We start from the raw sequence: 57,671 nt of genomic DNA on the forward strand, positions 1-57,671 counted from the left end.
TAGGCAGTTAACCCTTTGATAAAAATATCGAGCAGAAGGAGTTTTTTTGTATGGATTTCTTCAAGATGTTCCTTACGGGGGAAGTTTGTTTTCTTTTGGGATATGGATCCCACCCTAATGCCATGTAAGGCATCCATCAATACGTCAACAATCTCATCGGGGTTTTCAACGGGTTTTATAGCTCCTTTTTCAACTTCTGTTTTAATAGCATTGCTCAACAGGCCCAATTCAGCGCCACGTACTTCGCCAACTATCTCCCAGATGGCTTCGGGGAGATTTTGCTCGTTAAGCCTGAAAAAATCAAAAAAGTTGTAATTATTAACGATGAACTCGTGATGGGTATTTACCTGGAACGTGAAAGCTTCTTTTAAATTGGTAAAGCTATTTAACCTGTTTTCGAGTGTTTTAAGATAATCAGTAGCAAGCTTGCGCATTACGGCAATGTACAACTGACTTTTATCAGGGAAATAATAGTACAGCAGGGCCTTTGACATAGAAAGATCGCCGGCTATTTCATTCATAGTAGTTTTTGAATAACCGTAATGTAAAAAGCGCTGATGCGAGGCCTCTAAAATTTTCTCCCTTTTAATATCCTGCTGGTCATTCGCTGCTGCCATGTGAAAAATTTTTCTAAAAACAGGTAAACAAATAAAGTCAACACAATCGATTTCCTGACTTTTTTAACAAAACTATCAAAAATTCATTAAATAAATGTAGCAACATCCGTTGATACGGCATTTGCTAAAACAATTTTACATTCTAACTATTTTATAGGGAAAACAAGTTCTGTAATTATGGATATAGAAAACAGATTACCGCCCGACTTGCTTGAGTTTTCGCAACGGATCCCCTCCTTTGCCTGGAACCTGGTCATTATCGCTTCGGCAATACTTATTGGCCTTTTCACTAAATTTATTATAACCAGGTTATTCAGGATTTACGCTCAACGCAAAGACACAGATTATTCCATATTGCGATCAATAATTGTAAACCTGGGGCCTGCCGTGGCTTATTTTATACCCTTATTTCTACTCAATTTGTTTTCGCCACTGATGAGGATGAATAAGCTTTATTATCAGCCGCTTGACAAAACCATTGAAATTTTGCTTACCATATCATTTGCCGGTTTACTTGTACGTTCGGTACGAATCCTGGAAGATTATATTTATCACACTTACGACCTTAACAAGGTTGACAACCTGAAAGAGCGCAAAGTGCGAACGCAGATCCAGTTTATTCGTAAGATCATCGTGGTAACCATCATATTTTTAACCATAGCCATTATCCTGCTTAGCTTTGAAAGTATGCGTAAGATAGGCACCGGCCTGCTTACAGGTGTTGGTATCGGCGGTATTATAGTTGGCTTTGCCGCTCAAAATTCATTGGGTAACCTGCTTGCCGGATTTCAAATAGCGTTTACACAACCTATCCGTATTGATGACGTTTTGGTAGTTGAGGGCGAATGGGGCCGCGTGGAGGAGATCACCCTTACTTATGTGGTATTAAAAATCTGGGATGAACGAAGACTGATACTGCCAATCAATTATTTTATCCAAAAACCTTTCCAAAACTGGACGCGTACATCGGCAGACATCCTGGGCACCGTGTTTTTATACATGGACCATACCGTTCCCGTTGATGCCATACGCGAAGAATTTGAGCGGTTGATCGTAAAATCAAACCTTTGGGATAAGCGGGTTAAGGTAGTACAGGTAACGGACGTACGGGAGCATGTTATTGAAATCAGGATACTAATGAGCTCAAGTACCTCATCAAACGCATTCGACCTTCGTTGTTATATTCGTGAAAATCTGATAACCTTTATCCAAAAGAATTATCCCAATAGCCTTCCACGCTCACGTAATGAATTCAGCAACCTGGGCGAGCTTGAAAAATATATTCAACCCGCCCCTGCTTCTTAAACCAACTTATTTAGACCGATACCCACCCCTATTACCAAAGCATCTTCAGCCGCGCCTATCCATGGATCGGCAATGTGATTGGCTTTAACTATGTTTTTGCGTAAATAGTAGCTTCCGTAGGTAGCCGCTATTGCTGTCGCTCCTCCAATCAATGCACCGGTTAACCATTTTCCTCCAACTGATTTATAAATACTTGCACCAGCCAAAGCACCGGATAAGCATCTGCCTGCTATACCGGCTGGCTCTATCCTGTTTGGCGTTGAAGACAATTTATCCGCGATAAGCTCAGTGACAGATAAGATCTTCAAAACGGCAGCTATCGTAGGCGATTGCATAAACCGTAACGGCGATTTATCCAATTTTTTTGATGGATGACGACTTAAGATATGAGTGGTTATAACAGGCGCAGACAAGGTGCGCATACCAGCTAACGTGCCCAGGCCAATTACTGGCCAAAGTGGTTTTAATGCTTTCATTTTGTTTCAAAACGTATGCTTAAATAACTCTAAATATCCTATGATGTTTCTGATTAAAAATCTATAATGCAAAAACGGCCGTACTGTATTAGCACGGCCGTTTTTTTAACTAAACAGTTTTTTCTTAAACTGCTTCTGTTTCTAATACTGCGGCATGCTTAACTTCAACCGATTTTTTACCAAATAACCTTGCCTTAAGGTTATAGCGGATCAGGTATAAACATGGTACAAGGATCAATGTAATAATGGTAGCGAAACCTAAACCGAAGATCATTGTCCAGGCTAGCGGTCCCCAGAAAGCAACGTTATCACCACCAAAGTGGATATGCGGTTCAAAACGGGTAAACAAGCCCACGAAATCAATATTGAAACCAACTGCCAGCGGTATTAAACCTAAAATAGCAGCAGTCGCAGTAAGCAATACCGGTGTCATACGGGTATGACCGGCCTCAACCACGGCATCATGGATACTAACGCCCTGCTCAAGCAGCATATCTGTAAACTCAACCAGTAAGATACCGTTACGAACAACCACACCGGCGAGTGCAATGATACCAATACCGGTCATTACAATTGACATCGTCATACCGAATATCGTAACGCCCAGCAACACACCAATAATACTGAAGAGTATCTCACTGATAATAATAAGCGTTTTGCCAATGGAGTTAAACTGGATCATTAAAATAATGAGGATAAGCCCGAATGACACACCAAGCGCAGAAAGCAGGAAAGTCATGGCTTCCATTTGGTCTTCCTGGCCACCGCCCTGTCTTATGATAACATTATCCGGTTTTTTAAAGTTGTTTATCGCTTTCAGGATATTGGCATTAACCTCATTAGGGTTATTAGGCTTAATAACATTTGAACCCAGCGTTAATACCCGGCGTTGCTGTTTACGCTTGATGTTGCTGTAAGTTGTTGTGTAACGCACGTCAGTAAAAGCTGAGATAGGCACCTGGCGTATTGTTCCGTTCATTGCCATATCACGATAAGTGATTTTTATGTTTCGCAATGCATCAATATCGCTTCGTTGACTCTCTAAAGCGCGTACTTTTATTTGATAATCGTCTTCCTTGGTATTTCTGAAATCTGCAGCTTTAGCACCAAATATAGCTGCCCCCAATGATTGATTTACCTGTGATGAACTTATGCCCTCGCGATTTGCTCGTTCACGATTTACATCGAAAACAATTTCCGGCTTATCGCTTTGTACGTCGGCAATAAGGTTTTCAATACCAGCGATGTTTTGCTTTGCGAGGTAACTTTTTAGTCGATTACCCGTGGCAACAAGAGTGTCAAGATTGTCGCCAACTATCTCTATACTGATATCCTTTTGTACGGGCGGACCGCTGTTTTCCTGAGCTACTGCTATTTTTGCCCCTGGAATACCTTGTACCGCCGCGCGGATATTGGCTAATACTTTTTTAGTATCCTTACCGTTACGTTTGCCAAATTCTACAAAGGCAACAGTAACCTTGCCTTTATTTTCATAATCACCCTGATCTTCATCGGTAGGATCGGTTACGCCTTTAGTCACGTTTGAGATTACCGACGATACTACATCCTTATCTGGTTCAACAACCTGGGCAACACGCTTTTCTATTTGCCGGGTAACTTCATTCGTATAAGCTTGATCGGTACCTATAGGCAAGGTAATATATACATAGGCAAAGTTAGGATCACCAGATGGGAAAAACTCCGGTGTTTTACCTCGCACAGCCATAAAGAAGATAGCAAAAACGAATAAGCCAATGGTTCCCAGTAAAACTATAACCGGACGGTGTACCGCACGCTCAAGCCATTTTGCATACCAGTTTTGAAATTTAGGCCAGGCATTTTTCTGAAACCTGTCAATAACCCGCAACAGGAAGAAGTGGTTAATGAGGTATAATACCATAATAAGAACAATGAGGTTCCCAACACCAACGTTCATCAGGTAACCGATAACTGCAGCTATCGCCAAAAATATCATGGCCCTTTTTGTTGGCCTGTCAAACTTAGGATTATCATGCTCGCCGTCATGATGAGGCCTCATAAAATCAACCGCAAATACCGGGTTAAAGATATACGCTACTACCAGGGAAGCCAGCAAGGTAATAATCAGGGTAATAGGCAGAAAGAACATAAAATGACCTATCAAACTATTCCAAAAAGCCAATGGTATAAACGGAGCCAAAGTGGTCATAGTACCTGAAAATACAGGCAGGAATACTTCACCAGCAGCCATTTTAGCTGCTTCCTTAATCGGCACCTTTCCATTTGCAAAGATCCGGTGTGTATTTTCTATAACCACAATAGCATCATCCACCACAATACCCAGCGCCAGCAGGAACGAGAACAGCACGATCATATTAAGTGTAAAACCAATCGCTGGCATTACCAGGAAAGCGATAAAGCACGATAACGGCACAGATAGCGCCACGAAAATAGCGTTGGTTGTGCCCATGAAAAACATCAGGATAACAGTAACCAAAAGGAAGCCGATAACTATAGTATTGATGAGGTCATTCAGAGTTGTACGTGTTTTGTCCGACTGATCTCCCGTTACAACAATATCTAATCCTTTAGGAAAAACCGTTTTCTGTTTAAGTTTGATCAACTCATTAATCTTATCCGATGCCTCTATCAGGTTCTCTCCCGCTCTTTTACTTACGTTGAGGGTAATTACGTTCTTAAAGTTGGGGTTATCATTAGTTTTTAACCTTGCATAACTTTCCTGTTCTAAAAATGAGTCTTTTATCTCAGCTATGTCCCTCAAATAAATTGTTTGGCCTTTTGGGTTACGGATTGCCATAGCAGCTACCTCATCTGCATTTTTAAAATCCTGCTTGATATCGATACTGCGACGTATTCCATCCGTTTTAACTGTACCTGCCGACGAAAGAATATTTTCATCCCCAATGGCTTTAATAATATCACCGAAGCTTATTTGGGTAGCAGCCATTTTATTAAGATCAACGTTTACCTGTATTTCGGGAGTTAAAGCACCTACCTCATCAACTTTAGATATTTCCTTGTAACCTTCTATTTCGTCTTTTAAAACATCAGCATACTCCTTGAGCCTCTTAAGATCATAATTACCTGATATATTGATGTATAAGATGGGCAAATCGGCAACATTAATATCGGATATTACCGGTTCCTTAAGGTTATCGTCATTTTGGGGCAAATCCTGCTTAGCCTTATCGACTGCGTCCTTTACATCAATTTTTGCATCCTTAATATTAATGTTGGCTTGAAATTCGGCCGTAATAATGGAAACATTCTGTACCGAGTTTGAGGTCACCTTTTTTAAGCCTTTTAACGACTTCAATTGCTTTTCAATTTGTCGAGTCACCAGGTTCTCAATATTTTGTGGAGACTGCCCGGCATAGGTTGTTTGTATAAACACCTTTGATTGCGCTATATCCGGAAAGTTTTCCTTTGGCAGGCGGTTATAACTTATCAAGCCAAGTGCTGTGATCAGGAACATGAGCACATAAATGGCTGTTTTGTTATCAATGGCCCAGCTTGAAGGGCCAAATTCTTTTTTTACATCTTTCATAATGAACAGATCAATTGGTTAATAACTAATTGGCCGACTGAACAACTTTGATCTTATCGCCATCCTCAATTTCAGTTGCACCTTCAACAACCAGCTGGTCGCCTGCTTTTAGGCCTGATAATATCTCTGTTTGACCACCATAGGTAACGCCCGATTTTACATTTACCTGTTTGGCAATACCATTTTGATTAACAAAAACATGGTCGCCGTTTTCTGATTTCTGTATAGCTTTAACCGGTACTGCTATGGTATTTGTTTTTGAATAATCAGCAATTTTTAAAATTGCGGTCATGTTAGGGCGAAGTGTGCTGCGCTGAGGTAATTTAACCTCTACACCAAAACTACGCGACGTTGGGTCGATAGCTTTAGCAGCAAAAGTTACCTTGGTAATTAATGAGTCCTTTGCATCCGGAATTAGTATTTTAACATCATTACCTGTATTTACGCTGCTTGCATATGATTCAGGAACATCAGCCTTAACTTTTAAAACATCGGCATTCACAATACGGATTCCTGTTTGACCCGGTGTGGCGCCCTGCCCCAATTTCAGGTCCATTTGATCTACTGTACCAGTAATTGGCGATATGATGCGGTATAAACCCGATTGCCTTTTTAACGAAGCCAAAGCTTTCTGATTGCTTTGTAATGCGGTTTGAGCTTGCAGGTATTGTACCTCGGTGCCAATTTTCTGATCCCAAAGGTTTTTTTGACGATCAAACAACTGTTGGCTCAAGCTAACCTGTGCTTCTGCCTGTGCTATATTTTGTTGCATAACACTATTATCCAGCTGTGCTAACACCTGGCCTTTAGTTACATGCTGGCCAGGTTTTACGTAAATAGCAGTAATAACCGCTGATGCCTGCGGATAGGCAGTAACGTTATCCTGAGCATCTATTTTACCCTGAATCTGCACGTAGTTAGTAAAGTTTCCGTTTTTAACCTCGGTAACACTTACATCAGTGCTCTTAACCGAATCTGTAGTGCCCATTTCGGCCTGCAGTTTCGCTATTTTTGAATTGATATCCGATTGCTGTTTTTGCAGGTCGGCCAGTTCGGCCTTTTTATCTTTGGGTTTACTTGAGCACGCAGCCAGTAAAACCAGGAACGGTATGTATATAAATTTTTTCATTTTCATTGTTATATAGTGAGTTTAGTGTTGTTGTTATTTAATTCGTCCGTAAGCTTTATCAAGGTCAACTTTACTAACCAGGGCCTCATAAAGGCCTTGTATATATTGGTTATCGGCATCCTCAAGACTGGTTTGGGCTTGTGTAACTTCAATACTTGAGCCAACGCCCTGCTGATATTTTATTTTTGAAACACGCAGTACTTCCTGTGCAAGTTGTTGGTTACGCTTTTGGTTATTAAGCGATTGTAAACCATTAATATACGATACAGTTGCCACCTTAGCATCAAGGTTAATCGTGTTTTTAAGGTTTACGAGGTCGTTTGTTGATTTTTGTACTTCAACTTTTGCCTGCCTTACCTGGTTAAGCCTTTGCCCGCCACTGAAAATCGGCACGTTAAGTGTTAAACCAACATAACTCGAAGGGAAAACCTGGCTATAAAGTTTACTGAAATTATTATCCTGGTACGATGCCGCGTAGCTGCCGTTAGCGCTTAATGTTGGCAAATAAGTTGATTTCTTGTTTTGCAGATCGAGCTCGTTCAGTTTCTTCTGAGTCTCCTGTAAGGAATATTCTATGCGGTTATGATAAAATCCTGTATCTACAGCCAACTCTGCAACATTCTTATCAAGACTGATATCACTTAGCTTATCTTTCAACACAAGATTTTCATCTACCGGCATCCCCATCTGAAATTTCAGCATTTGATAATTCAAAGCCAGCGAGCGGATTACATTTTCGCGGTTGGTTATTAAGTTGTTGTATTGTACGGTAATGCGGTCTACGTCAATCTTTTCAACAAAGCCCTGCTTATTTTGTGCTACCGTTTGGTCAACCTGTTGTTTTAACTGGGCAATATTGGCATCGTACAGCTTTATTTGTTCGTCGCTAACTAAAACCTGGTAATATGCTTTGGTAACAGCAACATTAGCTTCAATTTTTGAGCGGGTATAGTTACGTTGTGAAAGCTCACGGTATGTTTTTGAAGCCTTTAAACCAACGAGGTAACTCCCGTTAAAAAGGATCTGGTTTAAACTAAGGCCTAAGTTTGATTGGTACTTTACACCAAACTTAACCGGCACAAAGGTACCAGGCGCACCAAAAAATTCGCCCGGCAATAAGGTAGTCGGGATCTTCAGATAATCCTGAAACGAAGCTGAGCCGCTGATTTGTGGTAGGCCGATCCCTGTTGTTTCTTTTACTTTATACTCTGCACTTTTAATATCAAGGGCCGAGTTTACAACTGTATTCTGATGCTCATAAGCATAATTAACACAGTCCTGAACCGTAAAATTATACGTTTGCGTGTTAGGCGCAGCCTCCTGCCCGTAGCCTTTAACAGCTATGGCGCAAAGTAACATTGCCGTGTAAAATAGATATTTCATTATATATGTTGTGGTTGAGTGATTTAATTTCATCTAAACTGATACAAATTTCATGCTGTTAATGACAACTGTGTGTCAGCATGTTATTCATTATTAATATTCTTATATTCATTAAGCAGCTTGTATCCTTCAAGTGTACAGATGCCGTAATTAAAGTGATCCAGAAACTGAACCTGCACCTTCCATGGGCTAAACTCCGATACCGGGAATATGGCGGTATTGAAACCCAGTTCAACCTGGTTTACCCTCATCCGTGCCATTATCTTTACGTCAATATCCTTGCGGATATAACCCTGTTCCATCCCCTTGATCAACAGCTCTTCCATTTTCTGGATCAATATTTCGGCCTTGAATTTTTGAAAATCGTTCCAGGCTTCGGGATGATACTTTTGCAGATCATGTATAACAATTGGGTTGATCCTTGAAAAGATTTCTTCCGAACACTTGGTCATATTGATCATCTCTTCAATTACATTATTTGATTTGCTGATGATATCATTCATTTGATCCTCATCTTCTTTCAACTTCTGTTTTGTAAGGGCGACTACCAATTCGTTTTTGTCTCTGAAAAACTGATAGATCGTTTTTTTCGACATGCCAAGGTGCCTGGCAATATCATCCATGGTGATACTTTTAATACCTGCAGTTAAAAACAGGTCTTCGGCTCCTTTTATAATTCTTTCTGTTTGACTCATTGACTTTCCGGGTCAAAACTAAGGAAACATTTTTTGAATAAAAAGTTTCCATTCATTTTTACTTTCTTATTACAAATACTTGCCCATTTTTAAAATCCATTTAATTATTGCTTAGTACGCTGCGGTTTATTTGCGAAGCTTTTAATCTGCCGTTGGCACCTCAAAAATGATTACCTTTGCAAAAAATTATTACCCACTCTCTTTTTAATATATGACGCTTACTTCACTTTCAGCGATCTCGCCTATTGATGGCCGTTATAGAAATACCACTGCCGAACTTGCCGCATACTTTTCAGAATATGCCCTTATCAAGTATCGTGTATTTGTTGAGATAGAATATTTCATAGCACTTGCAGAATACCCACTACCTCAGTTACAATCATTTGATAAAAATCTATCAGAAAAGTTACGCGATATTTACAGGAATTTTTCTGAAGATGACGCTGAGAGTATCAAAGTGATTGAAAAAACGACAAATCACGATGTTAAGGCTGTTGAATATTTCATTAAAAAAGAGTTTGATAAATTAGGTCTGGAGCCGTTCAAAGAGTTTATTCACTTTGGCCTTACCTCACAAGATATCAATAACACAGCCATTCCGTATACCTTTAAACTGGCTTTAAATAACAGCTACTACCCTGCCATTAATGACCTGGTTAGCATCCTGAAAGCATTTGCAGCCGATTGGGAAAATGTTCCGCTGTTGGCGCACACCCACGGCCAGCCGGCTTCACCTACCCGTTTAGGTAAAGAGATCCTGGTTTTTGTTGAGCGTTTAGAAGCGCAGCTTGAGCTGCTGAAACCTATCCCAAATTCGGCTAAGTTTGGCGGAGCTACTGGTAATTTTAATGCCCATAATATTGCTTACCCGGCTATCGACTGGAAAGCATTCGGCAATAATTTTGTGAATAATATTTTAGGTCTTAAACGCTCGCAGTTTACTACCCAGATTGAGCATTATGATAATTTCGCGGCTCAATGTGATGCTTTGAAACGCATTAATAACATCCTGATTGATCTTGACCGCGATATGTGGACCTACATATCCATGAACTACTTTAAACAAAAAATTAAAGCCGGCGAAGTTGGTTCATCGGCTATGCCACATAAGGTTAACCCTATCGACTTTGAAAACTCTGAAGGTAACCTTGGCATCGCCAACGCGTTATTTGAGCACCTTGCAGCTAAATTACCTGTTTCAAGACTACAGCGCGACCTTACCGACTCTACCGTGCTAAGAAATGTCGGTGTGCCATTTGCGCATACACTTATAGCTATTAAATCGACAGTAAGGGGATTGAACAAATTGTTACTAAATACTGATGCTATCAACGCCGACCTGGAAGCTAACTGGCCTGTAGTAGCAGAAGCTATCCAAACCATATTAAGGCGCGAAGCTTACCCTAACCCTTACGAAGCCTTGAAAGACCTTACCCGTACCAACCAGCAAATCAACGCCAACACAATAGCCGAGTTTGTTGATACGTTAAATGTAAGTGACGCAATTAAAGATGAGATCAAAAAGATAACGCCTTTAAATTATACAGGGATCTAATGTGCAAATTTCAAATGTGCAGATGACTAGATTTCAAATGTGCAGATTTCAGATGTGCAAATTGATGAACAATTAAAGCATTAATAAATCAAAATACCATTTACATATCTGCACATTTGAAATCTGCACATCTAAACTTACACATCAAAGAAATGTCATAACAAAGCTTAGGGTCGTTTTTAATAAAAAAGGTAGCTAAATTTGTTAAATTAGATTGAATAAAAACACGAAACGATGAACATCAACGTATATACCGAATTAACGCCTAACCCGGCAACTATGAAATTCATAGTTAACAAACTGCTTATCAACGGCAGCGTTGACTTCCCTACTAAGGAAAGTGCCGAACATTCACCCTTTGCAAAGGAGCTTTATAAGTTTTCATTTGTGAACGGCGTTTTCTTTGCCAGCAACTTTGTTACTATTACCAAAACTGAAGGCAGCGACTGGGCAGATGTTGAGCCGATAATGAAAGAGTTTGTTAAAGGCGCTATCGAATCTGAATTGAAGATCCAGTTAGAAGAAGAAGCCGAAGCCGGAAATTTTGAAGGCACCGAAACTGAAGTTAAAATTCAGCAGATTTTGCACGACTACGTTCGCCCGGCTGTTGAGCAGGACGGCGGTGCTATCACTTACCGCTCATTTAATGAAGGTATAGTAACCGTTGAGCTTCGTGGTTCATGCAGCGGCTGCCCATCATCAACCGTAACCCTTAAAGCCGGTATCGAAAACCTGCTTAAACGCATGGTACCTGAAGTTACCGAAGTGGTTTCTGAAGCGTTATAATATTGAAGTTTTTGGGGTTCGAGCCCCACTGCTTACCCAAAGGCCTCTTAAGAAATTAAGGGGCTTTTGATTTTTACCCGACTTTGTTTTATACTTCAAATCAAAGATATTTTTCCTCAATAAGTTTTCTATTTTAGCTACCTGAAACTTAAAATCTGTCACAATGCCGCAATCGACCAAAGGCGTAACTTTTTTTAATAGCAAAGGTATTAGTAGTAAAATGCTCCAATATCACGAGCAAAGAGATCTTCTGTCAATTGAGTAACGACCTATCCTCATTATCTAAACCATGAAAATCGAAAGATTACTAAATTGTACAAACTGTGGCGCATTATTGACGACAAGTGCAGATCAAACAATTAAATGCGCGTACTGTGGAACCGTTTATCATCAAAAACCGCAGGCAAATAATACGTTATTATCTACAGAAATCGCAACAGAAGATGCGCAACACCAATTGGAAGACGTTGAAAATATTGAAGTTAATGACACATTCCAATCAGATAATTTTCCTACCGATAAGCAAAATACAAATCTTGGATGTAGTATCGCTCTGATAGCTTCGGTCGTAATCATGATGGTAATAGTCATAGCTAAAAACATCGGCCCAGAGCAGAGGACTACTTATAGTGGTAGCATAGATATTGACACCGCAATATCTACGCTACCACCTCAATCTGTTGAATTGTCAGAAACAGCGCAAGCAAGTCTCAAAAAACTAGACGCAATCAATGTGGATAAGAAGCTCCTTAAAAAATTGATTAAAGATTCAAGTAATATCACAAGAGGGTCTGCAGTTCAGGCAACTTATTTCAGAGATAAAAATTCAATAATCGGTAAGCCAGTAACTGGTTTGTATGCCTATATAAATTGCGATGACATAGCAGGCTGCAACATTTATTTTGGTTGTCAACATATAAATAAAAAGCCTTTAGGATTAAAGAGTTTAACATTTGTTATAAATGGTAAACACCTCCGGTACAAGCCCGATTTTGCAACAGACTCTTTACAGCATTGGATAAACGAATACAGCGAGGAAGGGATTTATGATGACAAAATTTCGATATTATTAAAGCTTGTGACAGCAGACAAGGTCATTGTTCGTTTTAACGGCAATAAAAAACATGATCAAATAATATTACCAAAAGATCAGCAAGACGTGCTTAAACGGCAACTACAACTTTACAAAGGATTTCTTTTAGGATATGCTAAGTGGTAATTAGTAAAAGTATTACTTAAAATACTTCCCTATCACCCCCAGCATCTCCCCTGTTATTTTCCCATTAGTTGCCAATAATTCACGGGTATCCAACACTTCTGAGCCGCCTTTAAAGTTCACGACCTCACCTCCGGCTTGTTTTACAATTACAATACCGGCGGCCACGTCCCATGCGTTAAGGTTATACTCATAAAAAGCATCAAAGCGTCCGCAAGCGGTATAAGCCAGGTCGACAGCGGCAGAACCTAAACGGCGCAAGCCATGGCTGCTGCGCATCAGCTCGGTAAACAATTCGATATAGGCTGCCTGCTTTGTAAAATCGTAATATGGAAAACCGGTTGCCAGTAAACTGGTACCAATCGTGCTGTTTTTACTTACGCTGATCTCTTTACCATTAAGGTATGCAGGCGCATCCTTCCATGCGTAAAAGCATTCATCAAGGTTTATTTCATAAACCACGCCGGCTATCAGCTCGTCGTATTCCTTCAATGCAATACTTACCGAAAAAGCGGGCACACCGTGGATGAAATTGGTTGTACCATCAAGTGGGTCGATAATCCAGTTATAGCGCTCGCCTATTTTGGTAGTTGTTTTTTCTTCAGTAATGAAACCGGCTTCAGGTAAAATTTTGCTCAGACCTTTTACAATGGTTTCTTCGGCGGTTTTATCAACGTATGATACCATATCGTTGAGGCCTTTATATTCTATCCTATCAGGATCAAACGCTTTACGCTCCTGCCTGATGAAATCACCTGCTTGTTTTGAAACTTCAATTACCTGGTTTATGATGTTCGCTGTTTGCATGGTTACGTTTTAATGATAGGCTGAATGAGAAAACTTTATGAATAAAAAAGCTGGCGAAAAACAGGCTTAGTGCCGCTGAGATCCGTGCTACGGTAGGGTTAAAACTGCACGCCTGGATCAATATTTTCACAACGGATAAATTGGCAAAGAACCCGATAACAGCTACCGTTACAAAGCGAAAAAACTGCTTACGCGGCGCCGATTTGGACTCATTAAATACCATGTAGCGGGTAATTAAAAAATTAACCACTACCCCCATAAAAAACGATAGCGCAAGCGAAACGGTATAATTACGAACGGTAAGCCCAAAAATATGGTAAGTATGCGCTGTAAGCAGATTGTGGTAAAAAAGGTAAAATGCCGAAACATCCACCAAAAAACCGGCCCCGGCCGAAAGCACAAATCTAAATACCTGGTTATCTACTAATTTACCTTTTGATTTATTATCAGCCATTTGTAGTACCCAGTGCTTTCTTTTCTTTGTTTAATCCTGTTACAATAAGTGTAATGCCACCTAAAACCATAATCACCGAAATCATTTCGGCTTGGGTAAATGAAACACCGGCAACAACATATTTAGTATTAACCCTGATAAGCTCGATAAAGAAACGTTCAAGGCCGGCTAATATCATATATACACCAAACAAAACGCCCGGAGCTTTAAAATTGTGCCTTATTTTCCATAATACAAAGAACAGTAATAAACAAATTACACTTTCGTAAAATGAGGTTGGGTAAACCGGATATTGCAATTCATGGCAAAACTTGCCCATACAGTTCATCATCTGTACGCCCTCGTCGTTTACGTTGTGCGGAAATTTAAAGCTCCACATCCAATCGGGCGCCCAGCTTAACCAATGTGGCTTTGGTGCCAGGTTAACTATACCCCAATCGCCGTCGCCGCTCATTTGGCATCCAATACGGCCTAAAGCGTAAGCCAGCATCATACCCGGACCACCAATATCAAGCATATTCAGCGGTTTAATACCGTGCTTGTTAGCTATGTAAAGTACCGCTGCACCACCGCATATCAAGCCTCCATAAAAGGTTAAACCACTAAAACCTATTAGCATGCCAACCGGGTCTTTCATAAAATCGCCCCAGTTTTCCAGTGCATTAAACAATTTTGCACCGGCAAAGCCAAATACTGCAGCCCATAATAATATGCTCCCTAACAATTCGTCGGGGTGTACATCAACATCTTTAGTCTCGGGTTTATCACGACGATGTTTTTGAGACTCATGCCAGGCCCAGTATGCAAAAGCTGCTGCTCCAAGTATGCCGCCTATCCAATTACCCCTTAAGGATAATAAAAAATCCTGTGGATTATCTATAAGCGCCTGGTAATTAAGGACACAATCAATAATCTTGTACCCCAAAACAAAACCAAAAACGCCGTTGCCAATAAGCTCAGTATTTGAAGCAGGTAAGCCTATAGTAATCCTCTTTTTAAAAGTATGAATAACGCCTAATGCCTCCTTGCGTTTAAACTCCTTGCCAAAAGCCCAGTAAGCGCCAACAAAAGCTATCGCAACAAAAAAGCCGAAAGTTTGAATGGGCAAAGGAAGATTAAAACCAAAAAGATATTTTAATAACGATGTGAGCGTTGGGAACATAGGTTGTAATTTAGGGCGAATATAGAATTTAATGCACTAATATTTCTTCGCCTTCTGTTATTTCAACATCACCGTCAGGTGAAATATTTGTTAGATGTACCGTTTTTAATTCGTTAACCAGCACAGGATCATACTTGGTACGTACTTTCACGTAATTGCGGGTGAAGCCATGCATAAAGCCATCTTTAATATCGCCCTCAAACAAAACTTCCTGACTTTTACCCAATTGACTTTCGTAAAAGGCACGGCGTTTTTTATCCGACAAGATATGCAGCATTTTGCTCCGCTCCCCTCGTGCAGAGCCCGGAACAGCGCCGGTCATTTGAGCAGCCAGGGTATTCTCCCTTTCCGAATAAGTAAATACGTGCAGGTATGAAATATTTAGCTCGTTCAGGAAATTATAAGTATCGATAAAGTCTTCTCTTGTTTCGCCGGGGAAACCAACAATAACATCTACACCGATACAGCAATCGGGCATCAGCTCCTTTATTTTGGCAACGCGGTTAACATAAAGATCGCGTTTGTAACGGCGGCGCATCAATCCCAGTATCTTATCCGAGCCAGACTGTAACGGAATATGAAAGTGCGGTACAAAACGTTTTGAAGATGCAACAAAAGCAATGATCTCGTCGGTAAGTAAATTGGGTTCGATAGATGAGATCCTGAAACGGTCTATCCCTTCTACCTCATCCAATGCTTTTATCAAATCAAAAAACTTGTCCTCACGCTGGCCATTACGAATGCCGAAATCGCCAAGGTTTACACCGGTAAGCACAATTTCTTTTACCCCTGATTCGGCAATTTGCTTTGCCTGCGCAACAACGTTTTCAATGGTATCGCTGCGGCTTGCTCCACGGGCCAACGGAATGGTACAAAAAGTACATGAATAATCGCAGCCGTCCTGCACTTTCAGGAAAGTACGGGTACGATCGCCAAAAGAATATGCGGGAACAAACTCATTGGCTTCAGACACAGGCTGATTGAGCACCAATGCCTTTGGCCTTTTGGTTAAGTCGGTAATATGATCAACTATCTGAAATTTTTCGGCAGCGCCAAGCACCATGTCAACGCCGGGAATTTCAGCAATTTCCTGTGGTTTTAGCTGCGCGTAACAACCTACTATAGTTACGTAGGCGTTAGGTGAAATTTTAAGCGCTTCCTTTACAATCTTCTTACACTTTTTATCGGCATTATCAGTTACCGAGCAGGTATTGATCACAAAAACATCCGGCGTTTCGGTAAAATTCACCGTATCATAACCGGCCTGGTTAAACAGCCGACCAATAGATGAGGTCTCTGAATAATTCAGCTTGCAGCCTAAAGTGTAAAAAGCGACTTTCTTGTTCATTTCAAACGGCAAAGATACAGTTTTTTATAAAATGTTAGCCCGGAGGATTTTTCATATCAGCGTAAAAGAACGAAATGTTAAAACAGGCAGAACCCGACTAGAAGTTTCAGTCAAATCGCTTTTAAAACGTATAACTGATACGGGGCTCCGATGGAGCCAATTTGCCACAGATCATCGTTTTGCTATAAACACGATACTCCTAACGGAGTCATACAATACCCCAGAGGGGTGACGTGTTTATAGCAGATCTTAAGTCAATTTTAAGGCTCCGTTAGGTGCCTCGTAGTTTAAGGCGATGCTCGGTATAACAATTTGACAATTTCATTTATCAATATCAAATCTGTAATTTCAAAGCGGTTTAACACATTCTAAAGGCCTTATCAATCATGATCATATACGGCACCAAAGCCAAACTCTTAAAATCCGAAATAACAAGCGACACCTGCCCAAACTGCAATACAGCCAACAGTATACAGATGAATGTATTTCAACGCTGGGCCCATATTTTCTGGATCCCTTTTTTCCCGATTGGCAAAACCGGCGTTTCGCAGTGCCTAAATTGTAAGCAGGTATTAAAACTTAAGGAAATGCCGGCATCGCTTAAATTAAGCTATGATAATGTAAAAGCCCAAACTACAATCCCCATCTGGACATTTGCAGGCTGTTTTTTGATAGTTATCGGTTCCATATTTTTTTATATCAGTGAAAAGCAGAAAACTAAAAAAGTTAACCAGTGGGTTTTATCACCGCAAAAGAACGACGTTTTTCATATCAAACTTAAAAACGATCATTATACCCTTTACAGGGTAAATAAAGTATCTGGCGATTCTGTTTACCTGGCCCTTAACAAATATGAAGTAGACCGAGAAGACGGGCTTGACGATGTTGCAGCAAAAGGCGATACCGCCTATGACAGCGCACAGCAAGGTATCGCCAAATCGTTCCTTGTGGAAATGGCCAAAGAAGGAACTATTTTGGATATTGAACGGAAGTAAGCTTATGACTGCCACACCCCGCTCCTATTGGTTTGCTAAGTTCTTCGAATGCGTGTATCTGCTCATAGCTATTTATGATTGCTTAATGATGATGTGGGGCACTTTGCTTTACAAGCTTTTTACTTCTTTTGGTGACGTTTCCTTCGCGAGGCTTTTTACCTGGATTATTATCGGGATGCTCATCTTTTCGGTGGTATATTCCATTTACTGGAATCAAAAAAGCAAAGAGGAAGGATTTAATTCAGAAATAAGGCACGCCTTTCTGCGTGGCGTTATGCGTTACTTTCTTGCCTTTCAAGTGTCGGCTTATGGTTTTGCCAAGATCCTGAAAACACAGTTTGGACACGTTTACATGAGAGATAATACCCCTGTTGGCAAGTTAAGCGGCTTTGACCTTACATGGAATTATTTTGGCCACTCCTATACTTTCGCGATTATACTGGGTTTACTTCAGATTGGCGGCAGTGTTATGCTTTTATTCAGGCGTACTACCTTGCTGGGCACTTGCTTATTATTACCCATAATGTTAAACATTGTACTGATCAATGTATTTTATGATATAGCCATAGGGGCATTCATAAACTCAATCATTATAACTACCGGCCTGTTATACCTTTTACTACTACGATGGCCGGATATTAAACCTGTTTTATTTAAAGAAGTAGTAAAATCACCTTTACGGTTAAGTTTTGCAAAACCAGTTTTAAAACTTTTGGTAATCGTCCTTGCTTTTTACAGCATTTACCGTTATGTAGTAGCCGTCCCCTCGTCGGCCTTCGCCGGAAAATGGAAAATTCAGCAATTTATTCGAAATGGCAAAACCATCGGTGAAAACGATTGGATGAATGGTGCCCAAAACTGGTGTTACATATATATTGAAGATGATGGCAGGATATCATTTTGCGCAAATCCTTACGTTTTTGAGGCTAACCGAGCATGGTTTGGTCGTTATAGTTATAATGCAAAACAAAAAACATTCGATGTACATTTTGATGGTGGCACAAATAATAATACCACAAGGGTAAAGATCAGCAACTACAACGGTAAACAAATGCAATGGGATACCAAAGTATATGATGATACCTTAAAATTGAAACTGGTTAAAGAATAAGGAGCTTTGGTTACACATTCCCCCAACCCAGCGCCAATACATCGGCAATGTGCATAGTTTGAATAGGTAAATTATTTTTATCGATATAACCCTGCATGTGCATTAAACATGATGAATCGGTAGATATAATGTATTCAGCACCTGCGTCAAGGGCATTATTTACCTTCTGTTGCGCCATCGCGGTTGAGATACCATCAAACTTAACAGCAAAGGTGCCACCAAAGCCGCAGCAGGTTTCGCCGTCTTTCAAGTCAATCAACTCAAGACCAAGCACTTTGGAGAGCAGCTGGCGAGGCTCATCTTTTATTTTACATTCGCGCAGGCCGGCGCAGCTATCATGATAAACTGCCTTACCATCAAGCTCGGCACCGAAATAATCAAATTCCAGGATATTTACTAAAAAATCGGATAGCTCGTAGATATTACCTTGAATGGCCCGGCATTTATTGTGTACCGCGGTATTGGTAAACAAGTCGTTATAATAGTTTTTCACCATACCGGTGCAAGAGGCCGATGGTGATACAATAACACTATCTTCCGAAAAATCGCTTAAAAACTTGCTTCCTACCTCTTTGGCGTCATCCCAAAAACCGGCATTAAAGGCCGGCTGACCGCAGCAGGTTTGTGCCGGATTATAACTAACCTTGCACCCTGCTTTCTCCAACAATTTTACGGTATTAAAAGCAGTTGCCGGAAACAACTGATCTATGAAACACGGTATAAACAACTCAACCTTCATCGGCACAAATTAGTTAACGGGTGCTAAAATCCAAATTTTTATTGACGTTTCGTTCGGCCCTCAGCAAAGAAAACAACAAAATTAAGCCAACAATGAAAAATACGCCCAATACCAAAACTGAATTTCGCGGGCTACCGGTTATTTCTTCAAAAAAGCCGAAGCTAAATACCCCACCTACAATAGCCAGCTTTTCGGTAACGTCATAAAAACTAAAAAAAGACGCTGTATCCGGGATGTTTTCGGGCAGGTATTTTGAATATGTTGAACGCGACATGGATTGAATACCGCCCATTACCAAGCCTACCACTACAGCTATAATGTAAAACTGTGTTTGCGTATAGGTAAAGTAAGCAGCTATACACACCCCAATCCAAAGGATTACTACACTTATTAAAACCCGCACGTTACCATATTTGCCAGACAGGCGCGACATCAGCGTTGCCCCAAAAATAGCCACCAGTTGAATAATTAAAATAATGGTTATCAACTGCGGAGTTTCCATTTTCAGTTCCTTTGCAGCAAAACCAGTTGCTACCAACATAATGGTCTGCACACCCATGGAATAAAAAAAGAACGACGGCAAAAACCTTTTTAGCAAAGGCATTTCTTTAACTTTTTTCCAAACATGCCCCAGCTCAATAAAACCACCTTTTATGATGTTATGACTATGGCTTACGGCGTTGGGACTCCCCTTAGGCAATACACTAAAAGGGATCATAGCAAAGCCTATCCACCATAAGCCTACCAGCAAAAATGATAAGCGAGGGGCAAAGGTTTTATCAACTATGCCAAACCACTCGCCCTTTAATACAAACAAAAAGCAGATAAGCTGCAGTAATACGCTGCCAATGTAACCATAGGTAAAACCTTTGGCACTTACATTATCCTGCATATCAACAGTAGCAATTTCGGGCAGATATGAATTGTAAAACACAAAACCTCCGCTATAACCGATAGCAGCGAGAGCAAAGCAGATTATGCCCATCTCCAGGTGATCTTTATCAAAATTGAACAACGCACAACAGGCCGCCGAACCAAGCAGCGTAAAAAACAACATGAAGATTTTTTTATTGCCCTTATAATCGGCGATAGACGATAATATGGGCAGCAGCAATACCATCACCAGGTAAGCAGCAGATAAGGCATAATCTGAAAGGGCAGTATTTACAAAGCTTTTCCCAAAAAAGTTAACCCTATCACCATTGGCATGATTGGTAGTGATGGCTACATAGTATGCCGGAAAAATTGTTGAAGTGATGACAAGGTTATACGCTGAGTTGGCCCAATCAAAGAAAGCCCAGGCGCGTATGGTTTTTTTGTTGTTTTTATTTTCCATTTGCTCACTAAATGTATGCAAATTTTAGAAACTGCAAAAAACGCCAATTAAATACATGCACTATCTTTCGCCAAGCATCTTTTTAATAGCCGCAGGCAAGTCCGTTTTATTATCTGCAACCAGCATAGCTCCCGCCCTTTCGGCTATTGATTTCTGCTTATTGCCGGCTACTTCAGTGGTTGGACCACTTATACCGCCAAAATATTTACCCATGTCCCAGTTTATTTTAAAATCAATTTTCCTGGTATCATTGGTGCCGGCTATTGAGCAAGTTAAAGCATCATAGGCAGATCCTTTTTTGTTGGCCAGGCTTTGCCCGGCTACCTGTAGGTTACGATCATTCACCCGCAAGTTTCTTACAATTAAATATTCCTCATCCACGTTATTTACAACGTATTCATCGCGCGGATCGATAGCAGAATATTTAGGATCGAGTTCATTGTTTTTGGTGTAATAAGCCCAAAGGCATGCATCCTTCAGGCCCGATTGCAACTCCTCCGAATCAGAAAATAGTTTGTAAGCATCCCATGCGGCAGCAAAAGCGTTTTCATAATCCTGTTTACTGATATAAGCGGCAATTAAACGCGAATAGCTAAACTCAGTAGTATGACTAACATTTCGGGTGTTTAACTCTACCGCCTTTTTAAGATACCAGATGGCCGAATCAGGCTTGTGTTCGTTTAAATAAATAACACCTAAAAAGTGATACGAGCCATGAAATGAAGGAGTTTTAGCAACCGCAGCCAGGAAGTTCAGTTTGGCGGCCGGTATATCTGTCTTGATTTGCTTCAGACCGTTTATAAATTCTTCGGATGGGGCCTGGCAAAAGCCTTTAATCGTAATCAGAAGGAAAAATGCGGCAATGATGAAAATTCTGGTATTCATGATGGGTTTAGATTTATTGGTACTAATATCAGTAAATAAGCTAAAAAAAGCTTCGCCCACCAAAAAATAAAAACAGATGTTATTTACCCGCTAAACAACTACAAGCTGATTTAATGACCGCGCGGTGCATAAACAATAATACAAGCACCTATCAGCGCAATCAAAGCACCGACAATATCATAACGATCGGGTTTAAACCCGTCTACTTTCCAGGCCCAGATCAGCGCCATAACAATAAAAATACCGCCATAAGCGGCGTATACCCGTCCAAAATTAGCCGTTTGCCATGTTGCCACTATACCATAAAGCGCCAGGATTATGCCACCCGCTATTCCGAACCAAAGTGGCTTACCCTCTTTTAGCCAAAGCCAAACCAAATAGCCGCCGCCTATTTCAAATAAGCCGGCCAGCAAAAACAAAGCAAAAGAGCGGATAATTGCCATTATTAAAATTTATGACTGATAACTATGCTAAAGATATAAAAATGGCTAAAAAGGCTTAAAGCAATCATAAAAAAGGCCTCCTTTAGTGGAGGCCCTTAAATACGCTTATAAATCGCATTTAACTTCTGTCATAAAATGCAGGTGGTTCAATTCCAAGCGAACGCAGGTAAACATAAGCCTGGCCACGGTGATGAATTTCATTGTCTATCAGGTACTGGATGATACTATTAGCAACACCTTCATATTGCCCGAAAGCTAAAACCGTTTCCTGAAAACGCTCTGGCAGGATCTGCGCCCAATAAGTAGTGATGGCTTCAGTAGCATCATCCCACAACCTTAACAGATCATTTTTTGAATGAGCTTCAACTTTCCCGGTATGATGATCAAGTCCTGCAATTGGGGTCCAGTCATCTGTTACAATACCTTTTACGCCCGGAGCCCCCATACTGATGATTTCTTTCACCATTTCCGAAAATGGGCGCATCCCTCCTATCGAATAATTAAAAAGTGCTTCCTGTGGAAAAGCTTCGATTAAGCGGCGGGTTACACGGCGCTGACCGAGCCAGCTTTGTAAAAATTGATCGGGTGTATAAACAGATGCTGCTGCAGTTTCTGTTGGTTGTTGAATGGTATTGGTTTCCATTGTATTGTTTTGTTTTTGATTACAATACAAAGTAACCACGCGGTGGTGACAGCCCTATGTCAGCAGGAAAAAAAGAAAAATCAACTATTTGTATTTTGGATAAATTCCACTACCTGTTGCTGCTCATATTGCGAAAGCGATCCCTCGGAATAATGCCATTTAGCGTTAGTATCGCTCTCAAACCTAATCTGTCCTAAATAATCGGGGTTCTTTTTATCATCAAGCAGCGGTTTACTTTCACCTATTTCGGGAGCTATTTCCTGAATTTCAAAAAGGATAGCTTCTCCGTCGTTACCACCCTTGTAAAGTTTGTACAAACCGGTGGCATTTAATTCATGATTTGTAGATTGATGCAGCACCGGCTCTATGATGATATTTCTTTGCACGCCGTTGTCGCCGGTTACGTTATGGTTAACTGTGTGGATCATGGCTTATGTTTTTATATAGTACAAGCCTGTGGTCAAATTGTTTAAGCTTCTACTTCAACACGCTGTTTACGGAGTTTATTTTCTGTAAACATCAGCACAATAAGCATAATTAAACCCAACACAAAAAAGCCATCGAGCGCAAGTGTCGAGTCGCGCATCTCATTAGTTACAGCTTCTACAAAGCCAAAACAAAATAAGCCTACCACAATCGACAGCTTCTCGGTAACATCATAAAAGCTGAAATAAGATGCCGTATCGGGAATATTTTCCGGAAGATATTTAGAGTAAGTTGAACGGGATAGCGATTGCACTCCGCCCATCACTATGCCGATAACCACCGCAGCAACATAAAACTGGGCGGAGTTGGTGATAAAATAGGCATACAAACAAATGGCCGACCATACCGCTACCAAACCTACCAACGTACGTACATTCCCAAATTTTTCGGATGATTTGGATGCAATCAACGCCCCGGGAACGGCAACAACCTGGATAATAAGAACAATAGAGATCAGCGCAGCATCGGGCATGTGCAGCTCCTTTGCCGCAAAATTAGCCGCAACCAGCATAATGGTTTGCACGCCTATGGAGTAAAGGAAAAACGAGGCGAGAAAACGTTTTAACAATGGCATATTCCGTACTTTTCCGAAAACCTTCGCCAGTTCTTTAAAACCACCAGTTATGACGTTATAATTATGCTTGCCGGCATTCGGCTGTCCCTTTGGCAGCAAGTGGAACGGGATAATGGAAAAACCTATCCACCATACAAAAACCATCAGGAACGAGATACGTGCAGGCAGCCAGTCATCAGTAATACCAAACCAATTTGGCTCAAGCACTACAATGAAGCACAACACCTGCACAACGATGCTGCCAACATAACCATAAATAAAGCCTTTGGCACTTACGGCATCCTGCTTATCGGGTGTTGCTATTTGAGGCAGGTATGAATTATAAAACACAAAACCACCGCAATAACCAATAGAAGCAAGACCAAAGCACAGCATCGGGATTTCCAATCCTACGCCGGGTTTAAAGAAAAATAAACCGGCACAGGCTAAACTGCCCAGCCAGGTAAACAATTGCAGGTATGATTTTTTATTGCCCCGATAATCGGCTATGGAAGTAAGGATTGGTAAAATAGCCGCAACCACGAGATAGGATAAACCAAGAATATAATTTGATAAAACAGTATTAACATACCTGTGCCCCAGGAAAGTTACCATTTGGGTGTTTTTTGAATTGAACTTGGTAACCTCCACAAAGTATGCGGGAAAAATGGTAGAGGTGATAACGATATTGTATGACTGATTGGCCCAGTCAAACATGCACCAGGCCCAAATGGTTTTCTTGTTATTTTTTGCTTCCATTGCGGGCTTAAAAGTATGGAAATTTAGGGGAGGATCATTACAGAAATGCTAAACAAATACGTTGAAATTATATAGGCGGGCAATAATGCTAACTATGTTTTGCCTGCAAATAAATTACGCTGAAGGTTATTATCCAAATCAATATCATTAATAAGATCCCCAAATTGAATTCTTTTTGCTTTTCAGGAGTGTCTATACAATTTTTGTATTCCCATTTAACGCCATATTTATCTTTAAGGATGTTTGCAATATGCTCTGCTAATTTGTAGCAACCCGTTTTGCGAAGATCGTTTAACTCTTCAAACACAACGAAACTGCATAGCAAATGAAGTTCGTCGCCATTCTTAATATAGATTTCCGACGATGTGATTGGGTTTTGTCCCCGAGTTATTCCCTGACTTGATGTTATAAGCACCTGACAACCTTTATTCACCGGGATTGTCTTGTTTTTTTTCATATCATGAAACACAATATTATCAGCATTCAATCGCAATCTGATTTCAAAACTCCGTTCTGAAGAATGAGAAGTGATTACCAATAGATTTGGCTCTTCTTCTCTGAAAAATAAACCGGCAAACCTTGTAAACATACAGCGAAAGTAAAAAACATAGTTTAGCTTTATTTTGATTTATTGTAGTTTTATCTGGCAAACCTTATCAATCAATAAAAATTGAAAAAACTACTTATCCTTTTACTTACTTTAGCAGTTACTCCTATCATTGCCGGTTGCTACGGCATTATTCACGACCAGTTTACGTACACAATCAGCCATGAGTATTTTACAAAATTTAAGTTTTACCAATTTGGTTTTATTGAGCCAGGCTACGAAACCGTTTTACCTAACCCAAGGTTGTATGTAGCAATAGTAGGTTTTTTAGCCACCTGGTGGGTAGGATTGATCATTGGTATAGGTAACGGGCTGATGGGTTTAATACAAAAAGATCATAAGCTAATGCTCAAAACAATTAGCTATACCGTATTTATCACTTTAATTGCGACTGCAATCAGCGGGCTTATCGGCCTGGCTTATGGGTGGTTTTATCTTTCTGGCACCCGGGTCAACTGGTATTTACCAAAGACACTTATTGACAAAAAGAGCTTCATAGCCGTTGGCTCAATGCACAACTTTGGCTACCTTGGTGGCCTTACAGGCTTAGTTTTAGGGATGATATACCAGGTTGTAAAAGCCTCAAAAAACCGAACAGTAAGAAAAACTCTTCATTAAAAATTTCGACATGTTCAACTACCTCAATTTTACAAATCAATTCGGCTCGTATCTATACGATGATAATTTCCAGGCTTTTTTAGCAGATACATTTACAGATCTCAGCCCTTACAATGTTTTGAAAAGCGATTACATGCGATCTGAAATATTGGATATCGATTTGGGGTTCACCAATGACGATGCTGTTATTGACGAAGATGAGCTGATAATTTTAGAACCAGGCCAGCCGATATTCTCCCATCTGAATATTTACCTTAACCCGGATGTGCAATATGTGCTACCATTTGAGATTTCATTTTACGACACCCGGGAAGCCGTTTTCAAAAAAGCCGGCGAACCAACGCTAACCAAACAGGGAGATTCTCCCATACTGGATATCCCTTTCCTGATAGATCATTACAAAACAGATAACCTGGTATTAAGTATCGATTACGATCCGGTTAAAAAGCATATTAATTTTATACAGATCAGGGATAATAATATTGTGGCACATTTGAAACTGTAACCGGGAAATAAGTTTAAACTTACTCACCTCCCGGTTAATATAGGCTATAATGAAAATTACCGCTATCAATCAAATATCTCGGGCAGGTGTTTGTAGTTCCCTTTAACGGTCGCCAAAACTTCATCAAACTTACCGCCAAGCATCATTTTGGTCATAGATACGGCCATGCCCTTAACCATTTTCAGTTCGATATGCGGCGGCATAGCAAGCGCTGTTCCATCGGTATAAACATTCACCAAAACAGGGCCTTTACATTCAAAAGCCTCTGCTATGCCCTGCTCAAGATCCTGCGGGTCATTTATAGTGATACCCTTGATCCCCATTGACTCGGCAACCATTGTAAAATCAGGATTGTGCATATCAACCTCAAAATCGGGCAGGCCCATTACCTCCATTTCAAGCTTTACCATACCCAATGCCCGGTTATTAAATACTATGATCTTAATAGGCAGATCATATTGTTTGATGGTTGCTAAATCACCCAGCAACATAGAAATACCTCCGTCGCCACACATGGCTACTACCTGCCTTTCAGGACAAGCCAGAGCAGCGCCTATAGCATGCGGCATGGCGTTGGCCATTGAACCATGAACGAATGACCCAATCATCGACCTCCGGCCGTTGGCACTGATATGCCGGGCGCTCCATACGTTACACATTCCCGTATCGCAGGTAAAAATCGCATCGGCTGAGGCATGGTCATTTATGATAGCGGCCAAAGCTTCGGGGTGGATTGCATCATGTTTACCATAATCCTCAATATACGCCTGTTGCTGCTCTTTTACTTTGGCGTGTACGTGCAGCTGGGCATCTAAAAAGCTGCGATCGGCTTTTTCCTTGATCAATGGGATCAGGGCTTTAAGTGTAGATTTAATATCGCCATAAAGCCCCATCGTTAATTTTGCCCGACGGCCAAGATTTTCAGGCTTGATATCTATCTGCACTATCTTTTTATCCTGCGGATAGAAAGGCGTATAAGGAAAATCGGTGCCCAAAAGCACAACAAGATCGCTTTCATGCATACTGTGATAAGCTGCAGGTAAACCAAGCAAACCTGTCATACCAACCTCATAAGGGTTATCATGCTCCAAAAACATTTTGCCGCGGAAAGAATAACCTACGGGAGCTTTGAGCAATGCCGCCAGTTCAACCACCTCATCGTGTGCATCGGCACAGCCAATGCCGCCAAAAATGCAGACTTTAGGATGGCGATTGATCAGATCGGCCAGTTGCACTAACTCTTCCCATACCGGGGTGATGTTGGCTTTACAAAAGAAATTGTTTACCGACGAATCAATTTCAACAGCATCCTCTCCTGCTACATCGCCAGGCAAACCCAATACGCCAACGCCCTTACGCTGAATAGCGGTTTGGATAGCTGCCTGTGTCATACGGGGCGCTTGTTTGTTGTTTGCAGCAACCTGGTTATAATAACTGCAATCATCAAAAAGCTTGATCACATTGGTTTCCTGGAAGTAATTACTGCCAAACTCCTTTGTAGCGCAAGTAGACGCTATGGCCAAAACAGGAGCGCCGGAGCGGTGAGCGTCATAAAGACCATTTACCAGGTGTACATGCCCTGGGCCGCTACTACCGGCACAGCAGGCGAGACCGCTCAGTTGTGCATCGGCCGAAGCCGCAAAAGCGCCAGCTTCTTCGTTACGTACATGGATCCATTTTAATTCGGGCGTTCTGCGAACAGCATCGTTAAGTTCGTTTAAACTATCGCCGGTTATAGCGTAAATACGTTTGATACCGGCCTGTATCAGCATTTCTACAAGCTGCTCGGCTACTTTTTTTGACATGTTTGGGTTGTTTAGCGTTAGTGATGTTGTAATTTCTTATCCATAACACCAAACGCATGCCATTTGTTAAGGAATTAACAGTCAAATATTTGTAATTAAGATAGTTTTTTGAGTTTTTTGATATACCGTGATTTCATGATAATGAATGATATATCGCAATCTAACCAATTAGATATTTCCCCCACACCATCTGTTAATTCCGTTCGTTTACTCAAATAATTTCCCGCTCTTAATTGAATTTATACATATCACCATCCGTAAGATAATATACAACACCATCAATAACGATCGCAAACTGACCGGCAGGCTGAAAAAGTGACGGAAGATTTGATACAATTTCTTTGCCGGTTTGGGTATCAAATAATCTAAATGGCCTTTCAGAGCCTGTAACCCAAAAGGGGGAAGGCACGTGTCCGTAAATTTTACCGGGAGTAAGAATATATTGTAAAGAGGTATTGGGGCCGTACCAGGACCAAAGCAACCTCCCCGTTTGCAAATCTAACTTCATAATGTCAGAATTTTCAAAAACATATAACCCGGTAGCATCAGCAGCTAACGCACCTTCATACTTTGCTGCTGCTTTCCACAAAAGCTGGCCCGAATTTTTATCAAATGCGTAAACAAATGCACCCGGTGTATCTAAAAGAGTCGAAATAAAAACCATATTTCCTACCACTAAGGGTCGCGTACCGGGAGAACCGACGTTGCCATCAAGATATAGTGTACGCCACTTTTTTTGGCCGGTAGTGGCATCCAGCGCATTCAAGGCTACTACACGATCAGCGGTAAACTGCGGAACATGACTATCTGTGATATAAACAACATTATCTTTCTCTGTTGCACGTCCTATACTTGAACCCTGCGCCAGAAAAGTCCATCTTAATGTACCGTTTTTTGCATTATAAGCTTTTAAAAGGCCATCGTACGTCAATCCTTCACTTGTAGAGCAAAACAGCAAATCGTCAAACACGCGGGGTACCGGAATAACATATTTACTTTGCCCAAGATGCCACAACTGAGAACCATCAGAAGCTTTGAGCGCATAAATATCTCTGTCGGTTGTGGAGAAAACTATCCCTTTGTTATATGACATTGATACAGGGCGATCGTATCCAACATTAGCCGGTATAGACCAGATTATTTTGCCCGTTTTTGCATTTAAACCATAAACAGAGCATTGCCTGGTTATATCATCTATTGCCTGTACAAACACGGTATCATTTGATATCACCGGTGTCAACCAATGCCCTATATCTTGCCTCCACACAAATTGCCCTCCTGTTGTGTAGCAATTAATGCCACCTATCTCGGGGCCTGCGTAGATGAAACCTTTGTCTGCCGGGATTTGAAAATTAAGTGAATCAATTTTTCCGGTGGCGCTACTTGCCACTATTTTCCCATTATATGGTAAAGTAGCTAAAACTTTGTTTAGGTAACAACTGGTATCGCTTATGTTTGGAGCAACCACTTCTCCATTAAAACTAACGGTATATTTTACCCCAACTGCAGCTGTACCTTTTGCCGCTGACCAATATATTCTTACATTATTCCAGGTGTCAGTCAGCTTATCAAGCCTGTCAAATTTTATAAATTTAAACGAAAGGGTCTGACTCTCGGGGTTTTTAGGATTATCGGGCGTAGGAGGATTAGGAGCCACTTGTTTCTTGCAACTATTAAATAACACAACAAGCAGCAAACATAAAAGGGCAACTTTTGGATAAGGTTTGAGGTTTAGCATGAATAAAAATAAAGAAATAATTTATCCCGTCAAAAAGAAAAATACCATCCATCGGCGCCCGTTCACCACTATATAAGCCCTGTTTATCGATAATATTTACCGCCCGGAAAATTTGAGGATACTTTCGATCAAAGAAAAAAAACAAACATTAAACACCCTTAGATCATGAAAAAGTTAATACTCTTATCCGGAGCAGGCTTACTGATAACGGTTTGCATCCTGGTTGCCTGTAAAAAGAGCAGCGAAAAAACAACGACTACGACGACTACAACTACAACCGCCACTGCTTCGGTTTCTGCCTTAACCTGTGGCTCGGCAGTAGTGTCATCAACAGCAACTGTTAATACAGTATTTAGCGGCAGCGCCACAGTACCGTATACAGGTGGCAATGGCGCAACTTACACCGCAGGTACCGCAATTTCTTCAACAGGGGTTACCGGGCTAACAGCAACCCTGGCGGCAGGAACATTAGCCAGTGGTGCTGGTAATATCACGTATGCTATTGCCGGCACACCAACATCAACAGGTACCGCATCATTTTCCATTACGTTTGGTGGACAAACGTGCAGCTTTACTGTCACTGTAGATGCCGCAAGCACAGCAACTGGCTGCTCCACGTCCACAACCATTGCATCAAAAGTAGTTTGCTTAGCTAATGCATTTTTGGCAACGCTTAGTACCAGCCAGCAGGCTTCAGTGGTTTTAGCCTTAAATAAAACCAACGCTTTAAGATGGTCAAACCTGCCCTGCGGCCTTTCATGCAGAAACGGCTTGGCCTTCAGCAGCTTAACCAGCACCCAATTAGCAGCTGCAAAAGCGGTGGCAGCAGCAGCCATGGGTACAACCACAGGAGAAGGCTATGATGAATTTACCCAGATAATGGCGGCAGACGATTACCTGGGAACAATGGCCTCGGGATATTCTTCAGGCAACTATATCATTGCATTTTTAGGAACGCCAACTACCACCGGTAAATGGATGTTGCAATTTGGCGGTCACCATTATGCGCAAAATATCACTTATGATGCGGGTGTTGTTACAAGTATAACACCGTTACACCAGGGTGTTGAACCAAAGGGATCATTTACCACAGGAGGAGTAACCTATACCGGGCCGATAGAATCTGAGCATACTGCTATGCAAAATATGCTTGGCTCTTTTACAAGTTCTGAATTGGCTTCGGCAAAAATATCAGGTACTTTTTCAGACTGCCTGATGGTTCCGGGATCAACCACCAATACAATGCCTACTACAAAACAAGGTGTTCAGGTGAGTACGTTGAGTACAGCAGCCCAGGCCAAAGTGTTAGCGGCAATGATGCCATGGATCAATGATCTTGACGCTACTTCGGCAGCAGCATTTACTACTATTTATCAAAATGAATTGGCCAATACTTACGTGTGTTATGCAAGCAATACCTCAGGTGTTGCGGGTTCTGCAACTTCATTTTTAACAACTAATACAGACTATGTAAGGATTGACGGGCCAAGTGTTTGGATAGAGTTTATATGCCAAACTGGTGTGGTTATTAGCAATCAAATACATTACCATACTGTAATGAGAGATCATACCCGTGATTATATAGGTTTATAAAAAATCAACAGAAATTATGTATAACATTTTTTCAATAAACAGTCGCCGGAAAAACAGCTGGCGACTGTTTATCATTGCCGCTATTTTTGCATTTACAGCACTGAAGCCAACCATCTCCAGTGCGCATCAAACGCCAAACACGCTTATTTTCCTGGATGCAAGCCCGAACAGGGTTGCGCTGGAACTTCAAATACCGCTGTCTGAACTTGAACTTGCCTTTGGCAATAACATATCTAAAAACCCGGAAACGCTAATTGAAAGGTTAGGGCCACAATTAAAAGAATACCTCAGAGCGCACATACATGCATATTTGAAGAAAACCGTCCCATGGGAAGTTGAAATAGAGGCGTTGAGGATGGATAAAGGAAAATACATTGAAAATGGTATGGATTATTGGGAAGTGATCGCTAATGTGGTTATTATACCGCAGGCAGGTGAAAACACCCGGAAATTTATGCTTAATTATGATGTGATCATGCATCAGGTGATTAATCATGCCGCCCTCGTTTCCGTCCGCAGCGATTGGGAAACCGGAAATTTAAACCCGACTGCCGATGCAATGGTAATCAGCAGAAATATGAAAGATAATGTAATATATCCTTTAGAAATAAACTTACAGCAGGGAAGCTGGTTTAAAGGTTTTAAAAGTATGCTTATGTTAGGTATGAAGCATATTAAGGAGGGTACCGATCACTTACTGTTTTTAATTATGCTGTTATTACCGGCTACACTCCTAATAAATGGCAAACGATGGGGAAAGTTTGGAGGTACCAAATATAGTATCCTGAAATTATTAAAAATTGTTACTTCGTTTACCATCGGCCACTCTGTTACGCTGCTGATAGGCGCCTTAGGCTGGCTACGGTTGCCGGCACAACCGGTGGAAATATTGATCGCATTTTCTATCCTGGTTTCGGCGGTACATGCGATAAGGCCAATTTTTCCGGGGAGAGAGATGTATGTAGCAGCCGGCTTTGGCCTAATCCATGGTTTGGCATTCGCATCAATATTAGCTAACCTTAAACTGGGAGCAGGCACAATGGCCTTGAGCATTTTAGGTTTTAACCTGGGCATTGAGATCATGCAGCTTTTTGTAGTATTGATTACAATTCCGTGGTTAATTTTATTGAGCCTAACGCCGGTTTACAAATATGTAAGAACTGGCGGTGCGGTTATGTCAGGCATAGTTGCTATTGCATGGATAGCAGAACGTGCAACTGAAACGCCTAATTTTATTTCGGCATTTGTAAATAAGGTAGCCGAACAGGCTCACTGGGCAATTGTGATACTGGCGATACTATCATTACTAAGTATTCTGTTAAAAGGACGAATTTCGCCTCCAGCACAATTAAACACAAAAAGCTAATATGGGTGCCATTCATTTTCAATCTCAGATTGGACAGAGTTACATTTACAAAAAAGCCGTTTTTCTTGTGGAGAAACGGCTTTTTTGTAGCGAAGAAATTTGGCCATTATGCTTTACTGCCTACAAACCAGAGATTAGCAGCCTTCCGAAGTTCAGCATAATCCGGCTCGTTGTCAGAAGCCCAGGCAATGATGCCGTCCGGGCGTATCAATACTGCGCTTAAGCCAAATTGCTCCTTTGCCCTGCCCGAAACATATTTAAATTGATCACCGTATTCTTCGGCCACGGTTTTTAGCGGGGTATTCTCGTCAAAGTCGAGCAATAAGCCGCGGCCATCATGCATCAACCCGCCAATCCTGGCACCATCTTCAAATTCAAAATCGGGAACGCTACGGCCTGTTAAAGGATTGCTGCCTGCAATATTGTAGTGCGTATTAATCCCCCAAACCCTTCCTGCGATGTATGTAGCACCGTCGCGCGTATTTATAAGATCGCTCATAATTGCGTACAAGGCCTGGGAATCAGGATCAGGCTTCATGATTGCAACCTGCGCGCGCGACCAATCTAAAACCTGCACGCCAACAGGGTGTCGTTCGGTATAATAACTGTCCAGTAATGCCTCAGGCGCTTTATTTTGAATGGTTGCGGCAAGCTTCCAACCCAGGTTCATGGCATCGCCTAATCCAAGATTAAGCCCCTGCCCTCCTAACGGCGCGTGAATGTGTGCCGCATCGCCGGCTAAAAGTACCCGTCCGTTACGGTAAGTTGTGGCCTGCCGTGCCCGATCTGTCCAGGTGGTTGCGATATGCAGGGCGTTAAGTGTAACGTCGGTATCGGAAATCCGGCGCAACACCTCCTGTAAGTGTTCAAGCATAACAGGTTTTCCTGAACCGTGAAATGCCCCGCAATCAAAATCCTGAATGGCCATGTAACCCGGCTGCGATTGCATGTACATGCCCCGTGGTGTCACATTCCGTCCTGGTTTAAGCTTTTCCGGATCTGCTATCTCAACCAGCGCAGTGTAGCCGGTAAACTCCGGCTCGGTACCGGCAAATTCAAAACCGCCGACTTTACGCACTGCGCTCCGGCTTCCGTCGCAACCAACAAGCCATTTACTTTGAAATAATTGCTCGTCGGATTGAACAGTTACCCCATCCGCGGTTTGGTGAAAGCCGGTAACAGCGAACCCGCGTTTGATTTCTACGCCCAATAATTGGGCACGATGTGTTAGCACAGTTTCAAGCTCTGCCATTTCAGAAATTAAGCTGGTAGCGACTGAGCCGGGCAAACAGTATTGCCATTGCGAAGTATCGACATTACCTTCAAGAATAGGTATTCCGGCAAAATGCCCTACCTGTCGCTGGGCTCCTTGTTTGGCATTTTGATGCGGATTTTTAATCCGGTTATGAATCTCAAGTTCATTTAGCAGGCCGCGGCGATAAAGCGCTTCAATAGTTGGCGCCGAGAGTCCTCTGATGCCGAATGGCAGTTGTTTCAATAGCGAATGAGGATCCTCTGCCTTTTCGAGTATCAGAACAGAGCAATTGGCCAGGGCCAGTTCGCAGGCGAGGAACAGGCCTACCGGTCCGGCCCCGGAAATGATGACATCATAATTAGTATGATTTTGTACAGATTTATCGTTCTCAGATATTGGTTTCATATATATTATATTGAAACACAAAATTCTGCAATGCCCACAGCTTAGGCTTGTACAAACGCGACAAAATCATTGCTTACTGCTTGCTTTCCTTTCTTCGCTTTTCGGGCAAAGGCCGCCGGCGTGGTGCCGCTATATCGTTTAAATTCCCTGCTCAGATGGGATTGATCTGTATAACCCAGCTCATGAGCTAAGCCGGCAAGATTTGTATCCGGGTAATGCCATAACCGGTTTCGTATTTGCTCAAAACGCATTAAACCCGACACGTCTTTAACACTATAGCCGGAAGATTGCTTGAATTTTCTTTCAAGCGTACGCACGGTGGCATGAGCGGCCTCTGCTACCTGGCTTACAGGTATAGTCCCATTTGCTTTCCGCATAGCAGCTCCCGCTTTGAATAACATACTGTTAACAGCTATCCCCGAATGCGCGCTAAGAAAATATTGCTTTACTTCTGACAATGCGTTATCTATCCTGCCCATATTAATCCACTCATTCAATACAGCCTGCAGCCGGGCAATGGGGTGCTCAAAGGTATGTACCCCAACTTTACCGGAAGGGAGTCCGAGCAGGTCAAACACAGTCCACGGGAAGCACCTGATACCAATAATTTCCAAACGCCCTCCCGAATAAAAAACAACCGGCTGATTAAGCAGACCCATCATAAGCGGTGATGGCAACGGCTGTAAGCTCCCCTCATCTAAAATGCTAATAGCGCTTCCGAAATAGAAAATGATCTCGGCGAAACCATCAGGCTGAACCTCAAAACTTGATTGTGGTTCTTCTGCTTCTCTGACATTGTACCAAAAGCATTTTATAGTGTCCCGCAGTTCTTCAGGAGGTTCAAATTCTTGGTGCTTCATTTTGAAAGATAGATATACTTAAGCGCATTGAAAACAAAAATATTGTATTGTATCTCTATTTGTGCCGGTTAATAACTCCACAATACCTACAGTTAGAGCTGATACCTTGCACATGATGACTACCCATACTTATGTGCCGATATTACCCCGATCGTCGACACATAAGCCCTCCTCGTCTACTCCGTTTGTGGTTATGCCCGATATGTATTTGTTTTGACGTGTTTGTAAATCCTGTTATCAGATACACTACTCATTAAAAACATGAAAAAAATTATTCTAACATCCGCAATTTTCCTGGCTGTTGTAGCCACCAGCCACACTGCAAGTGCGCAAATCAGTATCAATGTCAATATCGGCTCGCAACCGGCATGGGGACCTACCGGCTATGACCATGTTGACTATTACTACATCCCGGCTATAGATGCTTATTACTATGTTCCTTCGGCTCAATACGTTTACCTGGTTAACAATAAATGGGTTTGGAATGCAGCATTGCCTTCACGCTATTCGGGATTTGATTTATATGGTGCTTACAAAGTGGTCATGAACACTCCGAAACCCTACCTGCAGCACCGGTCGCATATCACCAAATATAGCAGATACAAAACCTATACTGCTAAACAACCGGTGATCAGGGATAGCCGTGACGCAAAATATACCCAGGCACGCAACAATCAGGGTCACAACCAGCAGGAAAGGCAGCAAGGCCAGAGACAACCTGCTAACGACAGACCTGAAAACAAAAAAGATGACCAGCACCAGTCTCCATCACAAAAAAACGACAGGCAAAATAAAGGCGATAATAAAAACCGCCCCAATAATCATTAATAATCAATAAGTTTAAGTTCAGCAATCTCTATTAAGGGATTGTTGAACTTATTCAATGTCCCTGCAGTCTCTCCGTCACACAGCCATCTCATTCCATAAATTCGGTCGGCGTTTTCCCGTACCTTTTTTTGAACTCCTTGCTGAAATATTTTCTGTCGCTAAAACCAACCATATAAGCCACCTCGTTAATGGTATACCGTTTAGTTTTGAGCAGTATCCCGGCGTTGTTCATTTTTATAGACTTGATAAAATCATTCACAGACATTCCGGTGACAGCATCTAACTTTTTATACAACACAGGCTGGCTCATTCCAATTTCGCGGGCCAGTTCAGGAACTCCGAATTCTAAATTATCGATATCCTTTTCAATGATCCTTACCAGTTTATTAATAAATTCATTATCAATTATGCTAACCAGTTCTTGGGTGGCCTGATCGTTCTTTTCTGAACCGGCATTTAAAACATGGTTATCAGTAGCCGTAATTTGTTCTTTAAATAGCTTCCTGATCCTTTCGCTTGCGTTTAACAGATTAGTAATCTGAAGCAGCAATACCTCGATGCTGAAAGGTTTGGTTAGATAAACGTCGGCACCCATTTTAAGGCCTTCTATGTGGCTTGCACCGGATGCCCTGGCTGTTAAAAGAATAACAGGAATGTGGTTAGTCCGCTCGTCTGCCTTCACGTTGTTGCATAATGTAAAGCCATCCATTTCGGGCATCATTACGTCGCTTATAATAACATCCGGGATACGTTCTTTCGCGGCTTCTAATCCTTTTACACCATTTTCGCAGGCAACAACTTCATAACGGTTTTGCAAAAAGTCGGCAATGAATGAACGAACTTCCGGGTTATCCTCCACAAGTAAAACAGTATGCTTTTTCTCCTTTGACAGGAGTTCTGATGAACCAGCTGATTCAATGGCGGGCATAATTAAGTTATCAATCAATACCGGCCTTTGTACATTCAGAAAATCATTTACCGGGCTTTGTACCAGATCAGTATTTTTAAAGTGAGCCGTACCTTTTCGCAGCTTTACAACAAAGGACGTCTTGTTGCCAGAATGGGCTATTTTACTATCTACCGCGATAGAACCTTTGTGCAGCTCAATAATACTTTTTGATAAGGCAAGCCCTATACCATAGCCTGTATTTTGTTTACCAAGATCATTTTCCTGGAAATAATTTTCAAACAAATTCTTCAGATTTTCGGGGGCAATGCCTTTACCGTTATCTGCCACGGTAATGGTTACGTGATCTTTTCCCTCCACAACCAGAACATTGATATAACCGCCGCTATTGGTAAACTTAAATGCGTTGTGCAACAAATTAAAAAATACTTTTTCCAATTGTATTTTATCAAAATATAGCGGGATATAATCCGCAGAGGTAACCAGGTCAATAGTAATATTAGCGGATACCGCATGATCATAGAACGAATTGTAAATTTCGGAGATGGTAGTTACCACGTTATGCTCCGCAATATGCAGTTTCAGGTTGCCGGTTTCGGCCTTTCTGAAATCCATTAGTTCATTTACCAGTTGCAGCAGGCTATCGGAGTTTTTTTTAATGACCTGCAATTGCCGGGTTTGCGTGCCGTCCTTTTCTTCGAGGATCAATTTCTCTACCGGGCCAAATATCAGGGAAAGATGGGTGCGGATCTCGTGCGAGATATTAGTAAAAAAGTTGAGTTTTAAATGCGTGAGCTCTTTATCCCGCCGCAGCAAAGACCTCAAAATAAAAAAGCGTGCCAGCAGGAATACTATGCTTCCGATAAAGAGCACGTACAAACAATAAGCCCAGGTGGTTTCCCAAAAAGGGGGCAGCACTTTAATATGCAGGGTAACTGCCTTTCCCCAAACTCCATCATTGTTTGAGCCTTTCGCGAAAAATGTGTAATTCCCCGGCGACAGGTTGGTGTACGGTGCGGATGGGATATCGGTATGTACCCAATCTTTATCAAAGGGTTCCAGTTTATACGCGTACTTGTTTTTATCAGATTTGATATAATTAAGCGCTGCAAAATCAATGGTGAATACATTTTGAGCATGCGAAAAAACCACATTTTGCGTAAGGCTGATATCCTTTGAGAGCAGATTATCCGGCTGGCTAATCCCTACAGCCTGGTTAAAAAGCTTCAATGCTGTAATGATCACCGGTGGAGGTATCGCGTTATCCTCAATTTTTGAGGGGAAGAAACTACTCAAGCCGTTAAGCCCGCCAAACAGCATTTCGCCGTCACTTGTTTTGTAGCAGGAATTGATGTTAAACGTATTACCTCCTAAGCCATCGTTTTTACTGTAGTTTTTAAAGGTTTGTGTAGCGATGGAAAACCGGGATAAACCGTTGCCTGTTCCCATCCACAGGTTATTTTTTTCATCTTCTAAAATACTGAGTACATTATTATTGGTTAAGCCTTCCTTTTCGGTATAAGTTATAAATTTTTCACGCACCTCGTCATATTTTGCAAGCCCGCCATAATACGAGCCAGCCCAAATCCACTTCTTTGTATCCTGGTAAATACAATTAATATCATTTGACTTAAGGCCATCCTCAGTTTTGTAAACCTTGATATGGGTATGGTTGCGATTTGTTTTATATAAACCGTTGGCAGTAGCTATCCAGATATTCTTCCCGCTATCTTCCATCAAAGCCATGACAGATTTTTTGCCGATTTTGCCGGTAACAGGCTGATCTACGTGCTCCAATAAAGAGTCTTTTTTGCGAAAAATGAGCAACCCGCTTTGTGTACCTACCCAAAGATTGCCTTCCGAATCGTGCAGGATGCTCAGCACTTCCGAGCCTAAGGTTACCGGGTCGTTTTCCTTGTACAGGAAACGTTTAAAGCTATGGCTTGCCGGGTTAAACAGATTTAAACCGCCGCCGTGGGTACCTATCCATATACTTCGGTCTTTATCAATATAAATCACCTTAACCAGGTCAGAACCGAGCGATGCAGGGTCATTTATTTTATTTTGATAGGTAGTAACGACATCCGCTTTGCGGTCGAAATAGTTGAGGCCGCCGCCTTCAGTACCGATCCACAGATTATGCTTTTCATCCTCGGCAACGGCGCTTACTACATTATTATTAATAGCCGAGTGATAGCGAGCCGTTTGATAAGTTAAAAATGTTGTATTGGGATTGGATACCATGTTGATACCGCCCCAGTAAGTACCAACCCAAACGGTGTTTGAATTATCAATAAAAACACTGTAAATAGAATTTTGGCTTAAACTGTTCTTATCCTCTGGATCGTGCCTGTAGGTTACAAATTGTTTTGTAACGAGATTTAAAATATTCAGGCCGCTTTGTGTACCTATCCAGATTTTCCCCGACTTTTCGGGCTGCAGGACCCTGATATTATTGTTGGCAGGCCCATTAGCACCGTTATTGGCCAAAAATCGGGTGAAATTTCCGGAACTTTTATTAAAAAAGTTCACGCCACCGTGCAGCGTTCCAATCCACAAATTATTAGCCGCATCTTCTGCAATAGTAGTTACATAATTATCACTCAGGCTATTGGTTACTTTATCATCGTGCTTATACATTTGATAAGTATACCTGCCGTTTGTCTCCTGCATTTTGCTTAATCCTGCTGATGAGCCAATCCAATAATTACCGCCGCGATCCTGGTACAAGGTATGTACATTGGTGCCATATAAACCGGCAACAGAGTCAGGAACAGCAATAGAGTTAAAACTGCCGGTTGCGTTTGAAAAGCGGTAAAGCCCATCCGACGACCAAACCCACATGTTTCTGCGTTTATCCTCGTAAACTGCGCTTATGATTTCGGCACCTGTAATATGCAGACTTAGTTTAACCCGTTCAAAACTATCAGTTTCGGGATTATATTTATTCAGTCCGTTACGTGTGCCCACCCAAAGCACTTTATGCGAATCAACTACGAGTGAAGTAATATAATCAGATGAAATGCTCGACTGATCTGCCGGATTGTTTTTATAGATCTTAAAACTGCGGGTATTGTATTTATTAAGCCCATGCTGGGTACCATACCACATAAAACCGCGGCTATCCTGAACAATTGCCAATACAGAATTTTGAGACAGGCCATTATCCACCGTGAGGTTTTCAAATGCTATCCGCTGGCCATAACCGGATAACGAAATAAATATGCAAAACAGGAATGTGGTTATAATTAGTTTCATCTCGCCGCCCGGAAAATAAAACTAATTAAATTTATTTTACTTATCCAACACCTATGCATTTATCATCGCAATCCATTTGAAATATATGACTGGTATAAACTTTCAGGAAAATCAGGAACAAGCGCTCTCACGTTTGCAGGCAAGTACATCCACGGAAAGAATTTGCTCTTAGGCAATACTTTGGGGCGATTGGATTTCTTGGATATGCCTTTTACGTTAACCAAGTTATCCATGCCGATGATATTGCCCTTAAATACATTATTATTGAAAATAACCTTGCTGTACTGTTTGGGCGATTTTGAAAAAACAGCAGCATTTTTGCCGGCAAATAAAAAATAGTTATCATCAAAACTTACATGATCAGGGATGCCGTTTTCAATATCCGCCACCTCGGTGGTGTATGATTTTGAACCGTCATTATAAAAAATGTTCCCTTTTACTATGGTGCTATCCGTTACGCCGGCAAAATTGAACAAGCGTTTTCGGTTCAGGCCGTCATTTACACTTAAATTATAACGGACGATATTACCAGTGGTCATTACATTATCCTTGTTGATCAGATCAGATATCACCAGCATAAAGCCACCCTCGTTATCATGGCTATAATTGTACTGGATAATGGTATTCCTGCTGTTGCCATCGATATCAAAAGATTGCCCGTCGTTGGCCCAGTTATCATTTTGGGTGTATGCCACTTCGTTGTATTGGATAACCGTGTTATCGCTGCTGTGTGGCCAAATGGCAACTGCATTATCTTTTGCCCTTGTACGGATATGGAATAGCTTGTTATGCTCGACCATAGCGGTATCAAAAGCTTTTACCACAATACCATCGCCGCCGATATCATCAAGCAGGCAATTACGGATCACTAAGTACTTATTGGGAAACCATTTAGTCCTGAAAGAAAACGTACCATTACCGCGAATCCCGTTACGGTCAACCCGCTCCACTTTACAGTTTTCGATCACCAGATGTTCGATATTACTTGGCTTTGGCCCCTGGCAATCCCAAAAGATGCCGTAGCCTTCGGCCGATCCTTTTTTATTATCGCCGTTAATATCATGGACATACAAATTGGCCAGCCTGATGTTGTGCAATGTGCCTATATCTTCGGCCAATATTCTTAACCCTGTTGGCCCTGTTTTTTGAAAAGGCACTGTGCTGTCAAAATTTGATAATGAGAGGTACTGCACCACAATGTTCTGCAGGTTCTTTAACAAAACGGCGTCTTTAAAATGCCCATTGGCTTTAATTTCGGGCAAAGCACCTGATCCGAAAGCACCGAAAACAATAGGCGCCTTTACAGTACCCGATCCCATCGGCACTAATTGACCATCCCACACTCCTCCTCTTTGGAACAGGATACTGTCGCCGGCTTCAAAAACCTGTTTATTGACCCGGCTTAATGAGCGCCAGGCCTTAGCGGGGCTATGCCCATCAAATGTATCATCGCCTTTTTTATCGTCGATATAATAAGTACTGCCTAAAACATTTAATGCAGTGCAGCAACATAAAAGCAGCGTTAGCAATTTTTTCATCCTATTAATTTAATGCAATAGTTTAATTCTCCAGTGTCCACTCGCAGGAATCTTGCAATAGCTTGCCGTTGACATCACTGCTTACTTCGATTTTATTTTTCCCCTTTTGCAGGGTAACCTTATCCCATATTGTGGTGTGAAAATCATCGGCCTTAGCTCCATTTACCACTACACCATTCACCATCAATTTTACATTTGAAGCGGTACTGTACACCTTCACAGCAGTTGTCTGCTGATGCCGCACCGTATTTCTCCGGTCGGTAATATATAACATGGGCTCCTTATTCCAGTTGGCTTTGTAAAAATAGAAAGCATCTTTTTTAACCGCCCTGTTATAGGTCACCAGGCCTTTATCGTTGATCCCGTCAGCATCGCCTTCGGTACGGATAGACGAGCCAAAATCGGCCAGCGCCCAAACAAATTTACCCCAAATAAAAGGCCGTCTGCTAAGCTCCTGCCAGTTAACCTCATGGTAGCGCGTTTGCCACTCTTCAGGATGGAACTTTCCATCAGCATCAGGTTTGTCATCATTTTCAGCATGCTTAAACGGACTGCCGCCGGCCCCGTATTCGCTTACTGCAAATGGCTTCTGCGGATAATCATGATGGGTTTTATCGGCCCATGAACCAATTTGTTTAAACTCGCCATCGTACCATCCGTAATATTTATTCCAGGCAATAACATCGGATACCTCGTTAAACTGACTGCCATCTAAAAAAGTAGCCGCAGTGGTTAACCTGTTTGGATCTTCTTTTTTGGCCAGCTCATTCAATTGTTTTAAAAACGGAACCGGATCATCATGATCAAGCTTTAGCTCGTTAAATAAACCCCAGAAACAAATGGCAGGATGATTATAATTTTGACGGATCATCTCTGTAAGCACCTGCCTCACCTGGTTTTCCAGCGCCGGGCTTTTCAAGTAACCTGCTCCGGTATACCCCCCCGGACCAACAAATGGGATCTCCGACCAAACAACCAAACCATTCCTATCGCAGAGATCATAAAAATATTTACCGTGCGGATAGTGGGTTAATCGAACAGCCGTAGCCCCTATCTCTTTAATCAACTTCATATCTTTATTCAGATCGGTGCTGTCAACTGCCGATGCCTTACCTTCCACATCTTCGTGAAAACCAACGCCATGCAGGTCGAGATATTTATCGTTTAATATAAACCCTTTGTTTGCATCAATGTGATAAGTCCTGAACCCTAAAGGCTGCGTAACCTGGTCAATCACCTGCCCGTTCCTGATCAGGCTGATGTTAACAGTATATAGATAAGGGTTGGCCTTGCCATTCCATAAATGAGGTTGCTTTAAATTTATGGTTTGTTCGCATTGTTTGTTATTGGCGACGTTGTTTGTTACGGATGACACTATAGTTTTACCGGCATCCAAAATATCGGCCTTAACTTTTAAACCTGTTATGTTTTTTACGGATAATTTGGTAATAATACCCACCGTGGCAGCTTGATCAGATAAAACCTTTGGCGTTAGATATACCCCTGGCGATGCGTAATCCAAAGGCGAAATACAATCTTTTGATGTAACCAGCAAGGAAACCGGCCGGTGGATACCACCATATACATTAAAATCACCACAAAGTGGCAAAACATCTGTTCTGGAAGCATTGCTTACCTGTACCTCGATATTATTTGACTCACCCAGCTTAACGCGATCAGTGATCTCGATACAAAAAGCAGTATACCCTCCCTTATGCTCAGTAATAAAATGTCCGTTTATCAAAACAGAAGCCACACTATTAGCCCCTTCAAAATACAGGAACAGTCTTTTGTTTTTCCAGCTTTCATTTACAAAAAAGCTTTTTTCGTAAATGCCCGCTTCCCGGGTATAATTGGCCTTGCCGTTCAGCACATCCTGAGTATTCCAGGTGTGGGGCAGCATTACATTGATCTTTTCAGGTTGTTTCCTGATATCATAAGCAAAATGAAATTTCCAGTCGCTATTGAAATTGACAACCTTACGGCTATCATTGGCACCGACCTGAGCAAATGAATAATTTGCATTGATCAGTAACAGTAAAAAAAAGTATAAATATTTTGATAGTGGTTTATTCATAAAGCACAGGGAACTAAACCGATCAGCAGGGACCAGTTAATGTTGCGGTTTTAGTTACGATAATGGTTAACTGATTATTGATTTACTGGTATACACGCACGTAATCAACGTAGTATTTTAATGGTAAAAGATTGTCATTAAACGGCCCCGCCCATGACCCCTCATGGCCCAATGCCAGGTTTAGCAACAGGTAAAAATTCTTCTGAAAAATATTACCCTCTTTTTGCTGCGCCTTGCTGATATCAAACACAAAGTATTTCAGGTTATCATAATAAAATTCAAACCTGTCCGGGTACCACTCCAGGGCATAAATATGAAAACCATCGGCAGGTGCACCTACTATAGGGCTTTCACCCTGATGCTGGTATTTCCCTAACGAATCAGCATAATGTACGGTGCCGTATACTTTTGAAGGATCACGACCCAGGTATTCCATAATGTCTATTTCGCCGCAATCCGGCCATTTTACTGCGCCACGATTTGTTCCCAGCATCCAGATAGCCGGCCACGCCCCTGCTCCGGTAGCCACTTTGGCGCGTACTTCTATGCGCCCGTATTTCCAGTCGGCCTTTCCTTTAGTGATCAGACTGGCTGAAGTATAATGCGCAAATTGTTCCTTTTCGGCCCAATTAGTCGAGCCGGACTTGTAGCGGGTATTTGGAAATTCTTCTTTCCTGGCTTCAATAACCAATGTTCCGTTTTCAACACGGCAATTTTCGAGGCGTTTAGTGGTATAATACTGAGGCTCATTGTTGCGTACAAATCCATCCTCATAATCCCATTTCCGAGGATCTGGCTGACCCTTATAGTTAAACTCGTCCGACCAAACCAGTTTCCTTTTTTGCTGGGCGTATGTGGCGGCCCCACATAAAACGAGGGCGATCAATAGAAATATTTTTTTCATTTATTGTTATTTTAACCCTGCTATCAGGGCGTAATATCACTTTTAAATAAGCCCACATTGGTAAGCGTTGGATTAAAGCGCGATGACTCAATTACCAACCGTATTTTACCGGAGGTAACCGGCTTAAAGCTTAACAGGCGCTTATAACCTACTGTGGTACCTGAGGTGATCTCCACCCATTTACCATCGTGGAAATATTGCAGCAAAAATTTCTCTATCCGCTGGCCTTTTGTAATATCCTCCTGCAATTGCAACACATTAAAAGATACCGGAGCAGGCGATTCAAATTCAATTACAGCGGTAGAATCCTTGCCTTTAGTTGTCCAAAAGGACCGCTGATCACTCACAAGCATCCGGTTATTGATACCGTTTGTGCATTTTACCGTAAATTCTTTCAGCAGGTTATTTTTAAAAAGTGATTCACGTAATTGCGCCCAATCTTTAAGGGCTTTCACGTCGCTATCGCTGATGAGGCCCCGCGTATCCGGAGGGATATTTAGCAACAGTAAACTATTGCGTCCAACCGAGGTGAAGTAAATATTCAGGAGCTCCTGTCCGCTTTTAACCTTAGCATCTCCTGCCGGATGATAAAACCATCCCGGCCTGATAGACACATCAGTTTCTGCTGGGTACCAAACTAAGCCTTTTGCTCCTTTCAGCCTGTCGCGGCTGCCGAGGTCTTCCCCCGCTTTGTAAACCACAGGTTTCACCATCACATCTTTTTGAGATGCATCGGCTATTTTCTTTTCTTGCTGTTCATCAACAGGCAATACGCTCCATTCGGTTAACCTGCCTTTGCCTGTTTCTGTACCAACCCAGCGTACATCAGGCCCTTGTATGGCAATTACTGCCTGCGGTTGCAATTTGCGGATGAGCTTATACCAACTGTTAAAGTCATAAACCTGTTTCTTGCCGTTAGGGCCTTCGCCGTTTGCACCATCAAACCATACTTCGTCAACTTTACCGTAATTGCTTAGTAACTCTGTTAGCTGGTTTTCAAAGTAAGTATTGTACTTAACCGAATCGCCATAATATGCGGAGTTCCTGTCCCATGGTGATAGATAGATCCCGAAGCCTACGTCATACTTTTTACAGGCATTGGCTACCTCTTTAACAATATCGCCTTTGCCATTTTTGTACGGTGTATTTTTAATACTGTGTTCGGTGAACCGGCTTGGCCACAGGCAAAAGCCATCATGGTGCTTGGCAGTAATGATCACCTGTTTGATCCCAGCATCTTTAACAGTTTTAACCCATTGTCCGGCATTAAGCTCAGTAGGGTTAAATTGAGAGATATCTTCCTTTCCATCGCCCCATTCCTTATTGGTAAACGTGTTGATCCCGAAATGGAAAAACGCAGTAAGCTCCAATTGCTGCCACCTCAATTGCCTTGGGGATGGCGTTACATGAGCAGCTTTGTAAATAATGTCCTGCTCCGTATCGCCCGGCGAAATACTTGTAAAACTGTTATTTTGCGCCTGTGCAGAACCAGCCAACAGCAGTAAAGGGAAAATCAGTTTGTTTAAAAACGACATATAATATGTGATCAAATTACTTTAAAGTTTTACCGTGTGCCTTTTGTAAAGCACACGGTAATAACCCTAATTTATTTAATTAATCCATCCATCATTTTGTTTCAGGTTGGGATTTCTTTGCGTTTCAACCAATGGAATGGGCCAGTTGTAAATATAATCGCCCTGGAATGAATAGGTGTATACGTTGGCCCCCCAAACTTGCTTTACACCGTTACCTGCGTAAAATACTTTGTCTTTCCATGATTTCCAGCGTAATTCATCAAAGTAATTGATGCCTTCGTTCGGAAACTCCACCCTACGCTCGTTCCTGATCCGCTCACGCAGGTCGTCCTGTCCTGCTACCGCGGTAGCTGCACTTGAATTCAATAAGCCAACGCCAGCCCTCGCCCTTACTTCGTTTACTTTGGCAACGGCATCTGAAATTAAACCCTGCTCATTAAGCGCTTCGGCCCACATTAACAATACATCAGCATACCTGATGATCGGAAAATCTGTTGGCCCATAAGAGCGATTAATGGTTTCTGAAATCCCTTCATAAACAAATTTCCTGTACAGGTAATAAAAATAGCTTTGTGTATCTGTACGCAGATCGCCACCAATGGCGGCTTCTGCACGATAAGGCCAGCGCGAAGTAACGGTAGCATTTAACGAGTTATAAGCGCCATTATAGGTAGAATATGGTGTAATTACATTGGCCGCCAGGCGCGGATCACGATTAGCATAAGCTTTAAGGATCCTTTCTTCGTTACCGGTTGGCAGGTATAAGTCCATCGCAGCACCCCTTGTTGTGGCGGCTGTGATTTCGGCTGCAGTAAGGTTATTCCTCAAAAAGAAAACCTCCCTTTGCGCAGGCGTAAGGCTCGAATAGCCAGGTAGCACAGTATCCCAATTAAAAGTTGAGCCATCAAGATTTTGATAAAGATCAACCAAATTTGGCGATACAAGGTATTGGTTCCAGCATGAGCCAAAAGATGAGCGGGTGCCGCAAAACCATTGCGTAGTTGAACCATAACCTGTTGTTCCACCACCCGCAACAGCAACGTTCTGGATAGAAAATATCATTTCACTACATTGCTCATTAGCTGCCTTAAACAGGGTTACATAATTTGAATAAAGCGCATATCCGGCCGATTTTACCATATTAAAATCAGCTGCAGCCAAATCCCATTTTTTTAAATACATATAAGCTTTGCCGCGTAAGGCGTATGCCGCTCCCTTGGTACCGTGCCCGTAGTTGGCTGCTCCTGCTGCATAGATCTGCGGTAGTGCCGGCTCGTTAATGGCGGCAGTTAAATCAGCAACAACCTGGTTCCATACTTCTGTTTCAGTTGAGCGTGATTTTGTTGCTTCGTCTGCAGTAAACGGTTCAAGGTATATCGGTACACCTTTCCATAGCTGGTTTAACCTCAGGTAAAAATAGGCCCTTAAAAACTTACATTCGGCAACGTACCTGCTTTTTTTGGCAGCATCCGACGGTGATTTCAATGGTATATTTTTGATGGCATCATTTGCACGTTGCACACCTTCATAAAGGTTTTGCCATGTGCTGCTAAAAAGCGAGTTACCGGTAGTGATGGTTCCCGAAAGCATGGATTCCTGGCTTCTGTATTGGCCGGTATATGCAAATCTGTCAAACATATACAATTCCAGTTCGCTGTCGCCACCTGTGTTTTCGCCAAGCCTCAAGGCCTGGTAAACACCGGTAACCCCCAAATCGGTGAAGTTATCAGTCGTCCACATAGTTGACGAGGCTACAGACGAATATGGTGCTGTATCAAGCAGGTTCTTTTTGCAACCTGTTACAATAATTACGGTAAATAAAGCTATAAATATCTTTTTCATCATTTTTTCTCCTTAAAAAGTAGCGTTTAAACCAACTGAGTATTGACGCATGGTTGGGTAACCCACGCTTGCCCCTATTTCCGGGTCGAGGCCAGGGTACTTGGTAATCGTCAGCAAATTTTCGGCAGCTACATAGATCCTTATTTTAGTTAAGGCCCATTTTTCCGAAATCCGTTTAGGAATGGTATAGCCTAACTGCACATTTTTAAGCTTTACATATGATGCGTTATACAAGTAAAAATCGCTGGCTACTGCGGCGTTCTGCACATCAGATGTGTTTTTTAACCTTGGATAATGTGCGCCAGTGTTATTTGCAGGATCAGAAGGATTGGCATCATTGTAATAGTAGTGGTTGTCGGCTACCAAAGTGCTAACTGCATTGCCCAATGACACAATAGAGTTGTTGTAACCGGTATCATTCCAGTAATAATACATACCAAAACTGCCCGCCCATATCATAGAGCAATCAAAGCCTTTGTAAGCAACATTAAACTGCAAACCCGCATTGTATTTAGGAACCGACGATTTTTTAGTCAATTGCGCATCGTAGCTATTGCCATAAATACCATCGTTATTGGTATCTCCATAAATTAAATCGCCATAATAAATCTTGGTTTTGCCGATGCCGTTGCCCGGCTGAAATTTGTAACCGGCATCCATCATGCTTTGCAGCCATGCCATATCCTGGGGAGTCCTGATCATACCATCTTTAGGGCCGCCATTCTTATTTACGGTTCCATCGGCATTAAAGTAGCTGCCGTTACCCTTATACACAGGGTATAGATAGTACTCGTTGATCAGGTGGCCTTGTATTACTCTTGTAGTACCGCCGCTTGATACCTGGCCGATATTTGATGAATACACAGAGGCGCCGGTAGCATCAGTAGCGTATCCTTCCTGTAAAGTGCCTTTATATTTTTCAACCCGGTTAAAGTTATAGGCAAAATTACCCGACACGTTGAAGCTTAAATCACCGGCTTTGCCATGGTAGCCTAAAGTTACTTCGATACCCTTGTTTGATATGGCAGCTATGTTTTGCGTTGCCGCTGTTGCTGTACCTACTGTTAATGGTACTGTCGGGGTAAACAAGATACCACTGGTATACTTGCGATAGGCATCAATCTCAAAATTCATTTTGCCTTTAAACAATGATCCGTCTAAACCGATATTGGTAGTGGTTGTAGTTTCCCACTTCAAGTTTTGGTTAGCTGTTTTTGATTGGATCAAACCGGTTACGGCCGCCCCGTTAAATGAATAGGCTGTAGTGCCATAGGTAGCCATGTAATCATAATTGCCTAAGGAAGCCGAAGAGTTGAGCACGTTATTACCGGTCTGTCCCCATGAAGCCCTCAATTTCAAATTGCTTACATAATTGTTAATGTTCTGCATGAAAGGCTCTTCAGAGATCCTCCATCCCGCAGCAAAGGCAGGGAAAAAGCCCCAGCGATTTGCAGGTGCAAATTTTGATGAACCATCATACCTGAATACAGCTTCTAATAAATAACGCTGCTTATAATCATAGTTCAGCCTGCCAAAAAATGACCTTAGGGAATAATCATAGGCATCACCCGTGGCAGCCGTTGGTGTTGTAGCCGAGCTCAAGGTAGTTATTGTAGGGTCAATAAGACCTAACTTGGTGGCATCGAAATAATAGTAGTTATAATAGTACTGGTCAAAACCGCCCAATATGCCAATGTTATGATCTTTGGCGATAGTGGTATTGTATCTTAAAACAGCATCCCAGGTAAGCAGGTAGTTTTTGTTAAAATCATAGTAAGTGCTTAGCTGCGCCGGAGCCGTTGCTGCCGATTTTAAAGTGTTGGTTGAAAAATCCCAGCGCTCCAGAGGAATGGTGTATGAATTATTCTCTTCGAAACGGGTTTGATAGTTAAACTTGGTTTCGAGCACTAACCCTTTATACAAATTAACGTTTGCAAAAATGGTACTGTTAAACCGCGATTCCTGATCCCTGCCACCGGTGCTGTTTAAATAGGTAAGGATGTTATTGGCTGTCGATGATTCTTCAGGTGCAGAAGGGAAGCCATATTTACCATTATAATATGGATATACGCCCGGTGTGGTTTGCCTTAAATAATTAAAGGCATTGCTTGTACTGGCCAGTCCATAGCTTTGTAACGATGCAAATGTTTGCGTACCGACAGTTAAAAACTTGGTAGCCTTGGTTTGCAGGTTCACCCTGAACTGGTATTTGTTTGATCCGGTATTTTGCATTGTACCGGGGTTTCCGTTATACCCTGCCGATAACAGGTACTGCGTGGTTTCGTTACCGCCATTTAAAGCAATGTTGTGATCCTGCAGCACATTGTTTTGAAAAATTGTTTTTGCCCAATCTGTATTAGGATATGCGATGTAATTAGGCACACCAATACTATTTAACCCATTAGGATCGGCATTGGCTTTTTGCCATTGGGCGATGGTGGCATCGGTATAAACCGGCGTTTGGCCAAGGTTTCTATAACCTTCATTTACCAATTGCATATGCCTTACATAGTCCGTAACAAACGAAGGCATAGCGGTTGGGTTAGTTTTAGATGCGATACCACTGTAAGTAATGGTAGTTTTGTTTTTGCTTCCTTTTTTTGTGGTAACCAAAATAACGCCGTTTGCTGCTAACGACCCATATATAGAAGCAGCCGCCGCGTCTTTCAGTATCGAGATACTTTCAATATCATCCGGGTTAACGGCATCCAAAGTACCCTGGATACCATCAATTACCACCAGTGCGTTGTTATTATTCAGTGTACCCAGGCCCCTGATACGGATAGTTGCACCATCGGCACCTGGCTTTCCTGAGCTTTGCATTACCGATACGCCTGAGCTTAACCCGGTTAATGCCGATGAAACGTTGGTTACCGGACGATTTTCCAGGTCCTTTGCACTAATTGTAGCTACGGAACCAACAACATTAACTTTTTTCTGTGTTCCGTAACCTACAACCACCACATCGTTTAAACTGGTGCTTTGCTCGGCTAAAACAACGTCAACTACCGAAGCATCGCCGGCAGTTTGCTCCTGCGTTACAAAGCCGATGTAGGAAAACACCAATACGGCATTGCTGTTAGGTGCATTTAAACTATAAGTTCCCTTACTATCGGTAATTGCACCTGTAGCTGTTCCTTTTACCTTAACGCTTACACCTGGTAAACTGAGACCTTTAGCATCTTTTACGGTACCGGATATTTTTCTCGACTGGGAGTACGCATTAGGAATAAGAAAGAACAGTATCGCCAATACGCCCAGGGCATGTTTAAAGCCCTTTACGATACATACTTTTAAATAACTGCATAAGTAAATTTTATCCATTTTGATTCATTTTGATTTGGGTGTTTTTGTTTATTGTGATTGTTTAAAATAAAATGGAGATCAGGTGCTTATTGGTCATATATGCTATATTATTAGAGCAACTGGTCAACAAGCAAGATCATTTGGCAGATCAATGAATTATCATCTCTTTCATGGTTTGTTTATTTTTGGTTTAAACAAAACTGACTTAAATGACCTGTTTGGAGGGGGTAATATCCTAATGAAATGGGGCGAAAATTCTAAATCACAGTGCCAAGCGCAAAAAAAATGCAGTTTATGGTTTTGTGGCGGTTGCTTTTAGCATTAAGAATAACACTTTATATTTTCTGACATTGGCACTTAAGCCAGGAGACAACTGCGCCCTGCAAAGCCAGCAAATACCAACCAATCAAACACTTACTAAAACACATTCTTAAACCTAAAGCCGAGGTTAAGCTTTTATCTAAATGTAAATTTCATAAAAGTTGATTATTATTTGGAATTAGTCTAATTAAATTATTGATTTGTGCAATCAATGTCACATTTAATCAATTTAAGATTATGATCACCCTTAAAAAAGCTATAGGTTCCTGCTAACCGGCTTACTAATGCCTGTTGGATATGCTTTTTCGCAAACAAATACCGTAAAGAAAGTTGAAAACCTTAATGCAGCCGATAAAATCACTTATTTTAATCTTGAAAACGGGGCCGAAGTAAGCGAAGCTGATACGGCTAAAACCGGTTGGGACCTCGCATTTCAGCATACCGTTATCGTTTTGCGCAGTACAGCTGAAGGGCAAATAATTTCAGATGCTTCTTTTGATAAAATAACCACCGCGCCAACAACCGGATATCAAAAAGGAAAAACAGCGCTTCCGTGGGGCAGCGGCAAAGGTTGGTACACCTATAATATGGACAATCATGTGGTTGCCCCTATTGCCGGTAAAGTGATCTTCATCCACACGGCAGCCGGTAAATATTATAAACTGGTTGTTGATAGTTATTATAAAGACGGTAGCGCAGATGGAGCGTCGGCCAATTATACATTCAGGTATAGTGCGGTTAATTTATAGCAAACCTTTGACGTAACCCTCCGGGCTTGTGCAATTCCATTCCTGAAATGAATGTATTTAACAAGCACGACAAGTAAACACAGCCGAAACACATCCCTGCACTACAAGGTTTAAAATCGGTATTCCCCCTTAATTGATTATGAAAGTATCTATCAAGTTTATAAAAAACATATTCCTGCTTTTGCTGCTGGGATTTAGTATCCAGGTTAATGCAGCGGCACCTAAACGGATCATTACCTTAAGCGGTGCGTTAACTGAAACCGTTGATGCCCTGGGCTTTGGCAAAAGCATCGTTGCTGTTGATGTAACCAGTATCTACCCAGCCTATGTCGCCGCCTTACCAAAAGTGAGTAAGAACCGTACAGTATCTGCCGAGGGTTTAATTTCTTTTAAACCCGATTTGGTGCTTGCTCCTGAGGGCAGTGTGTCAAAAGAAATAGCTTACCAATTGCAATCTGCCGGCATTAACCTCGTAAATATAAAACAGGAGTTTTCTGTTAACGGTTCTATAGCTTTTATCAAAGCAGTAGCCACTGCCCTTCAGGTGCCCGCAAAGGGCGAAGCTTTGGCTAAACAAACGCAGGCAAAGGTGAACAAAGCCCTTGCCGAGGTTAAAAAGAGCAATAAAACCCCGAAAGTGTTGTTCATTTATGCACGAGGCACCGGCGTTATGCTTGTTGCGGGTCAAAATACCAACATTGATGCTATCATTTCACTGGCTGGCGGCAAAAATGCAGCACAGGGATTTGACAACTTTAAGCCCTATACAACAGAGTCACTAATTGAAGCAAACCCGGATGTGATCCTCATGTTCGATTTTGGCCTGAGCAGCCTTGGCGGTGCCGACGCTGTTTTGAAAATGCCGGGTGTAGCACAAACCAATGCCGGTAAAAACAAAAAAATTGTACAGATGGACGGCGAACTTTTAATCAACTTCAGCGTAAGGCTTGACCGGGCTATTACCGGGCTGAATAAAAACCTGCAATGAAGAACGGACTTATCTATGCAATATTAGGCTTAGGGGTTTTCTTTACGGCAGCCTTGTCATTAAGCATGGGTGCCATGAAAATCCCTGTTCAGGATGTGCTGCTTATACTGGCAAAAAAAGTATGGCTGTTTAAAAACACAGCTGTTGATGAGCAATTTGATACGGTATTAACTATTGTACGAATGCCCCGTGTAATCATGGGCCTGCTTGTCGGTGCAGCTTTAGGTATCTCGGGCGCTGCCATACAAGGAATATTCCGCAACCCGCTTGCCGAACCGGGTTTGATCGGTATCTCTTCGGGCGCATCATTATTTGCCGTGCTCATCATCGCTGCCGAAACCGCGTTATTGGCAGGCTTAAGTAATTTGCTGGGTTATTATTTACTTGCCTTTGGTTCATTTGCCGGGGCGGGTATTGCAACACTTGTTGTTTACCAGATCTCGCGCAATGACGGTCGGCCCAATGTGGCAACAATGCTTTTAGCAGGCATAGCGGTTAACGCGCTTGCCGGGGCTTTAACCGGTTTGGTTACCTATATGGCTAATGACCAGCAGCTGCGCAATATTACTTTTTGGCTGTTAGGCAGCCTTGGCGGTGCCACCTGGCAAATTATTTTATGCCTTATACCCTTTGTAATTATTCCGTTGGTTTTATTACCAACAATGGCTAAAACACTTAATGCCTTTGCATTGGGCGAAACGCAGGCACAACAACTGGGCCTGCCGGTGGGCAGAGTGAAGCGCTGGGTGGTTATACTTTCAACCATGGCGGTGGGAGCATCAGTTGCGGTATCGGGCATCATCAGCTTTGTTGGCTTACTGGTACCGCATATGGTAAGGCTCATTTTTGGGGTGGATAACCGGCGCGTGTTACCGGCATCGGCACTAATGGGCGCGTTGATCCTAACGCTTGCCGATATGATAGCCCGCAAAGTGGTAGCTCCGGTCGAGCTCCCCATCGGTGTAATTACCGCTTTGCTTGGCACTCCCGTTTTCCTGTATATTTTGATAAAAGATAAAAAGAAAATTACCAGATAAGATGCTTACAGTTGAAAATGTAACTTATAAAGCCGGTAAACATACCCTTGTAAAGGATATATCCTTTATGGTACATCCCGGAGAGGTAATGGTGATACTTGGCGCTAATGGCGCAGGGAAGTCATCGTTGATGCGTTTGCTCAGCGCCGAAAAAAAGCCATCGGTCGGGTCAATCACGTTATCAGGAAAAGTGTTGAACAGTTATACAGCAAAAGAACTGGCATTAAAGCGGGCTATCCTCAATCAGCAAAACATCATCAACCTCGATTTTTTGGCGATGGATATTGTGCAGATGGGACGCTATCCCCACTACAGCAATAAACCTGCAGCGCATGATCTTGATATTATTACCGAGGTAATGGCCATCACAGGCACAACACATATGGCCGACCGCTCATTCCTGTGGTTATCCGGCGGCGAACAGCAACGCGTACACCTGGCAAGGGTATTAGCCCAAATCTGGGATACGCCTGAAGCATTATTGCTATTGGACGAACCTGTATCAGGTATGGACATCCTGTACCAGCAGCAAACGCTATCACTGGCAGCCATGCTGGCAAAAAAAGGATTCATGGTAGTGGCCATATTGCATGATATTAACCTTGCCGCTCAATATGCTGATAATATCATGATGCTGAAAAACGGACGCAAATGGTATCACGGCTCGCCTGCCGAAATACTGAATACCAAAAGCATTTACGATGTTTTTGAAGCTGAGGCTGATGTTTTCACCAATCCTAACACGCTTAAACAACTTATTATGCCTAAGGTGATGATACACCAGGCACAAACTACAGTTTAAAACCCTACACACAATAAATATGGAAACCATATCATTAAAAGAACAATATCTTGCTTTTAAAGCCGAAAACCCGAAGAAAAGGATCCGCGATATAGCTGCTGCCCTAAATGTAAGCGAAGCCGAATTACTGATGACTAGCCTAGGCGAAAACGTAATCATTCTTGAAAATAAATTTGAGGACCTGCTAAAAGAGATCACTTCATTAGGTTACGTTATGGCCCTCACCCGTAATGAATATTGCGTTCATGAGCGCAAGGGCGTTTACGAAAAAGTTTCATTTAGCCCGCATGCAGGTTTGGTTTTAGGACCAGATATCGACCTGCGTTTGTTCATGAGCCAGTGGAAATTAGGTTTTGCCGTAGAAGACAATAACCTTAAAAGCTTCCAGTTTTTTGATGGCAACGGGGTAGCCATACATAAAATCTATCTCACAGATAAAAGCAACACCGAAAAATATCCGGAACTGGTTGCCCGCTTCCGGAAAGCAGATCAGCAAGCAGTAGCTTTATTGCCAGTCCCTGCTCCTGTTAAAACCTCATTGCCAGATGGCGAAATTGATGTTGCCGCATTTCAACAAGCTTGGATAGCTTTACAGGATACCCACGAATTTTTTGGCTTACTAAAGCGTTTTAATCTTAACCGAACCCAGGCCCTAAGGCTTGCTCCTACCGGCTTTGCCAAACAAATTAATACCGATGATTTTAAGGCAGTAATGCAAAAGTGTTCGGTAAAACAGATCCCGGTTATGGTGTTTGTGGGCAATCACGGCTGCATCCAGATCCATACAGGCACAGTTACACGCATTGTAGAAATGGATGTTTGGTTCAACGTGCTTGATCCTGAGTTTAACCTGCATTTACGCATGGATGCGATTGCTTCGGTATGGCATGTTGTTAAACCATCAAGCGATGGCAACATTAACTCTCTTGAACTTTTTAACAGCGAAGGTGAAATGATTGTCCAGATGTTTGGCAAACGCAAACCTGGCCTTCCCGAACTTATTGAGTGGCGCGAAGTTTTGGCTGAGATTGCCTAAAACATTAATTAATTTTAGTGTATAACACCTATTAACAAAAGAGCCTGTTTTATTGTACAATAAAACAGGCTCTTTTGTTAATTCTCTAAATGGCAAGCGGCTCTTATTTCCGCAAAATCTTATCCATTAACTTTCCCTTTGCTAATTCATCAATCAACTTATCTAAATAACGGACCTTCTGCATCAGTTTATCTTCAATTTCTTCAACACGATATCCACAAATTACACCTGTAATTTTTGAAACATTGGGGTTTAATTGCGGGGCTCCTGCAAAAAAGTCTTCAAAGTTGGTTTTATCATCGATATGTTTTTGCAGCATATCTGTATCATAACCGGTTAGCCAAAATATAACTTCATTTACTTCGGCTTTTGTACGGCCTTTTTTCTCCGCTTTTAGGATATAATGCGGATAGACACTCGCAAAAGACATTTTATATACTCTTGAATTATCCATCTTACAACTTAATTTTCAACCTGTCTTTAAATTATAACTCTTACAAAAATTATCAGTCGTTGTAAGGATGCCGGTAATCGCCCCATGGATGCTTAACTGTACGTTTAAGCGGAATTTGCATCCCTCCTGTTTTCTCCAGCCAATCATACAAATCATTTGCCAGCTTCTTTACCGTTTCTTCATATTCCGGCCTGTCAATTAGGTTAACGCTTTCAGCAGGATCTTTTTCGAGATCGTAAAGTTCGTTGGTATCCCATACGCCCTGGTTCCTGATGTATTTAAATTTATCTGTCCTCACGCCATAAATAACCGGTGTCATCGGGAAATCGTATTCCCAGTAATATTCATAAAAGATTTTATCGCGCCATTTAGTGGAGTCGCCCTTCAACAGCGGAATAATAGAACTTCCTGGCATGGTAGCAGGCTTCTGCAGACCGGCCGCCTGCAGAATGGTTGGCGCTACATCCACATTCTGGATCATTTTGCTGATAGCCTGGCCACCTTTAAAAAGCTCCGGGCAACGGGCCAAAAATGGCACTTTAACCGATTCTTCATAAAAATGGCGTTTATCGATCAAACCATGCTCGCCAAAGCTAAAGCCATTATCACCCATATAAATAACCAGGGTATTCTGATCGAGACCTTCCTGCTTCAGATAATCCATAACTGCGCCAACACTTTCATCAACAGCCAGCAAAGTTTCACAATAATCCCTTACCAACTCTTCTATTGGCTGGTGTGTATGATACAGATAATCCACCCCGTGCCAGCTATAACGCTGTTGTTTTACCCATTCGGGCCAGCCCAGTTTTTTGTAGGCATCAGTTTGGGTTTGGTAAAACGTGGATGGTAAGGTATACGGCAAATTTTTGTATAATCCGCGGTGCCTTTTGGCCGGCTGCATTGG

At 41.9% G+C, this 57,671-nt stretch carries 47 protein-coding genes (2 of these 47 cut by a window edge); 16 read left to right on the forward strand and 31 right to left on the reverse strand.

Annotated features, from left to right (window positions below; genetic code table 11):
* A protein-coding gene (locus BMX50_RS32400; RefSeq protein WP_091221535.1) for a TetR/AcrR family transcriptional regulator crosses the window boundary here: on the reverse strand, positions 1-617 show its 5' portion. 1 nt of this gene lie to the left of the window's left edge; only the first 617 of its 618 coding nucleotides appear in the window; it begins with the start codon at positions 615-617; its stop codon straddles the left edge of the window (only 2 of its three bases are visible, at positions 1-2).
* A 177-nt stretch (positions 618-794) separates the two neighbouring features.
* On the opposite strand from BMX50_RS32400, the gene BMX50_RS32405 reads away from it, so the two are divergent.
* A complete protein-coding gene (locus BMX50_RS32405; protein WP_091221539.1) occupies positions 795-1,922 on the forward strand; it encodes a mechanosensitive ion channel family protein in 1,128 nt (375 codons plus the stop codon).
* Here BMX50_RS32405 and BMX50_RS32410 read toward each other — a convergent pair.
* The 5 genes from BMX50_RS32410 to BMX50_RS32430 form a co-directional block, all read right to left on the reverse strand.
* The gene (locus BMX50_RS32410) at positions 1,919-2,398 is read right to left on the reverse strand and encodes a DUF4126 family protein (RefSeq protein ID WP_091221542.1); all 480 of its coding nucleotides are present in this window, start codon (positions 2,396-2,398) and stop codon (positions 1,919-1,921) included. The genes BMX50_RS32405 and BMX50_RS32410 overlap by 4 nt on opposite strands.
* A 124-nt stretch (positions 2,399-2,522) precedes the next feature.
* Positions 2,523-5,945 (reverse strand): efflux RND transporter permease subunit, encoded by a 3,423-nt coding sequence (locus tag BMX50_RS32415; RefSeq protein WP_091221546.1) that lies wholly within the window; start codon positions 5,943-5,945, stop codon positions 2,523-2,525.
* Between the two features lie 25 nt (positions 5,946-5,970).
* Positions 5,971-7,074, reverse strand: coding sequence for an efflux RND transporter periplasmic adaptor subunit (locus BMX50_RS32420; RefSeq protein WP_091221789.1), 1,104 nt, complete (start codon positions 7,072-7,074; stop codon positions 5,971-5,973).
* Between the two features lie 33 nt (positions 7,075-7,107).
* Positions 7,108-8,457, reverse strand: a complete 1,350-nt coding sequence (locus BMX50_RS32425; RefSeq protein WP_091221792.1) for a TolC family protein — start codon at positions 8,455-8,457, stop codon at positions 7,108-7,110.
* Between the two features lie 83 nt (positions 8,458-8,540).
* Entirely contained in the window at positions 8,541-9,152 is a 612-nt protein-coding gene (locus BMX50_RS32430) for a TetR/AcrR family transcriptional regulator (protein ID WP_091221550.1), read from the reverse strand.
* Positions 9,153-9,363: 211 nt separating this feature from the next.
* On the opposite strand from BMX50_RS32430, the gene purB reads away from it, so the two are divergent.
* The 3 genes from purB to BMX50_RS32450 all read left to right on the forward strand — a co-directional run bounded on the left by purB (position 9,364) and on the right by BMX50_RS32450 (position 12,712).
* Positions 9,364-10,707: an adenylosuccinate lyase gene (gene purB / locus BMX50_RS32435; protein WP_091221555.1), complete on the forward strand. Its 1,344-nt coding sequence runs from the start codon at positions 9,364-9,366 to the stop codon at positions 10,705-10,707.
* Positions 10,708-10,941: 234 nt separating this feature from the next.
* Entirely contained in the window at positions 10,942-11,493 is a 552-nt protein-coding gene (locus BMX50_RS32440) for a NifU family protein (protein WP_091221558.1), read from the forward strand.
* A gap of 289 nt (positions 11,494-11,782) precedes the next feature.
* On the forward strand, positions 11,783-12,712 hold the full coding sequence (locus BMX50_RS32450) for a hypothetical protein (protein WP_091221566.1): 930 nt from the start codon (positions 11,783-11,785) through the stop codon (positions 12,710-12,712).
* 12 nt (positions 12,713-12,724) lie between these two features.
* Here BMX50_RS32450 and BMX50_RS32455 read toward each other — a convergent pair whose 3' ends face one another.
* From BMX50_RS32455 to mtaB, 4 genes are read right to left on the reverse strand one after another with little or no spacing between them, the layout of a single operon-like run.
* Positions 12,725-13,516 (reverse strand): inositol monophosphatase family protein, encoded by a 792-nt coding sequence (locus BMX50_RS32455; RefSeq protein ID WP_091221571.1) that lies wholly within the window; start codon positions 13,514-13,516, stop codon positions 12,725-12,727.
* The gene (locus BMX50_RS32460; protein ID WP_091221574.1) at positions 13,482-13,970 is read right to left on the reverse strand and encodes a GtrA family protein; all 489 of its coding nucleotides are present in this window, start codon (positions 13,968-13,970) and stop codon (positions 13,482-13,484) included. Before BMX50_RS32460 ends, BMX50_RS32455 begins: the two co-directional genes overlap by 35 nt.
* Entirely contained in the window at positions 13,963-15,132 is a 1,170-nt protein-coding gene (locus BMX50_RS32465; RefSeq protein ID WP_091221579.1) for a prolipoprotein diacylglyceryl transferase, read from the reverse strand. The genes BMX50_RS32460 and BMX50_RS32465 overlap by 8 nt, the downstream gene beginning before the upstream one ends.
* Before the next feature lie 28 nt (positions 15,133-15,160).
* Entirely contained in the window at positions 15,161-16,480 is a 1,320-nt protein-coding gene (mtaB, locus tag BMX50_RS32470) for a tRNA (N(6)-L-threonylcarbamoyladenosine(37)-C(2))-methylthiotransferase MtaB (RefSeq protein ID WP_091221583.1), read from the reverse strand.
* Between the two features lie 386 nt (positions 16,481-16,866).
* Between mtaB and BMX50_RS32475 the strand changes: the two genes are divergently transcribed.
* Positions 16,867-17,475: a hypothetical protein gene (locus tag BMX50_RS32475; RefSeq protein WP_091221586.1), complete on the forward strand. Its 609-nt coding sequence runs from the start codon at positions 16,867-16,869 to the stop codon at positions 17,473-17,475.
* Positions 17,476-17,479: 4 nt separating this feature from the next.
* The gene (locus tag BMX50_RS32480; protein WP_143065324.1) at positions 17,480-18,586 is read left to right on the forward strand and encodes a hypothetical protein; all 1,107 of its coding nucleotides are present in this window, start codon (positions 17,480-17,482) and stop codon (positions 18,584-18,586) included.
* A gap of 10 nt (positions 18,587-18,596) precedes the next feature.
* Here the strand turns inward: BMX50_RS32480 and BMX50_RS32485 are convergent, their stop codons facing one another.
* From BMX50_RS32485 to BMX50_RS32520, 8 genes are all read right to left on the reverse strand, one after another.
* A complete protein-coding gene (locus BMX50_RS32485; protein WP_091221593.1) occupies positions 18,597-19,325 on the reverse strand; it encodes a (Fe-S)-binding protein in 729 nt (242 codons plus the stop codon).
* 13 nt (positions 19,326-19,338) lie between these two features.
* Complete coding sequence (locus BMX50_RS32490) at positions 19,339-20,661, reverse strand: MFS transporter (RefSeq protein ID WP_091221597.1); 1,323 nt, start codon at positions 20,659-20,661, stop codon at positions 19,339-19,341.
* A 60-nt stretch (positions 20,662-20,721) separates the two neighbouring features.
* Positions 20,722-21,546, reverse strand: coding sequence for a tetratricopeptide repeat protein (locus tag BMX50_RS32495; RefSeq protein ID WP_143065325.1), 825 nt, complete (start codon positions 21,544-21,546; stop codon positions 20,722-20,724).
* A gap of 110 nt (positions 21,547-21,656) precedes the next feature.
* Positions 21,657-21,989, reverse strand: a complete 333-nt coding sequence (locus BMX50_RS32500) for a YnfA family protein (protein WP_208864848.1) — start codon at positions 21,987-21,989, stop codon at positions 21,657-21,659.
* 118 nt (positions 21,990-22,107) lie between these two features.
* Positions 22,108-22,632 carry a DinB family protein gene (locus BMX50_RS32505; protein WP_091221608.1) on the reverse strand — a complete coding sequence of 175 codons (525 nt, stop codon included), beginning with the start codon at positions 22,630-22,632 and terminating at the stop codon, positions 22,108-22,110.
* Positions 22,633-22,712: 80 nt separating this feature from the next.
* Entirely contained in the window at positions 22,713-23,060 is a 348-nt protein-coding gene (locus BMX50_RS32510; protein ID WP_091221612.1) for a hypothetical protein, read from the reverse strand.
* A 41-nt stretch (positions 23,061-23,101) separates the two neighbouring features.
* Complete coding sequence (locus tag BMX50_RS32515; RefSeq protein WP_091221616.1) at positions 23,102-24,430, reverse strand: MFS transporter; 1,329 nt, start codon at positions 24,428-24,430, stop codon at positions 23,102-23,104.
* Positions 24,431-24,518: 88 nt separating this feature from the next.
* A complete protein-coding gene (locus BMX50_RS32520; protein ID WP_091221621.1) occupies positions 24,519-25,019 on the reverse strand; it encodes a hypothetical protein in 501 nt (166 codons plus the stop codon).
* An 81-nt stretch (positions 25,020-25,100) separates the two neighbouring features.
* Between BMX50_RS32520 and BMX50_RS32525 the strand changes: the two genes are divergently transcribed.
* Both BMX50_RS32525 and BMX50_RS32530 read left to right on the forward strand, forming a co-directional pair.
* Positions 25,101-25,655, forward strand: coding sequence for a hypothetical protein (locus tag BMX50_RS32525; RefSeq protein ID WP_091221624.1), 555 nt, complete (start codon positions 25,101-25,103; stop codon positions 25,653-25,655).
* Between the two features lie 10 nt (positions 25,656-25,665).
* Positions 25,666-26,160 (forward strand): hypothetical protein, encoded by a 495-nt coding sequence (locus BMX50_RS32530; RefSeq protein ID WP_091221628.1) that lies wholly within the window; start codon positions 25,666-25,668, stop codon positions 26,158-26,160.
* 65 nt (positions 26,161-26,225) lie between these two features.
* On the opposite strand, the gene BMX50_RS32535 is transcribed toward BMX50_RS32530, so the two are convergent.
* Together BMX50_RS32535 and BMX50_RS32540 are read right to left on the reverse strand one after the other, a co-directional pair.
* The gene (locus tag BMX50_RS32535) at positions 26,226-27,965 is read right to left on the reverse strand and encodes a thiamine pyrophosphate-dependent enzyme (protein ID WP_091221632.1); all 1,740 of its coding nucleotides are present in this window, start codon (positions 27,963-27,965) and stop codon (positions 26,226-26,228) included.
* A 229-nt stretch (positions 27,966-28,194) separates the two neighbouring features.
* On the reverse strand, positions 28,195-29,622 hold the full coding sequence (locus BMX50_RS32540; protein WP_167668167.1) for an outer membrane protein assembly factor BamB family protein: 1,428 nt from the start codon (positions 29,620-29,622) through the stop codon (positions 28,195-28,197).
* Between the two features lie 246 nt (positions 29,623-29,868).
* Here BMX50_RS32540 and BMX50_RS32545 point away from each other — a divergent pair, with 246 nt between their 5' ends.
* Both BMX50_RS32545 and BMX50_RS32550 read left to right on the forward strand, forming a co-directional pair.
* Entirely contained in the window at positions 29,869-31,296 is a 1,428-nt protein-coding gene (locus tag BMX50_RS32545; RefSeq protein ID WP_091221640.1) for a DUF3500 domain-containing protein, read from the forward strand.
* Between the two features lie 16 nt (positions 31,297-31,312).
* On the forward strand, positions 31,313-32,662 hold the full coding sequence (locus tag BMX50_RS32550) for a HupE/UreJ family protein (RefSeq protein WP_091221644.1): 1,350 nt from the start codon (positions 31,313-31,315) through the stop codon (positions 32,660-32,662).
* 106 nt (positions 32,663-32,768) lie between these two features.
* On the opposite strand, the gene BMX50_RS32555 is transcribed toward BMX50_RS32550, so the two are convergent.
* Complete coding sequence (locus BMX50_RS32555; RefSeq protein ID WP_091221649.1) at positions 32,769-34,322, reverse strand: FAD-dependent monooxygenase; 1,554 nt, start codon at positions 34,320-34,322, stop codon at positions 32,769-32,771.
* 41 nt (positions 34,323-34,363) lie between these two features.
* A complete protein-coding gene (locus BMX50_RS32560; protein WP_091221653.1) occupies positions 34,364-35,182 on the reverse strand; it encodes an AraC family transcriptional regulator in 819 nt (272 codons plus the stop codon).
* A 261-nt stretch (positions 35,183-35,443) separates the two neighbouring features.
* On the opposite strand from BMX50_RS32560, the gene BMX50_RS32565 reads away from it, so the two are divergent.
* Positions 35,444-36,010: a hypothetical protein gene (locus tag BMX50_RS32565; protein WP_091221657.1), complete on the forward strand. Its 567-nt coding sequence runs from the start codon at positions 35,444-35,446 to the stop codon at positions 36,008-36,010.
* Positions 36,011-36,098: 88 nt separating this feature from the next.
* Here the strand turns inward: BMX50_RS32565 and BMX50_RS32570 are convergent, their stop codons facing one another.
* The 7 genes from BMX50_RS32570 to BMX50_RS32600 all read right to left on the reverse strand — a co-directional run bounded on the left by BMX50_RS32570 (position 36,099) and on the right by BMX50_RS32600 (position 51,395).
* Positions 36,099-40,175, reverse strand: coding sequence for a hybrid sensor histidine kinase/response regulator transcription factor (locus tag BMX50_RS32570; protein WP_091221661.1), 4,077 nt, complete (start codon positions 40,173-40,175; stop codon positions 36,099-36,101).
* Between the two features lie 62 nt (positions 40,176-40,237).
* On the reverse strand, positions 40,238-41,713 hold the full coding sequence (locus BMX50_RS32575) for a hypothetical protein (protein ID WP_091221672.1): 1,476 nt from the start codon (positions 41,711-41,713) through the stop codon (positions 40,238-40,240).
* 22 nt (positions 41,714-41,735) lie between these two features.
* Positions 41,736-43,790, reverse strand: a complete 2,055-nt coding sequence (locus BMX50_RS32580) for a glycoside hydrolase family 2 protein (protein ID WP_091221678.1) — start codon at positions 43,788-43,790, stop codon at positions 41,736-41,738.
* Between the two features lie 82 nt (positions 43,791-43,872).
* Positions 43,873-44,694, reverse strand: coding sequence for a glycoside hydrolase family 16 protein (locus BMX50_RS32585; protein ID WP_091221682.1), 822 nt, complete (start codon positions 44,692-44,694; stop codon positions 43,873-43,875).
* A 23-nt stretch (positions 44,695-44,717) separates the two neighbouring features.
* Positions 44,718-46,229 (reverse strand): alpha-L-fucosidase, encoded by a 1,512-nt coding sequence (locus BMX50_RS32590; protein ID WP_091221686.1) that lies wholly within the window; start codon positions 46,227-46,229, stop codon positions 44,718-44,720.
* A 75-nt stretch (positions 46,230-46,304) separates the two neighbouring features.
* Entirely contained in the window at positions 46,305-48,074 is a 1,770-nt protein-coding gene (locus tag BMX50_RS32595) for a RagB/SusD family nutrient uptake outer membrane protein (RefSeq protein ID WP_244281160.1), read from the reverse strand.
* 9 nt (positions 48,075-48,083) lie between these two features.
* Positions 48,084-51,395: a SusC/RagA family TonB-linked outer membrane protein gene (locus tag BMX50_RS32600; RefSeq protein ID WP_091221696.1), complete on the reverse strand. Its 3,312-nt coding sequence runs from the start codon at positions 51,393-51,395 to the stop codon at positions 48,084-48,086.
* A 587-nt stretch (positions 51,396-51,982) separates the two neighbouring features.
* On the opposite strand from BMX50_RS32600, the gene BMX50_RS32605 reads away from it, so the two are divergent.
* From BMX50_RS32605 to BMX50_RS34830, 5 genes are all read left to right on the forward strand, one after another.
* Complete coding sequence (locus BMX50_RS32605; protein ID WP_091221700.1) at positions 51,983-52,447, forward strand: HmuY family protein; 465 nt, start codon at positions 51,983-51,985, stop codon at positions 52,445-52,447.
* Positions 52,448-52,586: 139 nt separating this feature from the next.
* On the forward strand, positions 52,587-53,435 hold the full coding sequence (locus BMX50_RS32610) for a heme/hemin ABC transporter substrate-binding protein (RefSeq protein WP_091221703.1): 849 nt from the start codon (positions 52,587-52,589) through the stop codon (positions 53,433-53,435).
* Complete coding sequence (locus BMX50_RS32615; RefSeq protein ID WP_091221707.1) at positions 53,432-54,472, forward strand: FecCD family ABC transporter permease; 1,041 nt, start codon at positions 53,432-53,434, stop codon at positions 54,470-54,472. Before BMX50_RS32610 ends, BMX50_RS32615 begins: the two co-directional genes overlap by 4 nt.
* Before the next feature lies 1 nt (position 54,473).
* Positions 54,474-55,274, forward strand: a complete 801-nt coding sequence (locus BMX50_RS34825) for a heme ABC transporter ATP-binding protein (protein ID WP_091221710.1) — start codon at positions 54,474-54,476, stop codon at positions 55,272-55,274.
* A gap of 19 nt (positions 55,275-55,293) precedes the next feature.
* Positions 55,294-56,310, forward strand: a complete 1,017-nt coding sequence (locus tag BMX50_RS34830) for a hemin-degrading factor (RefSeq protein ID WP_091221714.1) — start codon at positions 55,294-55,296, stop codon at positions 56,308-56,310.
* Positions 56,311-56,413: 103 nt separating this feature from the next.
* Here BMX50_RS34830 and BMX50_RS32630 read toward each other — a convergent pair whose 3' ends face one another.
* Positions 56,414-56,764: a DUF2200 domain-containing protein gene (locus BMX50_RS32630; RefSeq protein WP_091221719.1), complete on the reverse strand. Its 351-nt coding sequence runs from the start codon at positions 56,762-56,764 to the stop codon at positions 56,414-56,416.
* 52 nt (positions 56,765-56,816) lie between these two features.
* On the reverse strand, positions 56,817-57,671 hold the 3' portion of the coding sequence (locus tag BMX50_RS32635) for a sulfatase family protein (protein ID WP_208864849.1). It continues 669 nt past the right edge of the window; the window shows 855 of its 1,524 coding nt (coding positions 670-1,524); the start codon falls outside the window, past its right edge; it ends in the stop codon at positions 56,817-56,819.

The sequence above is a fragment of the Mucilaginibacter gossypiicola genome (genome assembly GCF_900110105.1).
GTDB lineage: Bacteria > Bacteroidota > Bacteroidia > Sphingobacteriales > Sphingobacteriaceae > Mucilaginibacter > Mucilaginibacter gossypiicola.

Coding starts and splice junctions, on each gene's coding strand:
- BMX50_RS32440 (WP_091221558.1), top strand. CDS start 10,942: ATGAACATCAACGTATATACCGAATTAACGCCTAACCCGGCAACTATG.
- BMX50_RS32630 (WP_091221719.1), bottom strand. CDS start 56,764: ATGGATAATTCAAGAGTATATAAAATGTCTTTTGCGAGTGTCTATCCG.
- BMX50_RS32495 (WP_143065325.1), bottom strand. CDS start 21,546: ATGAATACCAGAATTTTCATCATTGCCGCATTTTTCCTTCTGATTACG.
- BMX50_RS32545 (WP_091221640.1), top strand. CDS start 29,869: ATGAAAAAGTTAATACTCTTATCCGGAGCAGGCTTACTGATAACGGTT.
- BMX50_RS32450 (WP_091221566.1), top strand. CDS start 11,783: ATGAAAATCGAAAGATTACTAAATTGTACAAACTGTGGCGCATTATTG.
- BMX50_RS32460 (WP_091221574.1), bottom strand. CDS start 13,970: ATGGCTGATAATAAATCAAAAGGTAAATTAGTAGATAACCAGGTATTT.
- BMX50_RS32510 (WP_091221612.1), bottom strand. CDS start 23,060: ATGATCCACACAGTTAACCATAACGTAACCGGCGACAACGGCGTGCAA.
- mtaB (WP_091221583.1), bottom strand. CDS start 16,480: ATGAACAAGAAAGTCGCTTTTTACACTTTAGGCTGCAAGCTGAATTAT.
- BMX50_RS32405 (WP_091221539.1), top strand. CDS start 795: ATGGATATAGAAAACAGATTACCGCCCGACTTGCTTGAGTTTTCGCAA.
- BMX50_RS32425 (WP_091221792.1), bottom strand. CDS start 8,457: ATGAAATATCTATTTTACACGGCAATGTTACTTTGCGCCATAGCTGTT.
- BMX50_RS32455 (WP_091221571.1), bottom strand. CDS start 13,516: ATGCAAACAGCGAACATCATAAACCAGGTAATTGAAGTTTCAAAACAA.
- BMX50_RS32605 (WP_091221700.1), top strand. CDS start 51,983: ATGCCTGTTGGATATGCTTTTTCGCAAACAAATACCGTAAAGAAAGTT.
- BMX50_RS32490 (WP_091221597.1), bottom strand. CDS start 20,661: ATGGAAAATAAAAACAACAAAAAAACCATACGCGCCTGGGCTTTCTTT.
- BMX50_RS32480 (WP_143065324.1), top strand. CDS start 17,480: ATGACTGCCACACCCCGCTCCTATTGGTTTGCTAAGTTCTTCGAATGC.
- BMX50_RS32415 (WP_091221546.1), bottom strand. CDS start 5,945: ATGAAAGATGTAAAAAAAGAATTTGGCCCTTCAAGCTGGGCCATTGAT.
- BMX50_RS32585 (WP_091221682.1), bottom strand. CDS start 44,694: ATGAAAAAAATATTTCTATTGATCGCCCTCGTTTTATGTGGGGCCGCC.
- BMX50_RS32420 (WP_091221789.1), bottom strand. CDS start 7,074: ATGAAAAAATTTATATACATACCGTTCCTGGTTTTACTGGCTGCGTGC.
- BMX50_RS34825 (WP_091221710.1), top strand. CDS start 54,474: ATGCTTACAGTTGAAAATGTAACTTATAAAGCCGGTAAACATACCCTT.
- BMX50_RS32580 (WP_091221678.1), bottom strand. CDS start 43,790: ATGAATAAACCACTATCAAAATATTTATACTTTTTTTTACTGTTACTG.
- BMX50_RS32475 (WP_091221586.1), top strand. CDS start 16,867: ATGATCATATACGGCACCAAAGCCAAACTCTTAAAATCCGAAATAACA.
- BMX50_RS32530 (WP_091221628.1), top strand. CDS start 25,666: ATGTTCAACTACCTCAATTTTACAAATCAATTCGGCTCGTATCTATAC.
- BMX50_RS32550 (WP_091221644.1), top strand. CDS start 31,313: ATGTATAACATTTTTTCAATAAACAGTCGCCGGAAAAACAGCTGGCGA.
- BMX50_RS32535 (WP_091221632.1), bottom strand. CDS start 27,965: ATGTCAAAAAAAGTAGCCGAGCAGCTTGTAGAAATGCTGATACAGGCC.
- BMX50_RS32600 (WP_091221696.1), bottom strand. CDS start 51,395: ATGGATAAAATTTACTTATGCAGTTATTTAAAAGTATGTATCGTAAAG.
- BMX50_RS32465 (WP_091221579.1), bottom strand. CDS start 15,132: ATGTTCCCAACGCTCACATCGTTATTAAAATATCTTTTTGGTTTTAAT.
- BMX50_RS32485 (WP_091221593.1), bottom strand. CDS start 19,325: ATGAAGGTTGAGTTGTTTATACCGTGTTTCATAGATCAGTTGTTTCCG.
- BMX50_RS32590 (WP_091221686.1), bottom strand. CDS start 46,229: ATGTCGTTTTTAAACAAACTGATTTTCCCTTTACTGCTGTTGGCTGGT.
- purB (WP_091221555.1), top strand. CDS start 9,364: ATGACGCTTACTTCACTTTCAGCGATCTCGCCTATTGATGGCCGTTAT.
- BMX50_RS32565 (WP_091221657.1), top strand. CDS start 35,444: ATGAAAAAAATTATTCTAACATCCGCAATTTTCCTGGCTGTTGTAGCC.
- BMX50_RS32505 (WP_091221608.1), bottom strand. CDS start 22,632: ATGGAAACCAATACCATTCAACAACCAACAGAAACTGCAGCAGCATCT.
- BMX50_RS32555 (WP_091221649.1), bottom strand. CDS start 34,322: ATGAAACCAATATCTGAGAACGATAAATCTGTACAAAATCATACTAAT.
- BMX50_RS32515 (WP_091221616.1), bottom strand. CDS start 24,430: ATGGAAGCAAAAAATAACAAGAAAACCATTTGGGCCTGGTGCATGTTT.
- BMX50_RS32595 (WP_244281160.1), bottom strand. CDS start 48,074: ATGATGAAAAAGATATTTATAGCTTTATTTACCGTAATTATTGTAACA.
- BMX50_RS32430 (WP_091221550.1), bottom strand. CDS start 9,152: ATGAGTCAAACAGAAAGAATTATAAAAGGAGCCGAAGACCTGTTTTTA.
- BMX50_RS32520 (WP_091221621.1), bottom strand. CDS start 25,019: ATGTTTACAAGGTTTGCCGGTTTATTTTTCAGAGAAGAAGAGCCAAAT.
- BMX50_RS32410 (WP_091221542.1), bottom strand. CDS start 2,398: ATGAAAGCATTAAAACCACTTTGGCCAGTAATTGGCCTGGGCACGTTA.
- BMX50_RS32575 (WP_091221672.1), bottom strand. CDS start 41,713: ATGAAAAAATTGCTAACGCTGCTTTTATGTTGCTGCACTGCATTAAAT.
- BMX50_RS32610 (WP_091221703.1), top strand. CDS start 52,587: ATGAAAGTATCTATCAAGTTTATAAAAAACATATTCCTGCTTTTGCTG.
- BMX50_RS32560 (WP_091221653.1), bottom strand. CDS start 35,182: ATGAAGCACCAAGAATTTGAACCTCCTGAAGAACTGCGGGACACTATA.
- BMX50_RS32615 (WP_091221707.1), top strand. CDS start 53,432: ATGAAGAACGGACTTATCTATGCAATATTAGGCTTAGGGGTTTTCTTT.
- BMX50_RS34830 (WP_091221714.1), top strand. CDS start 55,294: ATGGAAACCATATCATTAAAAGAACAATATCTTGCTTTTAAAGCCGAA.
- BMX50_RS32500 (WP_208864848.1), bottom strand. CDS start 21,989: ATGGCAATTATCCGCTCTTTTGCTTTGTTTTTGCTGGCCGGCTTATTT.
- BMX50_RS32570 (WP_091221661.1), bottom strand. CDS start 40,175: ATGAAACTAATTATAACCACATTCCTGTTTTGCATATTTATTTCGTTA.